This is a genomic window from Nocardioides sp. (assembly GCF_014360585.1).
Taxonomy (GTDB): domain Bacteria; phylum Actinomycetota; class Actinomycetes; order Propionibacteriales; family Nocardioidaceae; genus Nocardioides.
On sequence record NZ_JACIXG010000010.1, the window covers coordinates 1 to 56804 of the forward strand.

The 56804-nt window shown below is 69.3% G+C and carries 51 protein-coding genes and 1 pseudogene (1 of these 52 running past the window's edge); 33 read left to right on the forward strand and 19 right to left on the reverse strand.

Going from position 1 to position 56804, the window contains the following annotated elements; genetic code table 11:
* The 3 genes and pseudogenes from H5T77_RS05415 to rlmN all read left to right on the forward strand — a co-directional run.
* Nucleotides 1–681: pseudogene (locus H5T77_RS05415) on the forward strand (hypothetical protein); the annotation flags it as partial.
* A gap of 140 nt (nt 682–821) precedes the next feature.
* Nucleotides 822–1220: a hypothetical protein gene (locus H5T77_RS05420; protein WP_292646078.1), complete on the forward strand. Its 399-nt coding sequence runs from the start codon at nt 822–824 to the stop codon at nt 1218–1220.
* 121 nt (nt 1221–1341) lie between these two features.
* Complete coding sequence (gene rlmN, locus H5T77_RS05425; protein WP_292646264.1) at nt 1342–2466, forward strand: dual-specificity RNA methyltransferase RlmN; 1125 nt, start codon at nt 1342–1344, stop codon at nt 2464–2466.
* Nucleotides 2467–2472: 6 nt separating this feature from the next.
* Here rlmN and H5T77_RS05430 read toward each other — a convergent pair whose 3' ends face one another.
* A complete protein-coding gene (locus tag H5T77_RS05430) occupies nt 2473–2907 on the reverse strand; it encodes a hypothetical protein (protein WP_292646080.1) in 435 nt (144 codons plus the stop codon).
* 267 nt (nt 2908–3174) lie between these two features.
* Here H5T77_RS05430 and H5T77_RS05435 point away from each other — a divergent pair, with 267 nt between their 5' ends.
* Nucleotides 3175–4335 (forward strand): glycosyltransferase family 4 protein, encoded by a 1161-nt coding sequence (locus H5T77_RS05435; protein WP_292646082.1) that lies wholly within the window; start codon nt 3175–3177, stop codon nt 4333–4335.
* On the opposite strand, the gene H5T77_RS05440 is transcribed toward H5T77_RS05435, so the two are convergent.
* Both H5T77_RS05440 and H5T77_RS05445 read right to left on the reverse strand, forming a co-directional pair.
* Nucleotides 4310–5422, reverse strand: coding sequence for an LOG family protein (locus tag H5T77_RS05440; protein ID WP_292646084.1), 1113 nt, complete (start codon nt 5420–5422; stop codon nt 4310–4312). The genes H5T77_RS05435 and H5T77_RS05440 overlap by 26 nt on opposite strands.
* Nucleotides 5423–5440: 18 nt before the next feature.
* Nucleotides 5441–6319 (reverse strand): oxidoreductase, encoded by an 879-nt coding sequence (locus tag H5T77_RS05445; RefSeq protein ID WP_292646086.1) that lies wholly within the window; start codon nt 6317–6319, stop codon nt 5441–5443.
* A gap of 72 nt (nt 6320–6391) precedes the next feature.
* Between H5T77_RS05445 and H5T77_RS05450 the strand changes: the two genes are divergently transcribed.
* On the forward strand, nt 6392–6985 hold the full coding sequence (locus H5T77_RS05450; RefSeq protein WP_292646089.1) for a TetR/AcrR family transcriptional regulator: 594 nt from the start codon (nt 6392–6394) through the stop codon (nt 6983–6985).
* Here H5T77_RS05450 and H5T77_RS05455 read toward each other — a convergent pair.
* The 3 genes from H5T77_RS05455 to H5T77_RS05465 all read right to left on the reverse strand — a co-directional run bounded on the left by H5T77_RS05455 (nt 6982) and on the right by H5T77_RS05465 (nt 9905).
* On the reverse strand, nt 6982–7872 hold the full coding sequence (locus H5T77_RS05455) for a serine protein kinase RIO (protein ID WP_292646092.1): 891 nt from the start codon (nt 7870–7872) through the stop codon (nt 6982–6984). The genes H5T77_RS05450 and H5T77_RS05455 overlap by 4 nt on opposite strands.
* A 165-nt stretch (nt 7873–8037) precedes the next feature.
* Nucleotides 8038–9438 (reverse strand): NAD(P)/FAD-dependent oxidoreductase, encoded by a 1401-nt coding sequence (locus tag H5T77_RS05460; RefSeq protein WP_292646095.1) that lies wholly within the window; start codon nt 9436–9438, stop codon nt 8038–8040.
* Nucleotides 9435–9905: an Lrp/AsnC family transcriptional regulator gene (locus H5T77_RS05465; RefSeq protein ID WP_179657039.1), complete on the reverse strand. Its 471-nt coding sequence runs from the start codon at nt 9903–9905 to the stop codon at nt 9435–9437. The genes H5T77_RS05460 and H5T77_RS05465 overlap by 4 nt, the downstream gene beginning before the upstream one ends.
* Nucleotides 9906–10037: 132 nt before the next feature.
* Here H5T77_RS05465 and H5T77_RS05470 point away from each other — a divergent pair, with 132 nt between their 5' ends.
* Nucleotides 10038–11417 carry an NAD(P)/FAD-dependent oxidoreductase gene (locus H5T77_RS05470; RefSeq protein ID WP_292646100.1) on the forward strand — a complete coding sequence of 460 codons (1380 nt, stop codon included), beginning with the start codon at nt 10038–10040 and terminating at the stop codon, nt 11415–11417.
* Between the two features lie 363 nt (nt 11418–11780).
* Here the strand turns inward: H5T77_RS05470 and H5T77_RS05475 are convergent, their stop codons facing one another.
* The gene (locus H5T77_RS05475; protein WP_292646103.1) at nt 11781–13043 is read right to left on the reverse strand and encodes an HNH endonuclease signature motif containing protein; all 1263 of its coding nucleotides are present in this window, start codon (nt 13041–13043) and stop codon (nt 11781–11783) included.
* Nucleotides 13044–13726: 683 nt separating this feature from the next.
* Complete coding sequence (locus tag H5T77_RS05480) at nt 13727–13906, reverse strand: hypothetical protein (protein WP_179657042.1); 180 nt, start codon at nt 13904–13906, stop codon at nt 13727–13729.
* 18 nt (nt 13907–13924) lie between these two features.
* On the opposite strand from H5T77_RS05480, the gene H5T77_RS05485 reads away from it, so the two are divergent.
* Nucleotides 13925–14539, forward strand: a complete 615-nt coding sequence (locus H5T77_RS05485; protein WP_292646107.1) for a hypothetical protein — start codon at nt 13925–13927, stop codon at nt 14537–14539.
* Nucleotides 14540–14559: 20 nt separating this feature from the next.
* Here H5T77_RS05485 and H5T77_RS05490 read toward each other — a convergent pair whose 3' ends face one another.
* Entirely contained in the window at nt 14560–15948 is a 1389-nt protein-coding gene (locus H5T77_RS05490) for an aspartate aminotransferase family protein (protein ID WP_292646110.1), read from the reverse strand.
* Nucleotides 15949–16065: 117 nt separating this feature from the next.
* Between H5T77_RS05490 and H5T77_RS05495 the strand changes: the two genes are divergently transcribed.
* From H5T77_RS05495 to ispG, 5 genes are all read left to right on the forward strand, one after another.
* Nucleotides 16066–17508 (forward strand): gamma-aminobutyraldehyde dehydrogenase, encoded by a 1443-nt coding sequence (locus tag H5T77_RS05495; RefSeq protein ID WP_292646112.1) that lies wholly within the window; start codon nt 16066–16068, stop codon nt 17506–17508.
* 143 nt (nt 17509–17651) lie between these two features.
* Nucleotides 17652–19688, forward strand: a complete 2037-nt coding sequence (locus H5T77_RS05500) for an acyltransferase family protein (protein WP_292646114.1) — start codon at nt 17652–17654, stop codon at nt 19686–19688.
* Between the two features lie 203 nt (nt 19689–19891).
* A complete protein-coding gene (gene dxr / locus H5T77_RS05505; RefSeq protein ID WP_292646116.1) occupies nt 19892–21001 on the forward strand; it encodes a 1-deoxy-D-xylulose-5-phosphate reductoisomerase in 1110 nt (369 codons plus the stop codon).
* A complete protein-coding gene (locus tag H5T77_RS05510; RefSeq protein ID WP_292646118.1) occupies nt 20998–22356 on the forward strand; it encodes a M50 family metallopeptidase in 1359 nt (452 codons plus the stop codon). Before dxr ends, H5T77_RS05510 begins: the two co-directional genes overlap by 4 nt.
* A 185-nt stretch (nt 22357–22541) precedes the next feature.
* Nucleotides 22542–23696, forward strand: a complete 1155-nt coding sequence (ispG, locus tag H5T77_RS05515) for a flavodoxin-dependent (E)-4-hydroxy-3-methylbut-2-enyl-diphosphate synthase (RefSeq protein ID WP_292646119.1) — start codon at nt 22542–22544, stop codon at nt 23694–23696.
* A 212-nt stretch (nt 23697–23908) separates the two neighbouring features.
* On the opposite strand, the gene H5T77_RS05520 is transcribed toward ispG, so the two are convergent.
* Both H5T77_RS05520 and H5T77_RS05525 read right to left on the reverse strand, forming a co-directional pair.
* Nucleotides 23909–24322, reverse strand: a complete 414-nt coding sequence (locus H5T77_RS05520) for a hypothetical protein (RefSeq protein WP_292646121.1) — start codon at nt 24320–24322, stop codon at nt 23909–23911.
* The gene (locus H5T77_RS05525) at nt 24319–24471 is read right to left on the reverse strand and encodes a hypothetical protein (RefSeq protein WP_292646124.1); all 153 of its coding nucleotides are present in this window, start codon (nt 24469–24471) and stop codon (nt 24319–24321) included. Before H5T77_RS05525 ends, H5T77_RS05520 begins: the two co-directional genes overlap by 4 nt.
* 221 nt (nt 24472–24692) lie before the next feature.
* Between H5T77_RS05525 and H5T77_RS05530 the strand changes: the two genes are divergently transcribed.
* The 4 genes from H5T77_RS05530 to H5T77_RS05545 all read left to right on the forward strand — a co-directional run bounded on the left by H5T77_RS05530 (nt 24693) and on the right by H5T77_RS05545 (nt 29196).
* Nucleotides 24693–26732: a hypothetical protein gene (locus H5T77_RS05530; RefSeq protein ID WP_292646125.1), complete on the forward strand. Its 2040-nt coding sequence runs from the start codon at nt 24693–24695 to the stop codon at nt 26730–26732.
* Nucleotides 26716–27498 (forward strand): SDR family NAD(P)-dependent oxidoreductase, encoded by a 783-nt coding sequence (locus tag H5T77_RS05535; protein WP_292646127.1) that lies wholly within the window; start codon nt 26716–26718, stop codon nt 27496–27498. Before H5T77_RS05530 ends, H5T77_RS05535 begins: the two co-directional genes overlap by 17 nt.
* A 136-nt stretch (nt 27499–27634) precedes the next feature.
* Entirely contained in the window at nt 27635–28294 is a 660-nt protein-coding gene (locus H5T77_RS05540; RefSeq protein ID WP_292646128.1) for a hypothetical protein, read from the forward strand.
* A gap of 56 nt (nt 28295–28350) precedes the next feature.
* Nucleotides 28351–29196 carry a GNAT family N-acetyltransferase gene (locus H5T77_RS05545; protein WP_292646129.1) on the forward strand — a complete coding sequence of 282 codons (846 nt, stop codon included), beginning with the start codon at nt 28351–28353 and terminating at the stop codon, nt 29194–29196.
* Between the two features lie 44 nt (nt 29197–29240).
* On the opposite strand, the gene H5T77_RS05550 is transcribed toward H5T77_RS05545, so the two are convergent.
* Nucleotides 29241–30248 carry a hypothetical protein gene (locus H5T77_RS05550; protein WP_292646130.1) on the reverse strand — a complete coding sequence of 336 codons (1008 nt, stop codon included), beginning with the start codon at nt 30246–30248 and terminating at the stop codon, nt 29241–29243.
* Between the two features lie 89 nt (nt 30249–30337).
* Here H5T77_RS05550 and H5T77_RS05555 point away from each other — a divergent pair, with 89 nt between their 5' ends.
* Together H5T77_RS05555 and H5T77_RS05560 are read left to right on the forward strand one after the other, a co-directional pair.
* Nucleotides 30338–32098 carry a proline--tRNA ligase gene (locus H5T77_RS05555; protein WP_292646134.1) on the forward strand — a complete coding sequence of 587 codons (1761 nt, stop codon included), beginning with the start codon at nt 30338–30340 and terminating at the stop codon, nt 32096–32098.
* 141 nt (nt 32099–32239) lie between these two features.
* Complete coding sequence (locus H5T77_RS05560; protein ID WP_292646136.1) at nt 32240–33751, forward strand: acetyl-CoA hydrolase/transferase family protein; 1512 nt, start codon at nt 32240–32242, stop codon at nt 33749–33751.
* A 354-nt stretch (nt 33752–34105) separates the two neighbouring features.
* Here H5T77_RS05560 and H5T77_RS05565 read toward each other — a convergent pair whose 3' ends face one another.
* Entirely contained in the window at nt 34106–34537 is a 432-nt protein-coding gene (locus H5T77_RS05565) for a DUF4439 domain-containing protein (protein ID WP_292646138.1), read from the reverse strand.
* A gap of 11 nt (nt 34538–34548) precedes the next feature.
* Complete coding sequence (locus H5T77_RS05570) at nt 34549–34971, reverse strand: hypothetical protein (RefSeq protein ID WP_292646140.1); 423 nt, start codon at nt 34969–34971, stop codon at nt 34549–34551.
* A 180-nt stretch (nt 34972–35151) separates the two neighbouring features.
* Here H5T77_RS05570 and rimP point away from each other — a divergent pair, with 180 nt between their 5' ends.
* The 7 genes from rimP (at nt 35152) to truB (ending at nt 42383) form a co-directional block, all read left to right on the forward strand.
* A complete protein-coding gene (gene rimP / locus H5T77_RS05575) occupies nt 35152–35634 on the forward strand; it encodes a ribosome maturation factor RimP (RefSeq protein WP_292646143.1) in 483 nt (160 codons plus the stop codon).
* Between the two features lie 3 nt (nt 35635–35637).
* A complete protein-coding gene (nusA, locus tag H5T77_RS05580; RefSeq protein ID WP_292646145.1) occupies nt 35638–36615 on the forward strand; it encodes a transcription termination factor NusA in 978 nt (325 codons plus the stop codon).
* A 27-nt stretch (nt 36616–36642) separates the two neighbouring features.
* Nucleotides 36643–37476 carry an alpha/beta fold hydrolase gene (locus H5T77_RS05585; protein WP_292646148.1) on the forward strand — a complete coding sequence of 278 codons (834 nt, stop codon included), beginning with the start codon at nt 36643–36645 and terminating at the stop codon, nt 37474–37476.
* A 77-nt stretch (nt 37477–37553) separates the two neighbouring features.
* Entirely contained in the window at nt 37554–37916 is a 363-nt protein-coding gene (locus tag H5T77_RS05590) for a YlxR family protein (protein WP_292646151.1), read from the forward strand.
* Nucleotides 37917–38009: 93 nt separating this feature from the next.
* The gene (gene infB, locus H5T77_RS05595) at nt 38010–40967 is read left to right on the forward strand and encodes a translation initiation factor IF-2 (protein WP_292646153.1); all 2958 of its coding nucleotides are present in this window, start codon (nt 38010–38012) and stop codon (nt 40965–40967) included.
* Between the two features lie 76 nt (nt 40968–41043).
* Nucleotides 41044–41514, forward strand: coding sequence for a 30S ribosome-binding factor RbfA (gene rbfA, locus H5T77_RS05600; RefSeq protein WP_292646156.1), 471 nt, complete (start codon nt 41044–41046; stop codon nt 41512–41514).
* Nucleotides 41511–42383 (forward strand): tRNA pseudouridine(55) synthase TruB, encoded by an 873-nt coding sequence (gene truB, locus H5T77_RS05605; protein ID WP_292646158.1) that lies wholly within the window; start codon nt 41511–41513, stop codon nt 42381–42383. Before rbfA ends, truB begins: the two co-directional genes overlap by 4 nt.
* A 140-nt stretch (nt 42384–42523) precedes the next feature.
* Here truB and H5T77_RS05610 read toward each other — a convergent pair whose 3' ends face one another.
* Nucleotides 42524–44911 carry a penicillin acylase family protein gene (locus H5T77_RS05610; RefSeq protein WP_292646161.1) on the reverse strand — a complete coding sequence of 796 codons (2388 nt, stop codon included), beginning with the start codon at nt 44909–44911 and terminating at the stop codon, nt 42524–42526.
* A gap of 122 nt (nt 44912–45033) precedes the next feature.
* Here H5T77_RS05610 and H5T77_RS05615 point away from each other — a divergent pair, with 122 nt between their 5' ends.
* The 7 genes from H5T77_RS05615 (at nt 45034) to H5T77_RS05645 (ending at nt 52687) form a co-directional block, all read left to right on the forward strand.
* Nucleotides 45034–45969 (forward strand): bifunctional riboflavin kinase/FAD synthetase, encoded by a 936-nt coding sequence (locus H5T77_RS05615; protein WP_292646165.1) that lies wholly within the window; start codon nt 45034–45036, stop codon nt 45967–45969.
* Nucleotides 45970–46017: 48 nt separating this feature from the next.
* Entirely contained in the window at nt 46018–46854 is an 837-nt protein-coding gene (locus H5T77_RS05620) for a hypothetical protein (RefSeq protein WP_292646167.1), read from the forward strand.
* Nucleotides 46855–46930: 76 nt separating this feature from the next.
* A complete protein-coding gene (locus H5T77_RS05625) occupies nt 46931–47539 on the forward strand; it encodes a hypothetical protein (protein WP_292646170.1) in 609 nt (202 codons plus the stop codon).
* A 300-nt stretch (nt 47540–47839) separates the two neighbouring features.
* Nucleotides 47840–48115, forward strand: coding sequence for a 30S ribosomal protein S15 (gene rpsO, locus H5T77_RS05630; RefSeq protein WP_292646172.1), 276 nt, complete (start codon nt 47840–47842; stop codon nt 48113–48115).
* Nucleotides 48116–48267: 152 nt separating this feature from the next.
* Nucleotides 48268–48855 (forward strand): hypothetical protein, encoded by a 588-nt coding sequence (locus tag H5T77_RS05635; RefSeq protein ID WP_292646175.1) that lies wholly within the window; start codon nt 48268–48270, stop codon nt 48853–48855.
* Nucleotides 48856–49058: 203 nt separating this feature from the next.
* Nucleotides 49059–51320 carry a polyribonucleotide nucleotidyltransferase gene (locus tag H5T77_RS05640; protein WP_292646177.1) on the forward strand — a complete coding sequence of 754 codons (2262 nt, stop codon included), beginning with the start codon at nt 49059–49061 and terminating at the stop codon, nt 51318–51320.
* Nucleotides 51317–52687 carry a M16 family metallopeptidase gene (locus H5T77_RS05645; protein WP_472850335.1) on the forward strand — a complete coding sequence of 457 codons (1371 nt, stop codon included), beginning with the start codon at nt 51317–51319 and terminating at the stop codon, nt 52685–52687. Before H5T77_RS05640 ends, H5T77_RS05645 begins: the two co-directional genes overlap by 4 nt.
* Before the next feature lie 86 nt (nt 52688–52773).
* Here H5T77_RS05645 and H5T77_RS05650 read toward each other — a convergent pair whose 3' ends face one another.
* Complete coding sequence (locus H5T77_RS05650; RefSeq protein ID WP_292646181.1) at nt 52774–53241, reverse strand: class I SAM-dependent methyltransferase; 468 nt, start codon at nt 53239–53241, stop codon at nt 52774–52776.
* A gap of 193 nt (nt 53242–53434) precedes the next feature.
* Between H5T77_RS05650 and dapB the strand changes: the two genes are divergently transcribed.
* A complete protein-coding gene (gene dapB / locus H5T77_RS05655) occupies nt 53435–54181 on the forward strand; it encodes a 4-hydroxy-tetrahydrodipicolinate reductase (protein ID WP_292646184.1) in 747 nt (248 codons plus the stop codon).
* A 56-nt stretch (nt 54182–54237) separates the two neighbouring features.
* Here dapB and H5T77_RS05660 read toward each other — a convergent pair whose 3' ends face one another.
* The 3 genes in view from H5T77_RS05660 to H5T77_RS05670 are tightly spaced (each overlapping or abutting the next) and all read right to left on the reverse strand, a layout consistent with a single transcriptional unit that may run on beyond the window.
* Nucleotides 54238–54888: a GerMN domain-containing protein gene (locus H5T77_RS05660; RefSeq protein WP_292646186.1), complete on the reverse strand. Its 651-nt coding sequence runs from the start codon at nt 54886–54888 to the stop codon at nt 54238–54240.
* Nucleotides 54885–56276 (reverse strand): sensor histidine kinase, encoded by a 1392-nt coding sequence (locus H5T77_RS05665; RefSeq protein WP_292646189.1) that lies wholly within the window; start codon nt 56274–56276, stop codon nt 54885–54887. Before H5T77_RS05665 ends, H5T77_RS05660 begins: the two co-directional genes overlap by 4 nt.
* A protein-coding gene (locus H5T77_RS05670) for a response regulator transcription factor (protein WP_292646191.1) crosses the window boundary here: on the reverse strand, nt 56273–56804 show its 3' portion. The gene runs 194 nt beyond the window's last position; the window shows 532 of its 726 coding nt (coding positions 195–726); its start codon lies beyond the right edge, outside the window — the gene reads right to left on this strand; the stop codon is at nt 56273–56275. Before H5T77_RS05670 ends, H5T77_RS05665 begins: the two co-directional genes overlap by 4 nt.

The following is a 56804-nucleotide window of genomic DNA, read 5'->3' on the forward strand; positions in this document are numbered from 1 at the left end:
CTCCTGCCGAAGGAGCGCAGGACCGACGACGGGGTTGTGCTGACCCACCCTCTCCGCTCGACCGCCTTTGAAGTAAGACATGCTCCCAACCTCATGGAGGCCGTGCGCTGGATCGACCTCGTCGCGGCGGGCGATCTGATCTCGGTGCAGGAGCTCGCTGCGTACGAGAAGAAGCTGGCGACCTGGGAAGGGGTCGATCATCTCCGGGAGGCCCTCATCCATGCCGATGAGAACGTCTGGTCGCCGGCCGAGGTCGACCTACGCCTCACCTGGACGATCCGGCTGGGCCTTCAGCACGTCGTCACGAACCGTCCGGTCTTCGACCTCGATGGCCGTCATATCGGCACCCCCGACGTGCTGGACCTGGAGCGGGGCGTAGTGGGGGAGTACGACGGCGGGCTCCACCTGGCTGGGAAGCAACGAGCGAAGGACCTGCGTCGCGAGGGCGAGTTCCGCAGAGTCGGCCTCGAGTACGTCACGATGGTTGCGGCCGACCGCCGGGATCCCTCCGACTTCAAGCGGCGGACCTTGGAGGCGCGAGCCCGCGCCAGCCGCATTCCGACCAGTGAGTGGAGCTGGACGATCGATCCGCCACGCTGGTGGGTCTCGACCAGCACGGTCGCGGAGCGACGAGCGCTCCCGAGGGCCCAACGCGTTCGATTCCTCCGCCGTGCCGCTTGAGCGAAGTAGTCCCGGGCGGTCTGGCCCATTACCGCCAGTTAGAAGGGCCGGACCGCCCGGAATCACCGAGTTTGGCTGTGCCGGCGCCCAGCCGCGATTCTTTGCCGTGAGATGCGGGCGTTCGGCGTTACGGTTGAAGAGTGACCCAGCGGCCCACGGACCTCGACGTGGACTCCGATCCAGACGTCGAGCCAGATCACGACCCGGAGGGGGAGTCCTCGGGGTCGGGTGGGCTGTGGGCGTGGATGCAAGACTCACATCCCACGGTGGCGGCACTGGTCGGGTTCTACATCGGCCTGGCCTACGCGATCCTGGTGCCTGGCACATGGGGCGCTCTGCTGACCTGGGTGGTCGGGCCAGAGCGAGCCGAGCAGCTGTTCGCGTGGGTGGCGCTGACGCTGCTCGTGCCACTTGCCCTGCTGATCCCGCGCAAGACCCGACGGATGGCCCAGTTCGTCTGGCTCGGGATCATCCTGACCGTGCTGGTGGTCGTGGGCGTCGGCGGCCTGGTCTTCTGGATCCTGCTCAAGACGGGCTGACCGGGCTGAGCGGATCGAGGGTTAGCCGTACGCCGCACCCCGGTGGGACACTGGAGCGGTGACCGAGCCCGACCCTGTGACCGTACCGGCCCCGCACAGCCCCGAGGCCGAGGCGGCCGCGATGGAGGGGCGCCGCCTGCCGCTGGTGATGACGCCGCCGAAGGGACGCGGCAAGCCGCCGCGCCACCTGGCCGACCTCGATCTGGCCGGCCGCCGGGAAGCGGCGAAGGAGGCCGGACTTCCGGCGTTCCGGGCCAAGCAGCTCTCGGTGCACTACTTCGAGCGCCTGGTCGACGACCCCGAGAAGATGACCGACCTGCCCGCTAGCCAACGCCAGGAGCTGGTCGACACCTTCCTGCCCGACCTGATGACGCCGATCAGTCAGCAGGAGGCCGACAAGGGCACCACCCGCAAGACGCTGTGGAAGCTCTTCGACGGCGCCCTGGTCGAGTCGGTCCTAATGCGCTACACCGACCGCGCCACGGTCTGCATCTCCTCGCAGGCCGGCTGCGGCATGGCCTGCCCGTTCTGCGCCACCGGACAGGGCGGCCTCGAGCGCAACATGTCGACGGCTGAGATCGTCCACCAGGTCGTCGTTGCGGCCCGGCAGATGGCCAGCGGCGAGGTCCCCGGCGGTCCCGGTCGTCTCTCCAACGTGGTCTTCATGGGCATGGGCGAGCCGATGGCCAACTACAAGGCCTTGATGGGCGCGGTCCGTCGTCTCACCTCCCCGGCCCCCGAAGGCCTGGGCCTCTCGGCTCGCCACGTGACGGTCTCCACCGTCGGTCTCGTGCCGCGGATCAAGCAGCTCACCGAGGAGGGCATCCCGGTCACCCTCGCCCTGTCGCTGCACGCCCCCGACGACGAGCTGCGCAACGAGCTGGTCCCGATCAACACCCGCTTCTCGGTCGCCGAGACCGTCGACGCCGCCTGGAACTACGCCCGCGTCACGAAGCGCCGGGTGAGCATCGAGTACGCGATGATGCGCGGCATCAACGACCAGGCCTGGCGCGCCGACCTCCTCGCCGACGTACTCAACTCCTACGGCGACTGGGGCTGGGTCCACGTCAACCTGATCCCTTTGAACCCCACACCCGGCTCGAAGTGGACCGCCTCCGACCCGGCCGACGAGCGCGAGTTCGTACGCCGCCTGGAGGCCAAGGGCATCTCCACCACCGTCCGCGACACCCGCGGCCGCGAGATCGACGGTGCCTGCGGCCAGCTCGCCGCTCAGTCGGTGTCCTAGCCCGGATCAAGCCCCTGTCTCGGGCCGGTGCTCGTGGCCGTGTCGGCCCTGGGTGCGGCGGGCCTCCTTCATCTCCGACTCGTAGAGGTGCCGCTTGCCCTCGACGAGAGCGTTGCGGGCCTCCTTCTCCAGCCGCTTGAAAGTGGCGTAGTAGCCGTCGTCGTACTCCTCGACGATCTGGAACGTCCACCTGCCGTAGAGCACGTTGCGTCCCACGAGATCGCGCTCGAACCTGTCCGCCAGCTCGGCGTGGCCGGCCTCGCGCAGCTGCTTGACACCCTTGCCGAGGGTGAGGTCGGCCGTGCCGGTGATGCGATGCAGAGCGTACAGATGACCGCGGGCGATCTCGATCGCTTCGAGTGCCTCGCTGATGGCGCCGAGCGCCTCGACGGTGAGGTCGTCGACGCCTTCGGGCCGGATGTGCTCCTCATCGGTGGTCATGTCGCGATCGTGGCAAAATGAGCGGGCCGGCGGCAACCCCCTGCGCTGCCGCCGGCTCCGACGCCGCGAGCCTAGGAACGTCGGCTCACCGACTTCTGTCGAGCGGCCACGGTCCGGTGACAGATTTCTGAGAGTCATGCGACGTTTCCGCTGATGACACCGGGCGGACTATCTGTCACCCGAAACAGAGTTCTGGCCACGGGAGGTTCACCGACCCGTCAACCAAGTCGGGGGTCACGTTGCCGGAGGGCGCTCACGATCAGGAACATGAGCATCAGCCTCGATCGGGTCCCGCTGGTCGCCGCCAACGCAGAGCCGCTCCGCGTCCTCATCGTCACGGAGTCGTTCCTGCCCCAGGTCAACGGTGTGACGAACTCCGTACGCCGGGTACTGGAGCACCTCGCGGTCGACGGCCATACCGTCGAGGTCGTGGCGCCCACCGGGCCCGCCGAGTACGCCGGATTCCCGGTGACCCGCACCCGGGGCGCGACGTTCTGGGTCTACAAGGACTTCCGCGTCGGTCTCGAGACGCGACGCAAGCTGCGCGCGGTGATGCGCCGGTTCAGCCCCGACGTCGTGCACGTCGCCTCACCCGCGCTGCTCGGTCGGCAGGCGGTGCTGGTCGCCAAGGAGCTCGGCATCCCGAGCGTGGCGATCTACCAGACGGACCTGGTGGGGTTCTGGGACAAGTACAAGGCGGTCGGGGGTCCGCAGGCGGCCGCGATGCTCACCCGCCAGGCCCACTCGGCCGCCGACCGCACCCTGGCACCGAGCTCGTCGGCCCTCACCCAGCTCGAGGGCCTCGGCGTGCAGCGCACGGGCCTGTGGCCCCGAGGTGTCGACGTCGAGCTGTTCCACCCGAGCCGCATCGACCACGACCTGCGCGCGGAGCTCGCGCCGAACGGGGAGACGATCGTCGGGTACGTCGGCCGGCTGGCGCAGGAGAAGGAGCTGCACCTGCTCGCCGCGCTCGCCCGCAACCCGGTGTACAAGGTCGTCCTCGTCGGCGGTGGCCCGCAGGAGCGCGAGCTGCGCCAGCTGCTCCCGAACGCCACCTTCATGGGCGTGCTCCAGGGGGAGGAGCTCGGGGCTGCGTACGCCTCGCTCGACATCTTCGTGCACACCGGCTCCCACGAGACGTTCTGCCAGGCGGTCCAGGAGGCGCTCGCCTCTGGGGTCCCGGTGGTCGCGCCGCGTTCCGGCGGGCCGTTGGACCTGGTCGCCGACGGCGTCACCGGGTTCTTCTACGAGCCGGGCAACCGCGACGATATCGGCTCCCACGTCGCGCTGCTCCACAACGATCCGCAGCTGCGGCTGCGGATGGGGCGCGAGGCCCGCAAGAGCGTCGCGCACAAGTCCTGGGGCTCGGTGAACGCGGCCCTGGTGGACCACTACCGCGACGTCATCCGGGCACGCCAGCAGCGATGACGTCGGCCACCTCCTCGGCGGTGTCGACGAGGTGGACGTACGGCTCCATCGCGCGCCCGCGTGCGAGCGCCTGCAGCAGCGGCCAGACCGGCAGCGTCTCGGTCCAGTAGCGCCGCCCGACCAGCACCATCGGCGCGATCGCGCTCGCATCGGCGTAGTAGTTCTCGCAGGCGTCCTGGAAGATCTCCTGCACGGTGCCGCCGGCGCCCGGCAGGAAGACGATCCCGCCGTCGCAGACCTCCAGCAGGACCGCCTCGCGGGTGGCGTTGCGGAAGTACTTCGCGATCGCTCCGGCGAACACGTTGGGCGGTTCGTGCCCGTAGTGCCAGGTCGGGATCCCCAGCGATCTCCCGGGTCTGCCCTCGGCCTCGTCGCGTACGCCGAGGGCGACCTGCGCCCAGTTTCGGATCGAGGGCCGGAACGACGGCACCGTGGCCAGCGACTCGAGCGCGTCGTCCAGCGCCGTCTTCGATGCTCCGGCGAGGAAGGCGCCGAGGTTGGCCGCCTCCATCGCTCCCGGGCCGCCGCCGGTGGCGACCACATAGTGGCTCGCGAGCTGTTGGCTCAGGTGGGCGGCGGTCGTATAGCCCTCCTCGCCCCGCTGCAGCGCGTGTCCGCCCATCATCCCGACGATCCGGGTTCCCTCGTCGCGTCGCGCGCGCACCCACGCCTCCAGCGCGGCGTCGATCGCGTGGTCGTGGAGGGTGATCGCGAGCTCGTCGTCGGCATCGAGCGGCTGCTGCAACCATGCGTACGCCCTCGCGTCCAGGCTCCGCGCATAGACGGGATCGTCGTAGAGCTCCTCGGCGGTGTAGAGCCGAGAGCGGTAGGCGTCCACCGGCGCCTCCGAGATCACCGGCATCACCAGGGCGCCCTCGTCCTCGGCGTAGGCCCCGTCACCGGGTGCGAACCTGCACCCCAGGAACGTCGCCCCGGCGAGCTCGCTCTCCCGCAGGGCGGTGGAACGCGAGCTCAGGTCCAGCGACCGCAGCCGCCAGCCCCTCAGGCTCCCCGCTCCTGCGGCCAGATGCCCGTCGAGCTCCTCCACCGACTCGATGTCGACATGCCGTCCTCGGTGATGCTTCATACCGAGAAACCTACCGACTCACAGTGGCCAGGAGACTCCGGTCATGGCCTCGGACTCGGTCCACAGCCTGCGGGCGAGCTGCGGGTCGGAGGCGATCGCGGTGCGCCCGACGAGCGTCGGGCTCCCGCGGTACTCACCGAGCCCGTCCGGTCCGACATAGCTTCCCGTCGGGAGATCCTGGCTGGCTGCGTACAGGGTCGGGAGGGCACCTGCCTCCGCGGACTGCGCGACGACCCGGTTGCCGATCGCCATGAGGGCGTGCTTGAGGGAGTTGCCCGTGTGGCTCTGCAGGTTCGTCGCGGCGTAACCGGGGTGGGCGGCGTACGCCCGGAGCCCGGTGCCCTCCAGACGTCGCTGCAGCTCGAGGGTGAAGAGCAGGTTGGAGATCTTCGACTGCCCGTAGGCCTTCTGCGGCTGGTAGTCGCGTCGCTCCCAGCTGAGGTCGTCGAGGTCGAAGCCGCCCCAGCGGTGGGCCGAGGAGGCGACCGTGACGACGCGGTCGGTGATGTGGGGGAGCAGCAGGTTGGTGAGCGCGAAGTGCCCCAGGTGGTTGGTGGCGAACTGACTCTCGTAGCCGTCGGTCGTGAGCCGCTTCGGCACCATCATGATCCCGGCGTTGTTGATGAGTACGTCGATCGCCCCGTCCCACGCGTCGGCGAACTGCCGCACCGAGCTCAGGTCGGCGAGGTCGAGCGACCGCACCTCGGTCTTGCCCTCGATCGTGGCGGCCACCTCCTCGCCGGCGGCGACGTTGCGTACGGCCAGGACGACACGAGCCCCTTTCGCGCCGAGCTCGGTGGCGACGATGCGGCCGAGGCCGCTGGTCGCACCGGTGACGATCACGGTGCGGCCCTCGAAGGACGGCAGCCGATCGGTTGTCCACTTCTGTTCGGTCATGGGCCCAATCTAGACGCTGACAAGAATCTTGACAATGACAACATCTGTGAAATCTCGATAAGGTGTGCCCTGATGACCGAGACGATGCCCCGCTACCACCACGGCGACCTGCGCGCCGCGGTGCTCCGCCGCGCGGAGGAGGTGCTCCGCGAGTCGGGCACCGACGCGCTCTCGCTACGCGGCATCGCCCGCGATCTGGGCGTGAGCCACGCCGCGCCGAGCGCCCACTTCCGCGACAAGAACGCGCTCTTCGACGCCCTTGCGATCGCCGGGTTCCGTCGGCTGGGCGAGGTGATGGACGCCGCGTTGGCCACCCGCGGCTCGCTGACCGACGATCTGGTCGCCTTCGCCTCGGCCTACCTCGAGTTCGCCACCGAGAACCCGGCGCTGCTCTCGGTGATGTTCGCGCGCAAGCACAGCGAGACAGCCGGCGCCGAGATCGCCGAGGCCGTCGCCGCCGCCTTCGCTCACCCCACCGCCCTGCTCGCCGACGGCCAAGTCCGTGGTGAGGTCGCCGACGGTGACCCCGAGGTCATCGGGGTCACCGTCCTGGCGGCGCTCCAGGGTCTGGCCACCTTCGTCGGCTCCGGCTTCGTGATGCCCGAGCAGTCGCAGGGGATGGTCCGCGACGTCGTCGAGACCCTGATGCGCGGCCTGGCCCGCTAGAAGGCGTGCGCCATCAGATCGGCGTAGACCTCCTGCTCGTCGATCTCGAGGCCCCTGGCCTGGAACCACTTCGCCACGTTGGCGATGTCGCGGAGCAGGAAGTCGAAGCCCAGAGGGTTGCCGACCAGGTCGATGATCTGGGGGAGATCGATGATCACGAGCCGGTCGTCCTGGGCAAGGATGTTGTAGGGGGAGAGGTCGCCGTGGACCATCCCTGCCTGCACCATCGTGGCCAGCGAGTCGACCAGTCCGTCCCACCACATCTCCAGGACGTGCCGGTCCGGCCGGGTCTGGGCGAGCCGGGGCGCCGTCTCGAGCTCCCCGTTGCCGTCGTCGACGGCGATCCACTCCATCAGGATCTCGGTCCCGTCGATCTGCACGGGATAGGGGACCGGAAGGCCGAGGTTCCAGCAGCGTACGAGCGCGTTCCACTCGGCGTTGGCCCACTCGGCCTTGGCGACCTCGCGGCCGAAGGTCGAGCCCTTCTTCAGGGCGCGCTCGTCTCGGGATCGCTTGACCGAGCGGCCCTCGGTGTAGGTCGCGGCCCGGTGGAAGGTGCGATGGTCGGTGTCGCGGTAGCGCTTGGCGACCATCAGCGCCTCGTGCTCGGGGACCAACGGGTCGGCCCGCACGATCAGGAAGGCGTCTGCCTCCTTGCCGGTCTTGAGGATGCCGAGATCGGTGTCGATGGCGCCCTGAGAGGTCACCACCCACTCCGGTCGCGGCTCCGGTCCACGGGAGAGCGGCTCGACGGAGAGCCAGGTGGACCAGCGTTGTCCTTCATCCAAGTCGTCGTCGTAGGCCTGGAAGTCGAAGACGAAGTTGGGGTCGATCCCCGCCAGAGAGTCGGATGCGGCGGAATCAGCGGAGAGATTCTCCTGAGTCACTACGGGTGCTCCTGATACGAGAGGTGTGGTCTGTGGGCAGGCACAGGACAACGACAGTCATGGTCTGCTCCTCTCGATCAAGGGCGCCTCATGGACGAGGAACGCCGGTCGCGATCCATGGTGGAGGACCGCGACCGGCGTGTGCAACGGGTTTATCGGGTCGGGTCAGTGGCCGCCGACCAACGGGGCGACGGCGCGGGCGACCAGGGAGCCCTTGCCGGTCGCGGACTCCTCCGCGTCCGCCACGGTCATCGCGCGCAGCCCGGCGTTGACGCCGAGCCAGCGCAGCGGCTCCGGCTCCCAGCGTGGTGAGACGTGACCGACCCAGGGGAGTGCGGTCAGGTCGGAGGGGGTGCCGAGGATCAGGTCTCGCAGCGTACGTCCGGCGAGGTTGGTGGTGGCGACGCCGTCGCCGACGTAGCCGCCGGCGTGCGCGAGCCCGCTGGCCGGGTCGTAGCCGACCGAGGCGTGCCAGTCTCGCGGGATGGCGAGGACGCCGCCCCAGCGGTGGGTGACCTGGTGGCCGCGTACGGCCGGGAACATCTCGATCAGGGTCGTCAGCAGGCGGCGGTGGGTGCGCAGGTCGGAGGCGTCCGCGTGGGTGATTCTCGACCCGAAGGAGTACGGAGCGCCGCGCCCGCCGAAGACCAGCCGGTCGTCAGCGGTGCGCTGTCCGTAGATCAACAGGTGCCGGCCGTCGGAGAAGGTCTCGCGCTCCTCCAGGCCGATGCTCGACCAGACCAGGTCGGAGAGCGGCTCGGTGGCGATGATGAGGGATCGCACCGGGATGACCTCGCGCTCCAGGCCGGCCAGCGTCGGGGTGTAGCCCTCGGTCGCGCGTACGACGACGTCTGCGGTGACCACGTCGCGCTCGGCGGGGCTGTGCTGGACCAACACCCGGTGCGGCTCGATCGCGGTGGCGCGGGTCTGCTCGTAGATCGTCACGCCGCGGCTCTCGACCACACGGGCCAGGCCGCGGACGAGCTTGGCCGGATGGATCGAGGCGCAGTCGGGGGTGTAGGTCCCGCCCAGGGTGTCGGTCGCGGCGAGGCGGCGCTCGGCGCCGGCACGGTCCAGGAGGGCGAGCTCGGCCTCACCGAGACCCCAGGACCTGGCGTGCTCGACCTCGGTCTTCGCGCGCTCGAGCTGGGCCTGCGTACGGGCCAGGGTGATCGTTCCGCCCTTGGCGATGTCGGCCTCGATGCCCTCTGCCTCGGCGACCCGGATCACCTCGTCGACGGTGGCGCGCATGGCCCGGTCCTGGGCGAGCGCCGCCTCCCGGCTCGAGGCCGCCGCGACCTTGTCGAGCGAGGCGGGGAAGAGGGCGGAGCACCAGCCGCCGTTGCGGCCCGATGCCCCGAACCCGGCGACCTCGGCCTCGAGGATCGCAATCCTCAGATCCGGTCTGGCCTCGGTCAGGTAGTAGGCCGTCCACAGCCCGGTGTAGCCGGCGCCGACGATCGCGACGTCCACCTCGACATCGCCCATCAGCGCCGGGCGCGGCTCCCAGGAGTCGCCCGCGGTCTCGTGCCACAGGCTGATGTCGGCGTAACCGTCACGGCTCACCTGACACCCCAGGCGTAGGTCTGCTTGTGGAGGTGGAGGTACATGAACGTCTCGGTGCTCACCACGCCCTCGATGGCGCGGATCTTGCTGGAGATGAGGTTGAGGAGGGCCTCGTCGCTCTCGGCGACGACCTCCACGAGCAGGTCGTAGGAACCGGCGGTGATGACGATGTAGTCGACCTCGTCGAGCTTGCCGAGCTCGTCGGCGATCCCCTCGATCGGGCCGGACGTGCGTACGCCGATCATCGCCTGCCGGGCGAAGCCGAGCTCGAGCGGGTCGGTGACCGCGACGACCTGCATGACGCCGCTGTCGACGAGGCGCTGTACGCGCTGTCGCACCGCGGCCTCGCTCAGGCCGACCTCCTTGCCGATCGCGGCATAGCTGCGCCGGCCGTCCTGCTGGAGCTGCTCGATGATCAGCTTGTTGACCTCATCGAGGTGAGCGCCCCCGTTGTGCTTGCGAGTCATGGGGCCAGTCAACCTTTTGCTGCTGGCTAGTTGCAACGAAATCCGTCGTGTGTGACGAAGTATTTCCATGATTCCGTACTTTGGGGGTGGTTTGAGGCGTGCAGGCTTGCCATAGTTGGCGAGGTGAGCCACGTGTCGCTGACCGATGCCAAGCCAGCCGTCTACTGGCTGGACGATCCCACCAGACCCGCGCCGCTACCGCCGCTGGTCGGTGTGGCCGAAGCCGATCTGGTGGTCGTCGGCGGCGGCTACTCGGGACTGTGGACGGCGTTGCTGGCGCGGATGCGGTTTCCGTCCTGGTCGGTCATGGTCCTCGAGGCCGGGCAGTGCGGCGACCAGGCCTCGGGCCGCAACGGCGGCTTCGCCGAGGCGTCCCTGACGCACGGCTTCTGGAACGGCCTGGAGCGCTGGCCCGACGAGCTCGCGACGCTGGACAGGCTCGGTCAGGACAACCTCACCGAGATGGCCGCGACCATCGAGGAGCACGGCATCGACTGCGACTGGCAGATGACCGGTGCGCTGAACGTCGCCACCCGTCCGCACGAGGTCGATGACCTCGCGGAGTGGTCGGCCGCGCTGTCCGAGCACGGCATCAAGCACCGCCTGCTGGACGAGGCCGCGGTGCGGGGCGAGCTCTGCTCGCCGACCTACCTCGGTGGCCTGGAGGTGCTCGGGGATACGGCGACCGTCGAGCCGGCGCGGCTGGCCTGGGGGTTGCGGCAGGCCTGTCTGGACGCGGGGGTGGTCATCCACGAGGGTTCCGCGGTCACCGGTCTAGTCAGGGACGGGGTGGGGATGAAGGCGTCGACGATCATGGGATCGGTGCGCGCCGGTCGTGTCGCGCTGGCAACCAACGCCTTCCCGCCGTTGCTGCGGAGACTGCGGATGATGACGGTGCCGGTCTACGACTACGTACTCATGACCGAGCCGCTCTCCGCCGCGCAGCTGGCCGCCATCGGCTGGGTGAACCGGCAGGGCGTCAGCGACTCCGCCAACCACTTCCACTACTACCGCCTGACCAGGGACAACCGGATCCTGTGGGGCGGGTACGACGCGATCTATCACTTCGGCTCGAAGATCTCACCGGAGCTGGAGACCGGGGCCACCCACGACCGCCTCGCGAGCCACTTCTTCGAGACCCTCCCGCAGCTGGAGGGCCTGCGCTTCACCCACCGCTGGGCCGGCGTGATCGACACCTGCACCCGCTTCTCGGCCTTCTTCGGAAAGGCGTACGCCGGCCGTGTCGCCTACGCCCTCGGCTACACCGGCCTCGGCGTAGGTGCCACCCGCTTCGGCGCCCAGGTGATGCTCGACCTCCTCAGCGGCGAGCAGACGGAGCGTACGGCGCTGGAGATGGTGCGCTCCAAGCCGTTGCCGTTCCCGCCCGAGCCGGCGCGCTACGCCGGGATCCAGATGATGGTCCGATCGCTCGGAAAGGCTGATGCCAACGGGGGACGGCGTGATCTTTTCCTGCGGACGATGGATCGGTTGGGGCTCGGGTTCGACTCTTAGGGCTTAGGGCCTCGGTGAGGGGCGCTCGGGGCTGGTCGTCTTTGTTGGGTTGGGGCCGCCGACCCGTTTTGGAGGGTGTTCTCACCGGGATACGGCGAGAATTTTGGCTGGTTATCGGGTCGGCGGCGGGGTTTGGCGCAGCGAGTTTGGGTTGGGTGCGGGATTGGGGGCCGGGGTTGGCCTGTCCTGCCAGGGGAGGTTCGTCGGGGGCGCTGCACTAGACGATGACACCTTGTGAATCGTTCACAAGGGCGCTCCAGTGCCGTGCCGGAGGCCACTAGGTCGTCGGCTATGACAGAGGGTCCGAGTTCGCGAAGCCCTTCACAAGGTCGGATCCGTGGGCCGGGGCAGGCCGCAGCGCGGTCAGGCGCGGCGGGTGAACCGGATCCGTCCGTCGGGGAGGCGTTCGTAGTCGTAGTTGGGATCGTGGATCCGGCGATGATCGCTGGGGCACAACAAGACCATGTTGGCGAGATTTGTGAGGCCGCCTGCCGACCAGGGTTTCAGGTGATGGGCTTCGGTCCAGGCGGCTGGCGCATCGCAGTCTTCGGCTTGGCAGCACTTGTCTCGTAACCGGAGCGCACGGTGTTGGACCGGGTGCGCCAGGCGGATGCTGCGGCCGAAGTCGAGGATCTCGGAGCCTGTGCCGAGTACGACGGGGATGAGGTCGGCGTTGCAGGCCATCCGGCGGGCCTCAGCGGCGCTGATCTGCTCGCCGTCGAACCCGAGGGCGGCGGTGCCGAGGTCGTTGCGGAGGTCCTCGACGTTCATGGTGATGAACACCGTGGTCGCGTGGCCACCGTGTCTGGGGAGCTGGTCGACGTCGTAGGTCTCGATGACCCGGGCGAAGGCCTGGCCCAGCAGCCGGTCATAGGGGGCTTTGCGGCCACGGTCCTCCGCGGAGAGCTTCCTCGGCTGCGCCAGGGAGTCCAGGATGGTGCGGAGTCGGTGGCCGACCGCGTTCGAGACCCGGGCGTGAATGTCCACCGTCCCGTCACCGTTGGCGCGGGAGGTGAAGAACGTGCGCCGCTGGGCGCGTTCCTCCTCCCGCTGCAACGCTTTGGCTTCGGCGGCCTCGAACCGTCCGGGGTCGACCTCGAACAAGATCCGCTTCCCGATGATCTCGAGCCTGGTCGCGGTCATCTCGGTGGCGTACTCCACCAGCAGCTTCTCCGCGAGCACCAGGTTCTCGGTGCTGGCTTCGGGGTCGGCCTCGATCACCTCGAGCGCTTTGACGATCACCCGGGCCTTGTCCTGGGAGACGACACCTTCAGCGAGGCCGGCGGCGACGAGCTCGTACCTCGCAACCCCCGCGGCCAGCTTCACCTCGGAACGTCCGACCTTCTTGTCAACCAACAGCTCGGTCCACATCCACCCCGAGACATCTCTCGCACCGGTCTCCTCGGCAATGTCACCCGAGACAGCGAGGACCCGCAGCTTCAACGCGGCGTGTTTGGCCTGAATGATCTTCAGGCGTTTCAGCCTGTCTTTCTTCTGACCGGTGCGCCAATAGGCGGGGTCCCTGGTGAGCAGGGTGTCGAGGGAGGATTCGAGGGCGGCGAGCTCTGCGTCGATCGGGTCCTCGGTGTTGGTTCCCCAGTGGTTGATCTCGGGTTCGAGGCTCATCGCCGCCCCTCCTCTCCGGTGTGTTCAGAGGCGTGTCGTGATGGGTCCGATTCTACTTCACAAGGAGTGGTGAATCTACCTATATGTGCAGTTCAAACGCTGTTTTCTCGGTGAGCGAACGGCCTCATACCTGTGGATGGTAAGTGGCCCGATGGGCCACCCTTCCACCCCACAAACATCACCGTTCCGAAGCAAGAATGCGCTGCGCCACACCCGGGCCGCCGCCCCGATAGCCAGCCATCTTTTTTTCTCGAGGGAGCCCGGTGTCAAGGACCGCGTAAGCGGCCGGCGAAGCCGGCGGCCGAAGGCCGTCCTTTACTCCGGGTTTCCTCGAGAAGATCCTCGAAGCCGGGTCGGCGGCCCACGCCGGCCTTCGGGTGGGACGTTCCGGCAGGGAGGTCTCGACAAGCTCGACCACCGGGGGCAGGTCGTTCCGGCAGGGAGGTCTCGACAAGCTCGACCACCGGGGGCAGGTCGTTCCGGCAGGGAGGTCTCGACAAGCTCGACCACCGAAGCGACTGTGTTGGTCTCGACACGCCTCCGCCCAGCGGCTCCGGCGGCTCGACCAGCGGGAGTAGGGAGGTCTCGACAAGATCGACCACCGGGAGCAGAGGGTCTCGACACGCCTCGGCCCGGCGGCTCGACCAGCGGGGCGTGGTCTCGACCAGGAAGACCGCGAGAACCTAAGCCGCAGGATGCTCGTAAGCCTCCGCAACCCGCTCGCGGAGCTTGGCGTGGATCTCCTCCGGCGTGCGCTGCGTACGCTGGCGGTGGTTGCGCGCGATGATGGCACCGGTCGCGGTGACACCGGCCAGGCCCGCGAGGCCGACGATCTTCCACACGCGTGCACTACCGAACCCCATGAGGACCCCCTGCTCGAGATGTCTGACGACACCACTATCTCCCTCGAAGACGCCGTAGACCAGACCCGCACCGGCGATCTGTGGCTCTTCCGCGGCCGCTCGGTCGCCGACCGTGCGATCCGGATGCTCAGCAACGCGCCGGTCAACCATGTCGGGATGGCGGTCGTGCTCGACGACCTGCCGCCGCTGATGTGGCATGCCGAGCTCGGCAAGGGGCTGCTGGACCTCTACACCGGCACCCATCATCGCGGCGTACAGCTCCACGACCTGCGGGCCGCGGTCGAGCAGTGGGCGGGCCGCTACGGGCAGCAGGTCTGGCTGCGCCAGCTCACCGCCGACATCGACCGCAAGCGCGAGGATGCCCTGCTGAGGACGATCGCGCGTCTCGATGGCACCCCGTTCCCCTCGACCGCCGCCCTGGCCGGACGCTGGGCTCGCGGCCGGGTCCGTTCCAAGGCCAGCCTCGAGCAGGTCTTCTGCGCCGAGGTCGTCGCGGCCACCTACCAGGAGATGGGCCTGCTCGACGACGAGCGCCCCACCAACTACTACGACCCGGGGCGATTCTGGTCCGGCGACCACCTGACCCTCCAGGACGGTGCCGTCCTGGGCAGCGAGGTCCGCGTCGTCGGCTGACCAGCCCCGCAGGAGCGGGCTCAGAGCATCGTCGAGGCCTTCTCCAGCACCCGGCGCAGGATCTGCTCCATCTCGTCGAACTCGGCCTGGCCCACGGTGAGCGGCGGGGAGAGCTGGATGACGGGCTCGCCGCGGTCGTCCGCGCGGCAGTAGAGGCCCTCGGACCACAGTGCCTTGGAGACGTACCCGTAGAGGATCCGCTCGCACTCCTCCGCGCTGAACGTCTCGCGGCTCTCGCGGTCCTTGACCAGCTCGATGCCGTAGAAGTAGCCGGTGCCGCGCACATCGCCGACGATCGGCAGGTCCTTCAGCTTCGACAGCGTCGCCAGGAACGCGGCCTCGTTGCGGCGTACGTTGCCCAGCAGGTCCTCGGCATCGAAGACATCGAGGTTGGCCAGCGCCACGGCGGTGGAGACGGGGTGACCGCCGAAGGTGTAGCCGTGGTAGAAGGTCTGGTCCCCGGAGAGGAACGGCTCCATCAGCAGATCGGAGATGATCGCGGCCCCCAGCGGCGCGTACCCCGAGGTCAGCCCCTTGGCCGAGGTGATGATGTCCGGCACGTAGCCGAACCGCTCGCAGCCGAACATGGTGCCCAGCCGCCCGTAGGCGCAGATGACCTCGTCGGAGACGAGTAGGACGTCGTACGCATCGCAGATCTCCCGCACCCGCTGGAAGTAGCCCGGGGGAGGCGGGAAGCAGCCACCGGAGTTCTGCACCGGCTCCAGGAAGACCGCGGCGACCGTGTCGGGCCCCTCGGCCTGGATCACGAACTCGATCTGGTCGGCGCACCAGCGGCCGAACGCTTCCGGGTCGCTCCCGTCCATCAGCCCGCCGGTGATCTCGGAGGCACGGTAGATGTTGGTGTTCGGCACCCGGAAGGTCGAGGGGACCAGCGGCTCGAAGGGCGCCTTGATGTCGGCCAGGCCGGTGATCGACAGCGCTCCGTGGGTGGTGCCGTGGTAGGCGATGTTGCGACCGATCACCTTGTGCTTGCCCGGCTTGCCCCGCAGCTTGAAGTAGTTCTTGGCGAGCTTCCACGCGGTCTCGACGGCCTCGGAGCCGGAGTTGGTGAAGAAGACCCGGTTCAGGTCGCCGGGTGCGAGCGCGGCCAGCCGCGCGGCCAGCTCGATCGCCGGCTCGTGCGCGTAGGACCACAGCGGGTGGAAGGCCAGCTGCTTGGCCTGCTCCGCACCGGCGTCGGCGAGCTCGGCACGACCGTGGCCGACCTGGGTGACGAACAGTCCCGCGAGACCGTCGAGGTAGCGGTTGCCCTCGATGTCGTAGATGTAGGCACCCTCGCCCCTGGCGATGATCGGAACATCGGCCTCGGCGTAGCTCGAATGCCGTGTGAAGTGCATCCAGAGATGGTCCTTGGCGTCGCGCTGGAGCTGCTCGTATCTGCCGGTCATGCCTCAATGGTCACCCAATGCATCTCGCTTTCGCAAGCGAATCCGTAGTCTAGGTGCATTATCACTTCGGATTCGGTTGTCACACCCGTGTTACGGAAAGGAGTTAGTCTCTTGTCCATGGCCGACCAGATCTTCAGGAACGTGATCGCCGGCGAGCTGTGCGAGGCAGCCGACGCCGCGACGTACGACGTCGTGGACCCCGCCACCGGCGAGGTCTACGCGCAGGCGCCGATGTCGGGGGAGGAGGACGTAGACAGGGCGTACGCCGCGGCCGCATCGGCCAACGAGTCCTGGGGCGAGACCACACCCCAGGAGCGCAGCCTGGCCCTGCTCCGGATCGCCGACGCCATGGAGACCCGAGTCGAGGAGCTGACCGCGGTGGAGGTCAAGGACACCGGCAAGCCCTACCAGCTGACCCTCGACGAGGAGCTGCCGCCGACGATCGACCACTTCCGGTTCTTCGCGGGCGCCGCCCGGACGCTGGAGGGGAAGAGCGCGGGGGAGTACCTCGCCGATCACACGTCCTGGATCCGGCGCGAGCCGATCGGCGTGATCGGGCAGGTCACGCCCTGGAACTACCCGCTCGCGATGATGTCGTGGAAGATCGCCCCGGCCCTCGCGGCGGGCAACACGATCGTGCTCAAGCCCTCCGACACCACCCCGGCCGCCTCGTCCCTGCTGGCCGAGATCGCCCAGGAGTTCCTGCCGCCCGGCGTGCTCAACCTCGTCACCGGCGACCGGGGCACCGGCCGCGCCCTGGTCCGCCACAAGACCCCGCAGATGGTCGCCATCACCGGCTCGGTGCGCGCCGGCATGGAGGTCGCCGCGAGCGCGGCGCAGGACCTCAAGCGCGTCCATCTCGAGCTCGGCGGCAAGGCGCCCGTGATCGTCTTCGACGACGCCGACATCGACAATGCGGTCGCCGGCATCGCCGCGGCGGGCTACTTCAACGCCGGCCAGGACTGCACCGCCGCGACCCGGGTGCTGGTGCAGGCGGGCATCCACGACGACTTCGTTGCCGCCCTGGCCGAGGCGGCCCGCAACACGACCGTCGGCCTCCCCGCCGACAACTGCGATGTCGGCGCCCTCAACAACCCCGGCCAGCTCGCCCGGGTGAAGGGCATGGTCGACCGCCTCCCGGACCACGCCACGATCGCGGCCGGCGGCGCGCCGGCGAGGGTCGAAGGCGGCGAGAACGGCTACTTCTACCAGCCCACGGTCCTGGCCGGCCTCCACCAGGACGACGAGCAGATCCAGCAGGAGATCTTCGGCCCGGTGATCACGGTGCAGAGCTTCGCCGACGAGGCCGAGGCGCTCAGGTGCGCCAACGACGTCGACTACGCCCTCGCCTCGAGCGTGTGGACCAAGGACCACGGCACCGCGCTGCGGGTCAGCAAGCGCCTCGACTTCGGCGTGGTCTGGATCAACACCCACATCCCCTACATCTCCGAGATGCCCCACGGCGGCTTCAAGCACTCCGGCTACGGCAAGGACCTCTCCGTCTACGGATTCGAGGACTACACCCGGATCAAGCACGTGATGTCCTTCATCGGCGAGTAATCCGCTAGACAAACACTCAAGGGTGCGACCCTCGATGTGCGGGCCGATGGCGTCCGTGAAAGCATCGGGTGCCGTTTCGCGTACCTCCGCGAAGCGGTGCCAGCAATGGACGCAGTCGATCCCCCACACGAGGTGCACCCCACATGTCAGCCAAGCAATGGCGGACAGATGTCCAAGGTCTCCGGGCCATTGCCGTAGGTCTGGTCGTCGCTGCCCATGCGGGCGTCCCGCACACCGAGGGCGGCTTCATCGGAGTCGACGTCTTCTTCGTCCTCTCCGGCTTCCTGATCACGACGCTCCTGCTGCGCGAGGCCGACACATCGGGAACGGTCAGCATCCCGCAGTTCTACGCGCGCCGCGCCCGCCGGATCCTGCCGGCGGCCACCCTCGTGATCATCGTGGTCCTGGCGTACGCCGTCTGGCAGCTGCCCACCACGCGGCTCACCGACGCCGCCACGGACGGCACCTGGGCGGCGTTCTTCCTGGCCAACGTGCACTTCGCGGCCGAGGGCGTGCAGTACTTCCAGCCCAGCGAGCCCTCGCCCTTCCAGCACTACTGGTCGCTGTCGGTGGAGGAGCAGTTCTACCTGGTCTGGCCGGTGCTCGCGCTCCTGCTCATCCCCAAGCTCGGCCGCAAGGGCTTCACGGTCGTCGCCGCGGCGATCGCGGTCGCCAGCCTGGCCTGGGCGGTCCACGCCACCGGCGAGAACCCGACCGCCGCGTACTTCTCCACGCCGGCCCGCGCCTACGAGCTCGCCGCCGGCGCGCTGCTGGCCTGCTGGGGCGGCCGGCTCAAGGGCGCCGCGAGCATCGTCGCCGGCCTCGGCGGGGCAGCGGCGATCCTGTTCGCCACGGTGGCGTTCAGCGAGGCGACCCCGTTCCCCGGCTGGCAGGCGCTGGTGCCCACCCTCGGCACGGTCGCGCTGCTCGCCTCGGGCGCGAACGCCCCGACCGCGAAGCTCCTCGCGATCAAGCCGCTGAGGTACGTCGGCGACATCTCCTACTCCCTCTATCTGTGGCACTGGCCGCTGATCGTGCTCGCTCCCGGGTTCCTCCGCCTCGGTAACGAAGCACTCGAGATGACGGTCGCGGTCGCCGCCGCAGTGCTCCTCTCCGTGCTCAGCCACCGCTTCGTCGAGCTCCCGTTCCAGCACAAGCAGGTGCCGGTGCTCTCGCACGGGCTGCGTTCGCTGGTGCTGTGGCCGGTCGCGCTCGTGCTCGCGGTCGGCAGTGGTTGGCTGACGACCGGCTATGCCGCGTACGCCGAGAGGGAGCGCGCCGCCCAGGCGCAGGCGTGGTTCGCGGCCAACGAGGTGCCCGACACCGCCGCCGAGACCGGCGGCCCGCCGCAGGTGCAGCGTGAGCTCCGCGCGGCTCTCGACATCGCCGACCGTGGTGGCCCGATCCCGCCGGCCGTGCTCGGCGCCGAGATCACCGACGACCGGTGGCAGAAGACGTACGGCGACTGCTACGCCAACTACGGAGACACCCGGGTCGACTCCTGCACCCTGGGCGACGCCGACGCGAAGAAGACCATCGCCGTCGTCGGTGACTCCCACGCCGGCATGTGGCTGACCGCCTTCGACGACCTCGGCAAGGAGAACGACTTCCGGGTCGTGCCGTTGGTGAAGGTCGGCTGCGCTCCCTACCCGGTCCAGCACCGGGGCAAGAAGATGACCCAGGCCGAGTGCGACGAGTTCCGGGACTGGTCGGCGGAGCGCCTCGAGCGCCTCGAGCCCGATGCGATCGTCTCTACCGCCCGCGGCCAGCTCTTCATGCCCAAGAGCCACGCCGGGATGGACCGTGACGAGCAGTGGTCCCAGGCCGTACGCAGCACGGCGAAGACCTATCGAGAGATCTCCCGCAAGGTGGTCGTCATCGGCGACGTGCCCGCCGTCGACCACGAGCCCGCCGACTGCATCAGCGCCCCCGACGCCGACCAGCGGTCCTGCCTCAGCGACCCCGACTCCCGCGAGACCAGCAGCAACGAGATCACGCGGGCGGCGCTGGAGGGCACCGAGGCGGCGTACGTCGACCCCCAGCGCTTCGTGTGCGCCGAGGACCGCTGCCCGCTGGTCGTGGGGGAGAAGGTCACCTACTACGACTCCTCCCACCTGACCGAGTCCTGGGTCCGGCATGTCACCCCGCGCCTGGGCGTCCTCCTGGCGCCGCTGATCTGACGCAGATTTAACTGGGACGCGCGTCCTGGAATTTGCTTTCCCGTGCATGTTGTGGCTTAATTGTGGTCAGACGTTGCAAAACGTTTCATGCACAGCCCTGGACCCGTGGGGGAGTCCGGGGCTGTTGCTATTTCCGGTGTTCTCCTCGCACCTCAGCGGCATCCGTTTGGTGCCTTCTCAGCCTCTGCTGGGAGGATGGGCGGGTGAATGAGCAGCGACCACGCGACGTGGTGATCCTCGGTTCCACCGGGTCCATCGGCACGCAGGCACTCGACCTGGTGAGGGCCAACCCGGACCGGTTCCGGGTCGTCGGCCTCACCGCAGGCGGATCCAACAAGGAGCTGTTCGAGGCCCAGGTAGCCGAGTTCGCCCCAAAGCTGTCCGGACTGGGTGAGGAGGCCTCGGTCGAGGCGGCCGCCCAGCCCGCCGACGTGGTGCTCAACGGGATCACCGGCGCCGTCGGTCTCCGCCCGACGCTGGCCGCGCTGGAGGCCGGCAACACCCTCGCCCTGGCCAACAAGGAGTCGCTGATCATCGGCGGTCCGCTGGTCAAGCGGGTCGCGGGCGAGGGGCAGATCGTCCCGGTCGACTCCGAGCACTCCGCCATCGCGCAGAGCCTGCGCGCCGGCCGCGCCGAGGAGGTACGCAAGCTGGTGCTGACCGCGTCCGGCGGCCCGTTCCGAGGCCGCTCCCGCGACGAGCTCGCCCAGGTAACCCCGGCGCAGGCGCTCAAGCACCCCAACTTCGCGATGGGGCGGGTGATCACGACCAACTCCGCCACCCTGGCCAACAAGGGCCTCGAGGTGATCGAGGCACACCTGCTCTTCGACGTACCCTTCGACCGGATCGAGGTCGTCGTCCACCCGCAGCAGTACATCCACTCGATGGTCGAGTTCACCGACGGCGCCGTGGTGGCCCAGCTCGGGCTGCCGACGATGCTGGTGCCGATCTCGATGGGGATGGCCTGGCCCGAGCGCGTGCCGGACGCAGAGACCCCGATCGACTGGACCAAAGCCGCCGACTGGCGCTTCGAGCCGCTCGACGACGACGCCTTCCCCGCGGTGCGGCTGGCCCGTGAGGCCGGGACGTGCGGTGGCACCCACCCGGCCGTCTACAACGCCGCCAACGAGGTCTGCGTCGACGCCTTCCACGAGGGCCGGATCCGGTTCCCCGGCATCGTGGACACGATTGCGGAGGTCATGGCAGCCCATCAGGGCGTACGCTCTGAAAGCACCCTCTCTATCGAGGACGTGCTCGCCGCCGACGCCTGGGCGCGCGCGGAGACAACTCGCATCCTGGAGACCGGTAAATGAGTGTGCTGCTTTACACGCTGGCAGTGATCGGCTTCGTCGTCGCGATCCTGGTCTCGATCGGGCTGCACGAGCTCGGGCACATGATCCCGGCGAAGGCGTTCGGCGGGAAGGTGACGCAGTACTTCATCGGCTTCGGGCCGACGGTGTGGTCCAAGCAGATCGGCGAGACCGAGTACGGCCTCAAGGCGATCCCGCTCGGTGGCTACGTCAAGATCGTCGGCATGCTGCCGCCCGGCGCCGACCAGTTGGGGGAGCGCACCGACGACGGTGCGCTCAAGGTGCGCAAGTCCAACACCGGCATGTTCACCCAGCTGATCAGCGACGCCCGCTCGGCCGAGTGGGAGCTGATCCGTCCCGAGGACGAGCCGCGGCTCTTCTACAAGATGGCGTGGTGGAAGAAGGTCATCGTGATGGCCGGCGGGCCGTCGGTGAACATCGCGATCGCGTTCTTCGTGCTCTGGGGTGTCTTCGGCATCTACGGCGTCCGCGAGCCTGTCGTCAACGAGGGGCATCCGGTCGTCTCGAGTCTGCAGGAGTGTCTGCTGACCTGGGAGGAACAGGGCCGTGAGTGCCGTCCGAGCGACAGGCCGACCCCGGCCGCCGACGCCGGCCTGAAGCCGGGCGACGAGCTGATCTCGTTCAACGGCACCGAGCTGACCTCGTGGCCGGTCGCCCAGAAGCTGATCCGCGACAACATGGACGGCGAGGCCACGATCGTCATCGAGCGTGACGGCGAGCGGATGACGCTGCAGACCCAGACCGTCGTGCAGGAGCGGGTCAAGGACCTCGACGACACCAGTGCGGACCCCGAGACCGCGAAGGTCGGCTTCTTCGGGATGTCACCCGAGTCGCACGTGGTCACCACCAAGGAGGGGCCGGTCTACGCGCTTAAGGAGATGGGTGTGATGGCCGAGAACGCCGTCCACGCGCTCCTGCGGCTCCCGGTCAAGGTCTGGCACGTCGCGCTCGCGATCGTCGGTGTCGAGGAGCGCTCGGCCGACAGCCCGGTCAGCATCGTCGGCGGCGGCCGCATCGCCGGCGAGATCGCCTCCCACGAGGGCCTCGACGTCGGTGAGAAGGTCGCCAGCTTCGCGTTCCTGGTCGGTGGCTTCAACCTGTTCATCGGCATCTTCAACTTCGTCCCGCTCCTGCCGCTCGACGGCGGCCACATCGTGACGGCGCTGTGGGAGGGCGTACGCCGCGCCTTCGCCAAGCTCTTCCGACGGCCCGACCCTGGTCACGCCGACCCGGCGAAGCTGCTGCCGGTGGCGTACGTCGTCGCCTCGGCGCTCCTGGTGATGGGTGTTGTGCTGATCGTCGCCGACCTCGTCGTCCCGCTTCATCTCCAAGCCTGACCCACAGAGCGCGTCTGCCGGCCCGGAACGCCGGCTGCGCGCCACCCATCACGCGCCCCGGCGGCGTTGCCGCCGCTCGCGATACAACCCCGGTATCGCTCGCGCCGGCGCCTTGCCTGGCCACGCGCTGGGCGACGCTCGCTCGACGCCGGACCGACAGACCCGCTCTAGTACGATTGGTAGACATGACGTCCATCCCCCTCGGTATGCCGGAGGCACCCGCCCCGGTGCTCGCCCCTCGCCGCAAGACCCGCCAGATCAAGGTCGGCTCGGTGGGCGTCGGCAGCGAGAGCCCCATCTCCGTGCAGTCGATGACGACCACGGTCACCGCCGACGTCAACTCGACCCTCCAGCAGATCGCCGAGCTCACCGCGTCGGGCTGCGACATCGTCCGCGTCGCCTGTCCGAGCACCGACGACGCCGACGCGCTCCCGGCGATCGCGCAGAAGTCGCAGATCCCGGTGATCGCCGACATCCACTTCCAGCCGAAGTACGTCTTCGCGGCCATCGAGGCCGGTTGCGCAGCGGTCCGGGTCAACCCGGGCAACATCCGCAAGTTCGACGACCAGGTCAAGGAGATCGCCGCGGCCGCCAAGGACCACGGCACGAGCATCCGGATCGGCGTCAACGCGGGCTCGCTCGACAAGCGGCTGCTGGAGAAGTACGGCAAGGCCACGCCCGAGGCGCTGGTCGAGTCGGCGATGTGGGAGGCGAGCCTCTTCGAGGAGCACGGCTTCCGGGACTTCAAGATCTCGGTCAAGCACAACGACCCGGTCGTGATGGTGCGCGCCTACGAGCTGCTCGCCGAGTCCGGCGACTGGCCGCTCCACCTCGGTGTCACCGAGGCGGGACCGGCCTTCCAGGGCACGATCAAGTCCTCCGTCGCCTTCGGCTCGCTGCTGTCCAAGGGCATCGGCGACACGATCCGAGTCTCGCTCTCCGCGCCGCCGGTGGAGGAGGTCAAGGTCGGCATCCAGATCCTGGAGTCGCTCAACCTGAAGCCGCGCCGCCTGGAGATCGTCTCCTGCCCCAGCTGCGGTCGCGCGCAGGTCGACGTCTACAAGCTCGCCGACGAGGTGACCGCCGGCCTCGACGGCCTCGAGGTCCCGCTGCGGGTCGCGGTCATGGGCTGCGTCGTCAACGGTCCCGGCGAGGCCCGCGAGGCCGATCTCGGTGTCGCCTCCGGCAACGGCAAGGGCCAGATCTTCGTCAAGGGCGAGGTCATCAAGACCGTCCCCGAGGCCGCCATCGTCGAGACGCTGATCGAAGAGGCGATGAAGATCGCCGAGGGCATGGAGCCCGTCGAGGGCGGCGGCGCGTCGGTCTCGGTCAGCGGCTGAGCAGTGCCGTTCACCGAGGTAACTCGGTGAACGGTCGCTTCCTTCGTGGAGTTCCACGCGGGAAGTGCGCACTCGCCGAGTTACCTCGGTGAGCATTCCGCAACCCGGTGCGGGCCACGTACGCAAGAAGCCCGGTCCATCACAGCCGGACCGGGCCTCTGTCTGTCGCTTCGAGACATTCGCTGCGTACGTCTCGAAGGTCGTCGGTCGCATCACCAGTGCATCAGCCTGGAGACCACGCCGAGGAACCCGAGGTGGAGCAGCGCTCCGAGCGGGTCCGTGGTGAGCAGGTGGCCCCAGGCGAGCGCCGCCTGGCCCATCTGGTTTCCGAGAGCCGTGGCGAACCCGTCCAGTCCGCCGTGGGTCCACAGGTGGACGACGACGAACCGGATGCCCGGCACGACCAGGAACAGAATGAGTGCGGCCTTGACCGGAAGGATCCAGGGCTGCGAGCTGCTGCCGGTGGAGCTCAGGTTGCCGCTGCGGACCCAGCGGGTGCCGCTGCGGCCGTCGAAGCGGACCTTGGCGCGACCCGCGGCGGTGGCGACGACGACACCGCGTTTTCCGGAGCGGGTGCCGCCGCGGGCCCGGACGGTCTCGCCGGGGCGAGGGAAGAAGCCGTTCATGACAGCACCTCCTCCGCGACGACGGGCACGAACGAGGTGCCGGCGGCTGCCTCGCACTTTGGCGGCTCGGCGCTGAGCAGCTGGTTGAAGCCGAACACGACAAGAAGCGTGACGGCGAAGGTAGCGATGCTGAACTTGTGGTTCCTCATGGTCATCATCTCCTTCAGCGGTGGGGCCCGTTCGGGGGCCGGCGCTGTCCCTGTCGGGGACGTCTCCAAGGTGGCGGACACCACATCCAACTCGCCAGTAGCCGGGTGGGAGTGGGGACGAAGTAAAGACAGTCCCGGGGAAGTTGGGACGTTTCTGGGACAGAAATGGGACGCCTGCGAGATACTCACAGCCCGCGGTCGCGACGACTCGGCGAGGGGAAATGACCGACGAAGCGCTCTCTCCAGAGCAGTTCAACGTCGAACTGCGCGACTGGGTCAGGCAGGTCACCGGCAAAGCCGATGGCGGCGCCGGCGTGGCCATGGCCAGGAGCACCTTCTACCGGCGTACGTCCGGCTCGAAGCTGATGCCGCTCGACGAGCTCATCCGCGTCGTGGGCGGTGCGGTGCCTCGCACTCTCGACCCGGCCCACCAGGGCGAGTGGATCCGCAAGAACACCGGCATCTGGCAGTCGAAGTGGTGGAAGGCATACGCCTGGCGTGATCAGCACGTGGGACTGGCCGGGTCCATGGCCTCGGGCTCCGCCTCGGCTCAACCGATGCTCGCGCTCGCAGCTGAGACGACCGAGGCGCCGGCGCCCGCCACCAGCTCCCGGCTGACCTTCCCGCGCGCACGGGTGGCGGTGCTGAGCGGGCTGACGACGGACGCGTCCACGATCCCGCTCATGGACGCGCTCGGCCGATGGCTGGAGAATCCCGAGTCCAACCTCTTCTTCCTCACCGGCCCCTCGGGCTCGGGGAAGACGATCGAGGCCAGGGAGTGGACCGCGTCGAAGGAGCAGGTGCGCTACATCAGCCTGCGCGACGGGGCGGTCGACTACGCGGACCTGGTCGACGAGGACCGTTCGCCGATCGTCATCGACGACTTCGACCTGATCTCCTCCAGCGCCGAGGAGCACGGCGTCACCCGTCCCGACCTGAGCGAGCTGCGCTCAGCGTTCGGCCGGGGTGGCCGATTCGTCGTGATCAGCAAGCGCAACCTGCAGACCGAGCGCGACGAGCTCGCCGAGCAGCTGCGCAGTCCCGCGCGCCTGGAGGATCTCGGCGTCGAGGAAGCCGTGGTCGTACGCGTCGAGCCGATCTCGCCGGTCGAGGTGCGGGCTCTCGGCGAGGAGCGCGGAGGCGATGAGCGGCTGAACAGCCTGGCCGCCGAGATGGAGCGTGGCGGAGGATTCTTCCCCGCGACGCCGCTCGTCCTCAAGCAGCTCTACGCCTCCATCGAGGAGGGCGCGCCCGCACCCCGGACGCTGTGGGACGGCTACACCGTCCACCTCAAGCACATCTGCGGTCAGCCCTGGGACCGGAAGAGCTCGCGCATCCCCAGCAGGGTTCGTTTCCAGACCTACCGCGACATCGCCTGGGACCTGTTCACCGGGATGGACGAGCCGGGTTCGCAGGAGCAGGATCTGATTCCGGTCCCGCGCGTCTCGGAATGGCTCTTCGCCAACCTGCAGCGTGACCTCGACATCACCAGGCAGCGTGACTTCCTGACGTACGAATGGATCGCCGACCTGCTCGACCACCCCGAGGTCTTCGGGGTGAGCGGACGGACCAGGGACTCGGTGGAGTCGGCCGAGTTCGCTCACGAGACCTTCTACCGCTACTTCGTGGCCGAGAGCATCCGCGACCGGCTGCGCGACGGCCGCGCGATGGCGCTCGACGGTGCCCGCTTCGTCCACATGCACCTCGGCGGGATGGTGATGAGCTTCCTCAAGGCCGGGTTCCAGCCCGGAGACCTGGACGCGGTGGCCCGGCTGAGCGTGCGCGAGAGCCTGTCCTGGATGGACCGGCTGATCTGCCTCTACCTGACCGAGGAGCGCGAGGACTACGGAGAGCTCCTCGACCAGGCGCCGGAGCGCTACTGGGACGAGCTGGAGTTCGTGCTGGAGGCCTTCCAGTCGCTGTTTCTGCGCAAGGCGGCGATGTATCAGCTGGTCCTGCGCGGCCGGGTGCCGGTCGACGGCTACCTCCAGATCCTGGACCGTGAGGAGGACCCACGGACCGTCGGCCGAGAGCGCGACGCGCTCCGTGTGGACACCGACATCACCGAGGCGCTGGTCCGCAGGCTCTATCACCCGGTGCTCACGCCGGCGATTCCGATAACCGCATATCGGCTCGGGCAAATGGGTGATATCACTTGCCTGAGCCATCTTGAAGGTCTCACTGGTCTGCCGCCCACCCACGAGGAAGTGGTGAGGACGGCGATCCAACGGATCAAGGAGCGCCATGAGCACACTGCCTGAGTCGCCGGGTGCACAGCCTCGGCCACCAGTGCTTGTCCTCGGAGCCACCGGCGACCTCGGCAGTGCCGTCGCCCGCCGACTGAGCGCCGATGGCACTCCGGTGATCGTGCACGGCTACAGCCGTACGACCGAGCTCGCCTACCTCGCCGACGAGACCGGGGCGGTTGCCCGGGTGGAGGCCGACCTGACCACCGACGACGGGGTGGACGCCCTGGCCGAGACGCTCGCCGGGTTCGACACGCTTTCGGGTCTCATCAACTGCACCGGCATCAACCCCAGCCCCGACACGGTCGCCGAGATCGAGCGGTCCGAGTGGCAGCACACCCTCGACATCAACCTGACCTCGGTGTGGCGTACGGCCTCGCTCGCGCTCCCGAAGCTGCGGGCGGCCCGGTCCGGTGCGGTCGTCCTGGTCAGCTCGGTCTTCGGAATCCGTACGCCGTCACGACGGGCCGCCTACGGCGTCTCCAAGCACGCGCTGACCGGGCTCGCCCAGGCGATCGCGCAGGAGGAGGAGGGCGTCGTCCGGGCCAACGTCGTCGCCCCGGGGCCGATGTGGAGCGAGTCTTCCCGGCAGGTCTTCGTCAAGCACGCTCGCAAGGAGGGGGTCACGGTCGACCAGTACATCTCCTACCGGGCGGCGCGCATCCCCGGGCACCGGTTCGTCACCGCCGACGCCGTCGCCAAGGTCTGTGTCTTCCTCGCCTCTGACGGCGCCAGTGCCATCAACGGGCAGTGTGTGGTCGCCGACGGCGGCGAGTACTGAGGGCCGATCATCGACGAGCCGTCGCGACCCGCAGCCTGCAGCTCACGCGAGTTGCGGCTGATCCTGGGTCGCGCTGCTTAGGCTTCGCCTAGCGCCTCCACATGTCTCTTGTTCCCTCCTCAGACTGGCGACAACAGTGACCAATCTCTGGCTTGCCATCGATCACGCGAACGATGCGCTGTTCCGCACCCCGGACTCCTCCGACATCAGGTCCGAGCTCCTCGATCTAGTGGCCCACACCCCTGGCTGGGGCATCGTCGTGCGTCCTGAGCAGGGGCACGGCGACGTACGCCCGGAGCTCGCCTGCGCCGGGCTCCCGGACATCGGCACCGTCGACGAGCTCATCGTCCCCGAGAGGTCGACCGACGCCGTCAAGGTCGGCTTCGAGGACCACCAGGCGGGCTGCGCGCCGATCGCGCAGGCCTTGCTCGAACGCCTTCCGGGCTATGACCGGGTCTTCCTCGAACCCTACTGCGCGAGCCCGGGCTGTTTCGACGATCTGGCCGCGCTCGCCGAGCGCTCGGGAGAGGGCGGCATCGTGCTCAAGCTCAAGGTCAACGACGAGGGCATCGCGGCCATCGAGCGCGCCGACATCGGGAGAGCACCCTGGGTCGCGCGGTCGGACGGGATGAGCTGGGACGACTTCAACGGACGTCTGCCGCACGTCCGATCGCTCGGTGCCGGCGGCGTGATGGTGGGCCGGGCGGTGTGGGGCGACACGGGCGCGGCCGGTGAGGACGTACTGCTCAAGACCGTCCGCGAGCGGATGCACACGATCGAGCGCATCTTTGCCTGATCCGGTCTGCGAGCCGAGGCGCGACGTACAACCAGATTGGCTCTAGGCTCGATGACATGCTGACGACGCGCCAGGGGATCCGCCCGCTGCATGCGGGGGATCTGAGTGCGTTCCTGGAGCTGACCGGTCAGGACCCGGTGGTCAACGTGTTCGCCGAATACCGGGCGCGCACCACCAACCTCGAGCCGCGTTGGCTCGGCGGGGAGATCTGGGGGCGCTGGGACGGTGGCGACCTGGTCGCGGCCTGCCATGTCGGCGCCAACCTGGTCCCGATCCAGGCCACCCAGGAGGATGCGTACGCCTTCGGTGAGCGGGCCCGCAACCGCGTACGCACCGTTTCCACGATCGTCGGGCGGCAGCCCGCGGTGCGCTCGCTGTGGAGCGCGATCGGTGACTCCTGGGGGACACCGCGCGACGAGCGCTGGGAGCAGCCTCACCTCGAGCAGCAGCTGCAGAGCCTGGTCGAGCCGGACCCGTTCGTACGCCGCACGGTCCGCGCCGACATGGAGGTCCTCTATCCGGCGTGCGTGGCGATGTACACCGAGGAGGTCGGGATCTCGCCCGAGACCGGCGGTGGCCGCGACCTCTACCGCGCCCGGGTGCTCCAGCTGATCTCGCGTGGCTGGTCCTTCGCACGGATCGAGGACGGCGAGGTCGTCTTCAAGGCAGAGGTCGCCTGCGCGACGCCCGGCGCCGCCCAGATCCAGGGGGTCTGGGTGCCCGCGCACCGACGCGGCGAGGGCCTGGCCGCCCGCGGGATGGCCGCGGTCTGCGACATCGTCCGCCGCGAGATCGCCCCTCGTATCTCCCTCTACGTCAACGAGTGGAACGCCCCCGCCCGCCGCGCCTACGAGCGGGCCGGCTTCCTCGAGACGGCCCGCTTCTCCACCATCATGTTCTGATCTGGCGATGTTCTGATCTGGCGATGTCCTGATCTGGCTGTGTTCTAGGAGTACGCGCGCCAGGCTCGCTCGCAGTCAGCGGCCTCGCAGCGTACGAGCCAGGGCGTGCCGCTGTTCGGGTGGGACCGCATCAGGATCCGGGTGTTGGTCTCCCAGGCGTACGCCCACAGCCCGTTCGGGTTGCGGTAGGTGGTCAGCAGGGTGCCGCGGAGACTGCGGCGGCGGACCACGTCGGCATGGTTCTGGTGCTCGATCGCGTTGGTCGCGAAGCGGGCGCCGTCGGGTGAGAACGACGCGACGGCCTCCGAGCACCCGCGCCAGAGCGTCGTGGCGGGCGCGGTGACGGTCGAGACCACCGAGCAGGCGTCGATCCGCGACGGGTCCTTGGTGTAGGTCGCCAGCCGGTTGGTGGCGAAGCTGCCTGCGTACGCCGCCCGGGAGGCGATCGTCTTGACCGTGCCGGCCTTCCAGTCCCACACCAGCGTGCGCGGGGTGCTGTAGCCGCCCAGGAGCACGCGGGTGCCGCTCACGTCGATCGGATCGGGCCTGGTGGATCCCCTGAAGGTGTGCCGGGCGACGACCGCGCCGGTGGTGGCGCTGCGTACCTGGGCCTGGATCCCACCGCTGCTCAGCGTCGCCGTGTTGAGCAGGTGGCGGCCGTCGGCCGACATCCTGGCCTTGTCCGCGTAGTACATGTCGGTGAGCGACCTCTGCGCGACATCGAGCTGCACCCGGATGATCCGGTCGATGTTGCGGTTGCGGACCCGCAGCACGAACCCGCTCCCTGAGCGGCCCAGAAGGGTGAACTCGTCGAGGTCGTCGCCGACGAGGGCGACCGGTGTCTTCATGCCGGTCGCCGGGTCGACCACCGAGACCGACGCGGACGACGGACGGTGCAGGTAGGGAACCGTCGGGCTCTCGCCGATGGGCAGCGGAAGGGGACGTACGTCGACGGTCGGAGCCGCCGCAGAAGCCGGTGTCGTCAGTGAGACCGGGAGCATGAGAGCAACGAGGATGGCCGTGGCCAGTGCCGGGATTCGGATACGTCTCATGCAGGTATGACGCGTGCAGGTGAGGGGCGGTTGCAACACGCTCCCAACCGGTTCGCGGGAGCGGTCCGGTGCGCCGTACGCTTGCCCGCATGATCGCCCGTATGTCGACCCTGTTCGTGCGGACTCTTCGTGAGAGTCCCGCGGACGCCGAGGTCGCGAGCCACAAGCTGCTTGTCCGTGCCGGCTACATCCGCCGCGCCGCTCCGGGGATCTACTCCTGGCTGCCGCTGGGGCTGCGCGTGCTCGGCAAGGTCGAGGGGATCATCCGCGAGGAGATGGCCGCGATCGGGTCCCAGGAGGTGCACTTCCCCGCGCTGCTGCCGCGCGAGCCCTACGAGGCGAGCGGCCGCTGGACGGAGTACGGCGACGGCATCTTCCGGCTCCAGGACCGCAAGGGAGCCGACTACCTGCTCGGCCCCACGCACGAGGAGATGTTCACGCTCCTGGTCAAGGATCTCTACGGCTCCTACAAGGACCTGCCGCTGGCGATCTACCAGATCCAGACGAAGTACCGCGACGAGGCGCGCCCCCGCGCGGGGCTGCTGCGCGGGCGCGAGTTCATCATGAAGGACTCCTACTCCTTCGACTACACCGACGAGGGTCTCGAGGCCGCCTACCAGGCCCACCGTGCGGCGTACGTCAAGGTCTTCGACCGCCTCGGGTTCGAGTACGTCATCGTCAAGGCGACCTCCGGTGCGATGGGCGGCTCGGCCTCCGAGGAGTTCCTGGCCGTCTCCGAGGCCGGCGAGGACACCTTCGTCCGCTCGCCCGGTGGCTACGCCGCCAACGTCGAGGCGGTCACGACCTTGGCCCCCGAGCCGATCTCCTACGAGGGCGTGCCCGCCGCCCACGCCGAGGACACCCCCGACACCCCGACGATCCAGACGCTGGTGGACCACCTCAACGAGGCGTACCCGCGCGAGGACCGTCCCTGGGAGGCCGGCGACACGCTGAAGAACGTGCTGCTGACGCTGCGCCACCCCGACGGGACGGTCGAGCCGCTCGCCGTCGGCGTGCCCGGCGACCGCGACGTCGACATCAAGCGCCTCGAGGGGCAGCTGGAGCCGATCGAGGTCGAGCCCATGGACGACGTGGAGCTCAAGAAGCACCCCGAGCTGGTCAAGGGCTACATCGGCCCTCAGGCGCTGGGGGAGTCCTCGGCTTCGGGGATCCGCTACCTGGTCGACCCGCGCGTGGTCACCGGCACCCGCTGGGTCACCGGCGCCAACGTCGAGGGCAAGCACGTCATCGATCTGGTCGCCGGCCGCGACTTCACCCCCGACGGCACCATCGAGGCCGCCGAGGTGCGTGAGGGCGACCCCGCTCCTGACGGCTCCGGCCCGCTGACGCTGGCCCGCGGCATCGAGATGGGCCACGTCTTCCAGCTGGGCCGCAAGTACGCCGACGCGCTCGGGCTGCAGGTCCTCGACGAGAACGGCAAGCTCGTCACGGTCACCATGGGCTCCTACGGCATCGGTGTCACCCGTGCCGTGGCCGCCGTCGCCGAGGGCACCCTCGACGACATCGGTCTGGCCTGGCCCCGCAACGTCGCTCCGTACGACATCCACCTCGTCGCCACCGGCAAGGACGCCGCGATCTTCGAGGCCGCTTCGATGCTCGCCGGTGAGCTCGAGGCCGCCGGCATCGATGTGCTCTACGACGACCGCCCCAAGGTCTCGCCCGGTGTGAAGTTCAAGGACGCCGAGCTCATCGGCGTCCCGACCATCGTCACCGTCGGCAAGGGCCTGGTCGAGGGCAAGATCGAGGTCAAGGACCGTAAGAGCGGCGAGAGGACCGAGGTCGCTCTCGACGACGTGGTCGCTCACCTGACCGAGGTCGTCCGCGGCTGACCCACCCCGCCGAATCGGTAGCTCTGGCGGGCCGAATCTGTAGTTGTGGGCGATGAAACTAGAGTTTCGTCGCCCACAAGTACGTTCTCGGCCCGCCATTTCTACCGACTCGGCGATCGGGGGTGAGGCAAGATCGATCCCATGACGGGGCTCAGGGTTCTTGACCGTACGCTCGCCGGGCGGGTGATGAGCGCCGCGGAGGCGGCCGAGCAGATCGGCCCGGGGGAGACCGTGGGGTTCTCGGGATTCACCGGGGCCGGGCATCCGAAGGCGGTGCCGGCGGCGCTGGCGCGACGTGTGCGGGCGGCTCATGAGCGTGGCGAGGAGTTCCGGGTCCAGGCGTGGACCGGCGCCTCGACGGCGCCCGACCTCGACGGCGTCCTCGCTGAGGCGCACGGGCTCTCCAAGCGGCTGCCCTACAACGGCGACCCGCTGCTACGCCGGCAGATCAACTCGGGGGAGGTCGAGTACGTCGACGTACATCTGTCCCACGTCGCCCAGCACAGCTGGTTCGGCTTCTACGGCGACCTCGACGTCGCCGTCGTCGAGGTGGCGGCGATCCTCCACAACGGGCTGCTCGTCCCCTCCTCGAGCGTGGGGAACAACAAGACCTGGCTGGAGAACGCCGACAAGGTGATCCTCGAGGTCAACAGCTGGCAGCCGCGAGGGTTCGAGGGCTTCCACGACATCTACTACGGCACCCGCCTGCCGCCCCAGCGGGCGCCGATCCAGCTGACCACGCCGATGCAGCGGATCGGCGACCCCTACCTCCGGGTCGACCCGGCGAAGGTGGTCGCCGTCGTCGAGACCGACCAGCCCGACCGCAACACACCGCTTCGTCCGGTCGACGACGACAGCCGCGCGATGGCGGACCTCCTCGTGGACTTCCTCCGGCACGAGGTACGCAACGACCGGCTGCACCGGAGCCTGCTGCCGCTCCAGGCCGGCGTCGGCAACGTCGCCAACGCGGTCCTGGCCGGCCTCCAGGAGAGCGAGTTCGAGCACCTGACGGCCTATACCGAGACGATCCAGGACGGCCTCCTCGACCTCCTCGACTCGGGCAAGCTGATCGGCGTCTCGTCGACGTCCTTCGGGCTCTCCGAGGAGGGTGCCCGGCGGTTCAACGACGACATCCACCACTACAAGGGCCGGATCCTGCTGCGACCGCAGGAGATCTCGAACCATCCTGAGGTCGTGCGGCGGCTGGGTCTGATCGCGATCAACGGCATGGTCGAGGCCGACATCTACGGCAACGTGAACTCCACCCACGTCGCCGGCTCCTCGATCGTCAACGGCATCGGCGGCTCGGGTGACTTCGCCCGCAACGCGTATCTCAACTTCTTCGTCTCCGCCTCGACCGCCAAGAACGGCGCGATCTCCTCGATCGTGCCCTTCGTCAGCCACGTCGACCACACCGAGCACGACGTGCAGGTCGTGATCACCGAGCAGGGACTGGCAGACCTGCGCGGACTCTCGCCGCGGGCACGGGCGCGGAAGATCATCGACCGCTGCGCGCACCCCGACTACCGCGACCGGCTCGCCGACTACTTCGAGCGCGCCCAGCGCGGGCGTCCCGATGCCATGCACACGCCGCACCTGCTCGGTGAGGCGCTCTCCTGGCACCGCTCCTACGTGGAGACCGGACACATGTGAGCCCAGAAGGTCTCGGATCTGTCTCGATGCGTCTGCGGGGGCGGACAGGCTCTTCGAAGATCGGTACGGTGCTGAAGGGCTCCCTGTGCCCCGCCGCGCGGCGATGGAGCGGCATACACCAGATCGTTCGCCCCTGGGAATGACACCAGGAAAAGTTGCAAGTTCTTGCAATGCGCTTTTGCGGGTCTGGGCCATTCTGAGCGGGGATTGCATACTTCTGCAAGAGAGGTTCGCCCCCAGGCGGCTTCTCAGGCCTCGTGTCCAGGCCAAAACCTGGCCCACGAGCCGCCCGGACTCGGGAGACATCTCGGGAGTCTCCCGCGCCGGACGGTTCGCGGGCCATCTCGGTTTTAGCTAGGTTCCCGGGAACGCCGTCGGCTTGGCGCCGAGGTCGAGCTGCCGCGCGGCCGCCCGGCAGAGCAGCTGAATGAGCAGCGTGCGGTCGGTGCCGGTCGCCTTCGGGACCAGGGAGAGATAGGTCGCGGTGGTGTCCCGCTCCAGGCGCAGTGCCGCGGCGCCGATGCCCTCCGCCGACCCGGTCCGGCGGGGCAGGTCGTAGACGGCGGAGGACGCGACCGGCTCGAGCCCCGCGGCCACCACACGGACGGCCAGGGCCTCGCGGGCGTTCACATGGTCGGCGTACGCGACCTCAAGGGCTCGTGCCAATGCCGGTGTGGACGAGGCGGAGGTGCGCCCGCCCAGGGCGCCGATGACGTAGATCGCAGCGTGCTCGACCGCGAGCGCAGCCTGGATGGCCTCTGTCGAGGCTGAGTCTGTGGCCGCCATGCCCGGCCCCGTCATGCCAGGCCCCGCCCGTGCAGCAGCTGCTGCTGGCCGGCGGCGGCCGAGGCGAGCAGCGTGATCAGCTGCGGGTCCGCGGCACTCCCGGCGGCGGTCGTGAGCGTGGTGACCAGGGCGAGCTGGCGCTCCTGCCAGCGGCCCTGCGCCGGCGCGGCCGTGACACCCTCGGACGGCGCCAGCGCCTCGATGTGGACGCGGTGGAGGTGGACGAAGGCCGCCGGCGCGCCCTCGTCGGCACCGAGGATCTCCGCGACCGTGGCGTCGATCACATTCTGGTCGGGGTTGGTAGGGGCCGGGGGAGTGCTCGGTGGTGGTGCTTTGACAGGATCGAGCATCTCCGAGGCCGAACACGCCGAGGCGGCCATCGGGGCAACCACGGCGACGGCCACAGCGGTGCGGCGCGAGAGCATCCTGAACACGTGAGGAACCCTAACCACACCCGGCGGGAGTCGCGTCAGCGGCTTTCCAACACAGCCGCGTGCTGTTCGAGACACCCGAGGCGTACAGGTAGGGTGTCAACGGCGGCGCCGCGTGCTCGGCGGCCCACACAATTGGACCAGCCAACAGGATCAGACAACAGGATGCAGGGGGAGATCGCGTTGAGTGCTGAGCGGAAGGACGCGATCGCGAGTGCCATCGAGGAGGCCCTTGTCGACCCGCTTCTGGTCCTGGGCCTCGACGTCGAGGCCGTCGAGATCACGCCGGCCGGCAAACGCCGGATCCTGCGGATCGCCGTCGACAAGGACGGCGGGATCACCCATGACGGGGTCACCGAGGCAACCCGTGAGGTCAACCGGGTCCTCGACGAGTCCGACGTCATGGGTGAGCAGCCCTACACGCTCGAGGTCACCTCTCCCGGTGTCGACCGGCCGCTGACCCTGCCGCGCCACTGGCGCCGCAACAAGAATCGCCTGGTCAAGGTCACCACCGTCGACGGCTCCACGTTCACCGGCCGCGTCAAGGAGTCCGACGAGGAGCGCGCGAGTCTCGAGGTGAGCGGCAAGCGCCGCGAGGTGGCGTACGCGGAAGTGAAGAAGGCGCTTGTGCAGATCGAGTTCAAGCGGATCGACGAGGGGGAGTAGGCCATGGACATCGATATGAGCATCCTGCGGATGCTGGAGCGGGAGCGGGAGATCTCGCTCGATGTGCTCGTCGAGGCGATCGAACAGGGCCTGCTGACGGCCTACCACAAGAACGGTGACTCCCAGAGGAAGGCGCGGGTCGACCTGGACCGCAAGACCGGCCACGTACGCGTGCTGGCTGCCGAGGTCGACGACGAGGGCAACGTCGTCGGGGAGTACGACGACACGCCCGAGGGCTTCGGCCGCATCGCCGCCACCACCGCCAAGCAGATCGTGCTGCAGCGGCTGCGCGACGCCGAGGACGACGTGAAGTTCGGCGAGTTCTCCGGCAAGGAGGGCGACATCCTCTCCGGCGTCATCCAGCAGGGCCGCAACCCCGACGACGTGCTCGTCGACCTGGGCCGGCTCGAGGGCGTCATCCCGATCTCGGAGCGTGTGCCTGGTGAGGACTACAGCCACGGCACCCGGATCAAGGCGCTCGTGGTGAGCGTGCGCAAGGGTATGCGTGGCCCGCAGATCACGCTCTCGCGCTCCCACCCGAACCTGGTCAAGAAACTCTTCTCCTTCGAGGTCCCCGAGATCGCCGACGGCACCGTCGAGATCGCCGCGATCGCCCGCGAGGCCGGCCACCGCACCAAGATCGCGGTCATGTCGACCGTCGCCGGCGTCAACGCCAAGGGCGCCTGCATCGGCCCGATGGGCCAGCGGGTCCGGCAGGTCATGTCCGAGCTGCAGGGCGAGAAGATCGACATCGTCGACTGGTCCGAGGACCCGAAGGTGCTCGTCGCATCCGCGCTCTCTCCGGCTCGGGTCTCCTCGGTCCAGATCATCGACGAGGCGACCAAGTCGGCCCGTGTCGTAGTGCCCGACTACCAGCTCTCGCTGGCCATCGGCAAGGAGGGGCAGAACGCCCGTCTCGCCGCTCGTCTCACCGGCTGGCGCATCGACATCCGCTCCGACGAGGAGACCCCGGTCGCCTGAGCCTCGCGGCTCGTTAGCCTGTGCGGCATGCCGAACGTGCGTGAGACAGCTCTGACCGGGTCCGCCGGCATCCTGGTGGAGCCGGAAGGCGCCACCACCGGGGTCCTCGTCCTGTCCGGGTCCTCGGGGCGGGTCGAGACCGATCGGTGCCGACTGCTCGCCTCGCACGGGGTGGCAGCCGCGTCGATCCGCTACTTCGGCGGCCCCGGACAGCCGGGCGAGGCCCGCCTGATGCCGCTGGAGACGTTCGACGACATCCTCGCCGAGCTCCACTCGCGCTACCAGCGGCTGGTGGTGCTGGGCACGTCCTGGGGCGCCCAGGCGGCACTGCTGCTCGGCACGCTGCATCCCGAGATCGACGCGGTGGTCGGGATCTCCCCGACGTACGTCTCCTGGGCCGGCCTCAGCGACGAGCGGCCACAGCGCTCCTCATGGATGCTGCGCGGCGAGCAGGTGCCGTTCGTGCCCTTCGACGACGAGGCGGGCGACGAAGCCGTGAAGGAGGCCGGTGGGGAGCTCCCGTCGTTCTGTGAGGCCTACCTCTCGGCCCTGGAGAAGTACGCCGACCGGGTGCCCGCCGCGACCATCCCGGTCGAGCGCATCGCCGGTGAGGTCGTCCTGGTCGCCGGGGGCGACGACGCGCTGTGGCCGTCGGTCCTCTTCGCGGAGGCGGTCCGGCGCCGGCGTACGGCCCACGACCTGGAGACGATCGTGGTCACTCATCCGGATGCCGGTCACCGGGTCGTGCTGCCGGGCGAGCCCGTGCTCCAGCGCAGCCGGCGGCTCGACTGGGGTGGTTCGGAGGAGGCCGACCGCGAGCTCGGCCTGCTGGCCTGGCCGGAGATCGCCGCCGTCCTGTGACGTCGGGTCACGGAATAGGAACGACCTGTGCCCCGGTTTAGTCTCCCGAACCCCGGAAGCGGTAGTGTTGAGTATCGGTGGCACGCCTCGAAGAAACTACGCAGAACGGACCCGTCCGTACGTGCGTTGGTTGCCGGAAGCGAGCCGCCAAGCGCGAGTTGTTGCGGGTGACCGCCGGCTCGGGCCACGACGGCCAGCCGGCCGTGGTGCCCGATCCGACAGCCACCGCACCTGGGCGAGGGGCGCATCTGCATCCCACGCGTGAGTGCTACGAACTCGCGGTGCGCCGGAAGGCGTTCACCCGGGCCCTGTTCCCGAAAGGCAGGGGGGCCAAGGGCGGGCTTTCCAGCGCACCGGTGGAGGACTACCTCGACAAGCGCCCGACATCCACGACCGTCGCCGACGGTCAACTGACCAGGAACTGGAGCAAAAGCTCATGAGCACTCGATGAGTACTTCGCGATGAGCGTGTTCTACAACCATTAGTGGTCACAGTTTCACCCGGATCTCGGGTCTGTGGCCAGAAGGAGAAACGTGGCTAAGACCCGAGTCCACGAACTCGCCAAAGAGTTCGGAGTCGAGAGCAAGTTCGTTCTCGAGAAGTTCAAGGAGATGGGCGAGTTCGTCAAGTCGGCGAGCTCGACCGTCGAGCTGCCTGCGGAGATGCGTTTCCGCAAGGAGATCGGCCCCGGCCTGAAGTCCGGCGGCAACGGTGGATCCTCGTCCACGGACGAGAAGACCGCCCCCAAGCCCGGTCCCAAGCCGGCCGCCCCCAAGCCTGCTGCCCCGAAGAAGGCCGCGGACAAGGCGCCCGAGAAGCCCGCCGAGAAGCCTGCCGAGAAGCCTGCTGAGGCGCCTGCGGCGTCCAAGCCGGCCGGCCCCAGGCCCGGCCCGAAGCCCCCGGCCAAGAAGGCCGAGGCTCCGCCGGCAGCCCCCGCGGAGTCGGCTCCGGCCGCTCCCAAGACCAGCCCGAGCGAACCGGCAGGCACCGACCGAGGCGAGCGACGCCCGGCCGCGCCCAAGCCTGGTGCGCCCAAGCCTGGTGCGCCGAAGCCCGGTGCTCGTCCGCAGACCCCCGCGGCTCGCGGCGGCTCTGGTGGTGCCGGTCGTCCCGGACCCCGTCCGGTCGGCAAGCCCGGCGCTCCGCGCCCGGGCAACAACCCGTTCTCCTCCAACCAGGGCATGGGGCGTCCGCGTCCCGGCGGCCAGGGTGGAGGCCAGGGCGGTCAGGGCGGAGGCCAGGGCGGTGCCCCGGCCGGTGGCGACCAGCGTCCGCCGCGTCCTGCTGCTGCCCGTGAGGGTGGCCAGGGTGGTGGCGGCCGTCCCGGTATGCCGCGTCCCAACCCGGCGATGATGCCGAAGTCCCCGGCCGCGTTCGGTGCCCGTCCTGGTGGCGGTCCCGGCGGCGGTGGCGGCGGCCGTGCCGGTGCTCCGGGTCGTCCCGGCGGCGGTGGCCGTCCGGGTGCCGGTGGTCGTCCCGGTGGCGGCGGCGGTGCTCCGGGTCGTCCCGGTGGCGGCGGCTTCGGCGGTCGTCCGGGTGCCGGTCGTCCCGGCGGTCGCGGAACGACCCAGGGTGCCTTCGGTCGCCCGGGTGGTCCCTCGCGTCGTGGCCGGAAGTCGAAGCGGGCGCGTCGTCAGGAGTTCGAGGCCATGGAGGCCCCGACGATCGGTGGCATCCGCGTCCGCAAGGGCAACGGCGAGACCGTGCGTCTCGCCCGTGGTTCCTCGCTGACCGACTTCGCCGAGAAGATCGGTGTCGACCCGGCCCAGCTGGTGCAGATGCTGTTCGGCCTCGGGGAGATGGTCACCGCGACCGAGTCCGTCAACGACGAGACCCTCGAGCTGCTCGGTGAGGAGCTCAACTACATCGTCTCGGTCGTCTCCCCCGAGGACGAGGACCGAGAGCTGCTGGAGTCCTTCGACATCGAGCTCGGCGACGAGGGCGACGCGTCCGACTGGACGGTCCGTCCGCCGGTCGTGACCGTCATGGGTCACGTCGACCACGGTAAGACCAAGCTGCTCGACGCCATCCGTGACGCCAACGTCATCGAGGGCGAGGCCGGTGGCATCACCCAGCACATCGGTGCCTACCAGGTTGCGACCGAGGTCGACGGCCAAGAGCGCAGGATCACCTTCATCGACACCCCGGGCCACGAGGCGTTCACCGCCATGCGTGCTCGTGGTTCGCAGTCCTCGGACCTCGCGGTCCTCGTGGTCGCGGCCGATGACGGCGTGATGCCGCAGACGATCGAGGCGCTCAACCACGCCAAGGCGGCCGGCGTCCCGATCGTGGTCGCGATCAACAAGATCGACAAGCCGGAGGCGGACCCGACCAAGATCCGTGGCCAGCTGACCGAATACGGCGTCATCCCCGAGGAGTACGGCGGCGACACCATGTTCGTCGAGATCTCGGCGAAGTCCCGGATCAACATCGAGGGCCTCCTCGAGGCGGTCGTGCTGACCGCCGACGCCTCGCTCGACCTGCAGGCCAACGCCAGCCAGGACGCTCAGGGCATCGTCATCGAGGCTCACCTCGACCGTGGCCGCGGCCCCGTCGCGACCATCCTGGTCCAGCGCGGCACGCTGCGTGTGGGTGAGTCCATCGTCGCCGGCCCGGCCCATGGCCGTGTCCGCGCGATGATCGACGAGTACGGCCACGAGATCACCGAGGCGACCCCGTCGCGTCCGGCGATGGTCCTGGGTCTCTCGGCGGTGCCGGGTGCGGGCCAGAGCTTCCTGGTCGTCGAGGACGACCGGATGGCTCGCCAGATCGCCGAGAAGCGCGAGGCACGCGAGCGTGCCGCGCAGCAGGCCAAGCGCCGCGTACGCCGCACGCTGGAGGACTTCATGGCCTCCATGGAGAAGGGCGAGAGCCAAGAGCTCAACCTCATCCTCAAGGGCGACGTGTCCGGTTCGGTCGAGGCGCTCGAGGACGCACTGGCCAAGATCGATGTGGGTGGCGACGAGGTCTCCATCCGGGTCATCGACCGCGGTGTCGGTGCGATCACCGAGACCAACGTCGACCTGGCTGCTGCCTCCGACGCGATCATCATCGGCTTCAACGTCCGCCCGCAGGGCAAGGCGACGGAGCTGGCTGACCGCGAGGGTGTCGAGATCCGCTACTACTCGGTCATCTACCAGGCGATCGAGGAGATCGAGGCGGCCCTCAAGGGCATGCTCAAGCCGGAGTACGAGGAGAAGAGCCTCGGCAAGGCGGAGATCCGCGCGATCTTCCGCTCGTCGAAGGCCGGAAACATCGCCGGCTGTATGGTCACCGAGGGCCTCATCCGCCGCAACGCCAAGGTTCGCGTTCTGCGCGACGGCGCCGTGGTGGCTGACAACCTCGACCTCGCCTCGCTGCGCCGCGAGAAGGACGACGCCTCCGAGGTCCGCGAGGGCTTCGAGTGCGGTCTGGTCCTGAAGAACTTCCAGGACATCAAGGAAGGCGACTTCATCGAAGCCTTCGAGATGGTGGAGATTCCGAGGGGCTGAACGAGCCTCTGACGTTGGCCGGGTCGCAGTCGCGGCCCGGCCAACGTCTCGATTTGCTTCGATTATTTGAGAGAGTGTGAACATGAGTAGCCCACGGGTGCGTCGGATCGCTGACCGGATCAAGGTCGTTGTCGCTCAGATGCTGGAGCGGCGGATCAAAGATCCGCGGATCGGCTTCGTCACCATCACCGATGTCCGGGTGACCGGTGACAGTCAGAACGCGACGATCTTCTACACGGTGCTGGGAGCGGACTCGGAGGCCGAGCTCGCCGGCACGGCGGCCGCGCTGGAGTCGGCCAAGGGGCTGATCCGCTCCGAGGTCGCCAAGCAGCTCGGCACGCGCACCGCCCCGACGCTGGAGTTCATCCACGACGCGCTGCCGGAGACGGCTCGCCACCTCGACGACGTGCTCGCCCGCGCCAAGGCGCAGGACGACGCGGTCGCCGCCGCTCGTGTGGAGTCCTACGCCGGCGAGCCGGATCCCTACAAGAAGCCGCGTGAGGCCGAAGACGAGTGGGAAGAGGACGACGAGGACGACGAGGAGTGAGTGCTCCTTCTGGTCTCGTCATCGTCGACAAGCCCGCCGGGGTCACCTCCCACGACGTCGTCGCGCGCGTGCGTCGTCTGGCCGGCACCCGCAAGGTCGGGCATGCCGGCACCCTGGACCCGATGGCCACCGGCGTGCTCGTCCTCGGGGTCGAGCGTGCCACCCGGCTGCTCGGTCACCTGATGCTGACCGAGAAGGCCTACGACGCGACGGTCCGGCTCGGGGTCTCGACGACCACCGATGACGCCGAGGGGGAGGTCGTCGCGGAGAAGGTCGCCAGCGGGCTGGCCACCGAGGACGTACGCAGCTCCTTCGCCACCCAGGTCGGCGACATCCTCCAGGTCCCGACCGCGGTCTCGGCGATCAAGGTCGACGGCAAGCGCGCCTACCAGCGCGTACGCGACGGTGAGCAGGTCGAGCTGAAGGCCCGGCCGGTCACGGTGCACGAGCTGACCGTGGGGGACGTCCGGGTCGAGGGCGACGTGGTCGACGTCGACATCTCGGTGCGCTGCTCGAGCGGCACCTACATCCGCGCGATCGCCCGCGACGTCGGCGAGGCGCTCGGGGTCGGTGGACACCTGACGGCGCTGCGCCGCACCGCCGTGGGGCCCTACGACCTCGACGTCGCCAGGACGCTCGACGAGCTCGGCAACGAGTTCGCCGTGCTCCCGTTGGCCGAGGCCGCTCGCGCTGCGTTCCCGGCGTACGACCTCTCCGAGGCTCAGTCGCAGGACGTCCGCTACGGGCGCAAGCTCGGGCTCGCGCTCGACGGGATCACCGCTGTCTTCGCCCCCGACGGCGAGTTCCTCGCGCTCTATGAGCCGGTCGGGCCCGAGCTCGCCAAGGCGAGCGCCGTCTTCGTCGGCTGACTGCTCGCGCAGACGACTGTGTTGGTCTCGACACGCTCGGCCGTAGCCGGCCTCCCGGCTCGACCAACGGGCGTTGGTTGAGCCGCCGGAGCCGCTAGGCGGAGGCGTGTCGAAACCAACACAGCTCCGTCTGCGTGGGCTCAAGACCTGAGGCGCACGGTCTCGACCAGGTCTGCCTTGATCTCCTCGTCGGTCCACGGGAAGTCGACCCACTTCTCCTCGGAGAAGAGGCGGGTCTGGTCGCTGGACCACGGGGAGGCGGGGTCCTCGTACTGGCCGTAGGTCAGGATCGTGCGCGGCTCGACGCCGTCCGGGCCGAATGAGACGGCCTGGATGTGCGAGGAGCCGTAGGTGATCGGCCGCGCGTAGCCGGTGTTCTGCACCGGGCTGCGGGAGGCGAGCGCGTTGGCGTTGCCGGCGAGGTTGCCCACGCCGCCGCCGAGGGGCAGCGGGGGAGCGCCGCGGTCGGCGGCGACCTGGTAGGCGCCCCATGGCGAGTCGATCGGCAGGCCGGTCGCCCTCACGGCCGCGATTGCGTCCTTCATCGCCTTGATCGTGCTCGGTGTCGTGCGCAGCCCGCGCGGTGTGTCGAGCGGGTCGTCGGCGTCGAACGGCACCCGCCAGAGCTGGAGCCCGGTGGGGGCCCGCTCGACGAACTCGGTGAAGATCGCGGTGCCGACCGAGGTCGCGTCCGACCGTCCGTCCCATCCGGCCAGGACGGCGCAGGCCTGCTTCTCGCCGGTCAGCTGGCAGACCCGGTCGAGCGCGCCGTCGGCCTTCATGACCTCCGCCGTCCGCTGCCGGTTGTCGTACTCATGGTCGGCCAGCGAGGCGGGCGTCTCGACGCCGTGAGCGGCGAGCTGGTCGATGACGTAGCGGGCCACCATCTGCGTACGCATCGTCCGCTCGCAACGCTCGCAGCCGAGGATCGCGGGGTAGCCCTCCAGCGGGGCCTCCGGGTTGGGCAGCCAGTGGGAGTCGTTGGCGTTCATCACCCAGTCGCGGCGTACGACGTCGGGGAGGTGCTCGTCGCCGAGGATCCCGGGGCGCTGGGCGTCGGAGTCGGCTCCCCAGGCGCAGGAGGACCCGGCGCGGTTGCCGTCGAGACCGGGCAGGCCGGCGACGACGTCGAGCAGCCGGCCGACGACCGTCATACAGCGTGCGGCGAGCCTGTCGGTGACGTGTGGGACGACCGAGTGGTCGGCGTAGAGGGCGTCACCGTGGCGGTCGGCCGCGATCGTGTTGACCCATGGCATCCCGCCGCCGGCGTCCTGGCGCTCCAGCAGGTCCCCGACCGAGGAGGCGGAGCCCATGCCGAGGAAGGTGTCGATGGTGCGCAGGTGCTCGGCGTTGGCGTCCCGGATCGCCCAGAAGCTCTGCGGCCCCCAGGCCATCAGCTGCGCGGGCGAGTCGATGACGTAGCCCTCGGGCGTGCGGTAGAGATCCTCGGTGACCGTGGTCGTGCCCGAGGCGGTCTTGACCTCGACCTCGACCTCCCGCCGCTCGGCCCGCTTGACCCCGTCCGGGGTGAGGTAGCGGGTGCCCGGCCCGAGGGTGGTGTACTCGTACGGCGTGAACCGGTAGGCCGTCGAGACCGTGTGGCTCCAGGCGACGTCGTCGTTCCAGCCGATGTTCACCGCCGGCGAGCCGATCAGGGAGGCGCCGGCGACGTCGTACTCGCCGGGGATCGTCAGATGCTGCTGGGTGAACCGATAGCGGCCCTGCCACGGGAAGTGGGGGTTGCCGAGCAGCATCCCGGCGCCGGTCGAGCTGGCATCGCCGCCGATCGCGGTCGCGTTCGAACCGAAGGCGCGCTCGGGGTCGCGGCCGAACGAGGCCAGCAGCGCCTCCTTGTCCACCTTCGCGGCCGCAGCCGGCACCTCGGCCGCGGTGGTGGGCAGCGACGGCAGGCCCAGGGCACCGGGCAGGTCGGGCAGGCCCGGGTCGGTCGGCGACAGGGGAGAGGCGGCGTTCATCTCGCCGACGAACTGCCCGGCCGAGGCGATCAGGTTGGCGAGATAGACGCCGTACCAGACGTCGATCTCGGTGACGTCTGCCCTGATGTAGGGAGCGTCCGCGCAGGCCGGATCGGTCACCTCGTGCGTACGCAGCCACTCGTTCACCCCGGCGGCGTATCCCCGCACCATCTGCTTCGCACGCGTCGACGGTCCAGCCGGGGAGTCGAGGAGCCGCTCGACCACCTGCCGGCTGTGGAGGTCGCCCACAAGCACGTCGGAGTCGAGGTTGGTGGTCGGCTTGGAGACGCCGTCGTCATAGATCTTGTCCGCGCCGAGCCAGCGGGAGCGTTCGCCGCGGGCGCTGAGCAGGATGTCGGCCAGCGTGCAGGTGGCCTCACCGGCGGTCGCCCAGCCGCTGCCGTAGCCCAGGGAGCCCCAGTCGCGGGCGGTGATGTGTGGGATCCCGTGCTCGGTGATCCGCACCTTCGCGTCGTACGCGGGCTTCGGCTCGGCGGCCTCCGCAGGAGCGCTGAGCGCGCCCGCGAGCAGGACCAGCGGAGCGAGGGACATGGTGGCTCTGCGTACGAGGCTCTCCATGCCTCGACCAACGAGAATGGGTAGAACAGGTTACTGTTTGGTTGCCAGGTGGCCCGGATCCCGGGAAGGGGACCGAGGATGGATATTCTGGCGACGTGTTCTGGAGAAGTCTGAGCGAGGTGCCCGCCGACCTCGGCCGCACCTGTGTCGTGGTCGGGAACTTCGACGGCGTCCACCTCGGGCACCAGCATGTGCTGCGCAGGGGGCGCGAGGTGGCGGACGCCAAGGAGCTCACCCTGGTGGCGGTGACCTTCGACCCGCACCCGATGGCGGTGCTGCGGCCCGAGCACGCCCCCGGTGTGCTCACCACGATGGAGGTCCGCGCCGAGCTGCTGCTCGCTGCCGGCGCCGACGCCGTGCTCGCGCTGCCGTTCGACATGGAGATGGCCAACTGGTCACCCGAGGACTTCGCCCAGCGGGTCCTCGTCGACGCGCTGCACGCCGAGGCGTGCGTGGTCGGCGCCAACTTCCGCTACGGCTGCAAGGCCGCCGGCGACGTGGCCGACCTGATCGCCTTCGGGAAGGTCCACGACTTCTCCGCCGAGGGGATCCCGCTCGACGGCGGCCCCCAGGTCTGGTCCTCGACCTACATCCGGACGTGTCTGGCGGCCGGCGACGTCACCGGTGCCGCCGAGGCCCTGGGCCGCCCCTACTCCGTGCGCGGGATCGTCGTCAAGGGCGACCAGCGCGGCCGGGAGCTGGGCTTCCCGACGGCGAACGTGCCCACCGACTCGCTGACCGCGGTGCCGCCCGACGGCATCTACGCGGGCTGGCTGACCCGGCGCGACACCGGCGAGCGATTCCCGGCGGCGATCTCGGTCGGCACCAACCCCACCTTCGAGGGCGTGGTCGGGCGCCGCGTCGAGTCCTACGTGCTCGACCGTGACGACCTCGAGCTCTACGGCGTCGAGGTCGAGGTCGCCTTCGTGGAGCGGCTGCGCGGCATGGTCGCCTTCGAGGGGATCGACGCGCTCGTGGAGCAGATGCACGCAGACGTGGTGCGGGCGCGCGAGATCCTGGTCGATCTCTAACCCCGGCGCCCTATCCAGCGGGGTGCCGGTGCGGTTGAATGTCTCGCCATGGATCCCCACTCCACCCCCACGTCCGCCTACGAGACCGAGGTCGAGGCCGAGCGAGCCCGCGGCGGCATCCCGGCCGTCCTCAACGCGGTCCTGGTCACCGCCGGGCTCTGGACCCTCCAGTTCTTCTCCGGCTCGGCGCCGCTGTCCACCTGGGCCGACGAGAACGGCACCAACTCGGCCGGCTGGCTGCCTGCGCTGCTGGGGGACCGGCTCACCTACTTCGGCAACGGCTCCTTCGCCGGCCTCCTCGCCGGCGACGCCCTGGTGCACTCCGTCGTCCTCACCGTGACCGTCTTCGCGCTGACCTGGCTGCTGACCTGGCTCGGCACCATCGGCATCTGGCCGCGGGCGTTCTGGCCGGTGTTCCTCGGCTGCTGGTTCGCCGCGATCGTCGCCACGGCCGTCGGCCAGGTCGCCGAGAGCCTCTACGCCTACCTCTCCGACGGCCGCTCCGGCTGGCTGGTGGCGACGCTGGGTGACGTGCTCGAGTCGGGCGCAGCGTACGGGCTGACCTATGGGTGGGCGACCGGGTTCCTGATCGCGCTGATCTGGCTCGCGGTGCCGGGAAAGCGCCCCGAGGTGGAGGAGTACGCGCCGATGTCGGCGCTCATCCCGGGCGGTTCCGGGGGTGCGCCCGGCGGGTACGGTCAGCAGCTGCGCTCCAGCGTCGCCGTACCGACCGCCCAGACGAGCCGGGTGTCCGCCTCGCCGTCCGGGCGACCCGTCCAGCCCGTCCAGGTCCGCACCTTCACCGGGCCCGCTCGTGCCTCCGGGCCGGCCGGCGACACGGCCGCCTGGAAGGACTTCGTACGGGACGTGCGCGGTCGGTCGTGACCGGCCGGTCCTGCTGCTCATCGTCGCGCGCGTCGTGCTCCTCGGTCTGAACGCGCTCGCTGTGTTCGTGCTCTTCATGAGTTGGATGAACGGGGGTGGCGGCGGCGCCGCGTACGACCGCGGCTGGCAGGACTGCTACAACGAGGTGGTCGGGACGAGCGGTGATGGCGGACCGGTCGATGAGCAGGCCGGCATCTACGCGGGCGGCAGGACGGTCACCAACATCTACCCGTACGACACCTCGGGCAAGCCGCTGACCGGGTTGCAGCTCTTCGACCAGGACGGGAAGCCGATCGACGTGGCCGCTCGGCCCGACTGCACCTCGACTGTCGCCGACCCGCTCCCGCCGACTGTGGCAGACGAGGACGGGATCATCTCCGAGATGTGCCTGGACGAGCGTACGGGGGAGCCGGTGCAGCCGCGGATCTTCTACCCGTGGTCCAACGGTGCCGCGCAGTTCTACAACGTCTTCCCGCTGCCCAGCCGGGCCCAGCCGGACACCGCGCTCGACCCGAACGCGTTCGCGAACGGTGGCACGGACGCACCGAAGATCCAGGAGCCGCCCCTGGCGACGGTGCCGAAGGTCTCGCTCCCCGGGATCGCGGCGAGCTCGCCCAGCGCCTCGCCGAGCGTCTCGCCGACGGACTCGCCGAGTGCGTCACCGAGCGCTCCTGAGACGCCGTGAGCTGACCGATGCAACCGGATCCGGCTCCACAGCGTCTTACCCGATGACGAGAGAGTCGAGGGGGAGAGCGATGAAGTACTGGTGGAGGTTGCGTCGGCGGGTGGCACGGCTCGTGCTCGTGGCCTGATCCGGCGACGATTCGGGGGTATGCCGGCGCGCTGTTAATCTTCTCGGGTTGTCGGTCCATGGGGATCGGCAGCTCAAGCCGTGAAATCGGCCGCGGATCAAGAGTGCCCCGGTGAACAGGCCCGGGCGCGCCGCGCAACGAGTTAGGCCCACGGGCCGGAAGGGAGCCTTCGCATGGCAGTTGGAACTGACGCGGAGACCAAGAAGAAGATCATCGCCGAGTACGCCACGGTCGAGGGTGACACCGGCTCGCCGGAGGTGCAGATCGCGCTGCTGTCGCACCGCATCTCCCACCTGACCGACCACCTCAAGGAGCACAAGCACGACCACCACAGCCGTCGTGGTCTGCTGCTGCTCGTCGGCCAGCGCCGCCGCCTTCTCAACTACCTTCAGAAGAAGGACATCGAGCGCTACCGCTCGATCATCGAGAAGCTCGGCCTTCGTCGCTGATAGGTTCTCAACGCGTACGCGACGGGCCGTCTCCCACTTGGGAGGCGGCCCGTTCGCCGTCTGTCGCCGCGTGGCGTGATCCACACCCGCGACCTTCGGCTGTGGCCACAGGTGCGCTGGTGCGGTCTCGGGGTGCGGTCCTACAGTGAGATATGAGCATCTCGGGGGCAGTGAGTCGGGGCAGGCGCGATCCCGGCATCGTCGCAGGGGTCGTGCTGGCTGGGCTGATGTGGCTGTTGACGCTGCTCGCCGTCGTGCCGGCGGTGGACGCGTGGGTGGTGCGCGCGTCTCGCACCGTGCCGTATCTGCCGAGCCATGCGATCGGCTATTTCGGGACGTTGACCTACGCCGATCTGTGGGTCGTCATCTCGCTGGTGCTGAAGACGGGAGTGCTCTTCTCGGTCACCTCGGCGCTCGTGCGGGTGGCCGTCCGAGGGGTGCCACGGAGTGGCGGTGCCGCCGTGTTCCTCAGTGCCTGGATGGCCGCCCTGGTGGGATGTGTCGCCGGGGCGGTGGCGGGCGCGCTGCTGTGGAGCGTGGACCCTTCGATCACCGGTGCGGCCCATCCCGCGGCCTTCGTCGACGCGGCGACGTACGGACTGAGCGCCGGCGCCCTCTGGGGCTGGATCCCGGCCCTGGCGGCGCGCGCAGTCTGGCGTGACGGGGTGGGATCCGGTCCGGGAGCGGGCGGCACGCGCGTGCCTCCGTTCCGCATTTCGGGCAAGGGACGGATAGGCTGAGGGAGGAGTGCTAGCGCCAGGCGCGCAGGCACTCCGAAAAACGAAACACATCACCAGGAGCGGCCCGCCCGTCCGGCTCGGTCCTCGGTAGTGATTCCCAGGTCCGTGGTGACCTGAGGGTCTCGATCGAAGACCGGCCCCGGTGCGCAACGAGCGCACATGCCCGGCGCGGGGGCGCTCCGAGACCTGACAAGGACGAATCCTTGACTGAACCAGTCATCACCGCCGTCGAGACGACCATCGACAACGGCAAGTTCGGCACCCGCACCGTCAAGTTCGAGACCGGGCTTCTCGCTCGGCAGGCCGCGGGTTCCGTGACCGCCTACCTCGATGACGAGACGATGCTGCTGTCTGCGACCACCGCCTCCAAGCACCCGAAGGAGCACCTCGACTTCTTCCCGCTGACGGTCGACGTCGAGGAGCGGATGTACGCCGCGGGCAAGATCCCCGGCTCCTTCTTCCGTTCCGAGGGTCGCCCGGGCGAGGACGCCATCCTCACCTGCCGTCTGATCGACCGCCCGCTGCGCCCCACCTTCAAGAAGGGTCTGCGCAACGAGGTCCAGGTCGTCATCACCGTCATGGCGCTCGACCCCGACCACCCCTACGACGTGCTCGCGATCAACGCCGCGTCTATGTCCACGCAGCTCTCCGGCCTGCCGTTCTCCGGCCCGGTCGGCGGCGTTCGCGTCGCCCTGATCGAGGGCCAGTGGGTCGCCTTCCCGAGCCACAGCCAGCTCGAGAACGCCGTCTTCGACATGGTCGTCGCCGGCCGTGTCACCGACTCCGGCGACGTCGCCATCATGATGGTCGAGGCCGAGTCCACCGAGCAGACCTGGGACCTGGTCGCCTCCGGCGCCCAGGCGCCGACCGAGCCGATCGTGGCCGGCGGTCTGGACGCTGCCAAGCCGTTCATCAAGCAGCTTGTCGAGGCCCAGGCCGAGCTGGCCAAGCAGGCCGCCAAGCCGGTCCAGGACTTCCCGATCTTCCTGGACTACCAGGACGACGTCTACCAGGCCGTCGAGGCCACCGTTGGCGCCGACATCACCGACCTCTACACCGTCGGTGGCAAGCGCGAGCGCACGCTCGGCAAGCAGGAGCGCGACGAAGAGGCCGACCGGATCAAGGCTGCGCTGCTCGAGAAGCTCGGCGCGCAGTTCGAGGGCCGCGAGGGCGAGATCGGCGCTGCCTTCCGCGCCCTGACCAAGAAGGCCATCCGCGAGCAGGTCCTGCGCGACCAGGTCCGCATCGACGGTCGCGGCCTGGCCGACCTCCGTCCGCTGCACTCCGAGGTCGGCGTGATCCCGCGGGTCCACGGCTCGGCGCTCTTCGAGCGCGGCGAGACCCAGATCCTGGGTGTCACCACCCTCGACATGCTCAAGATGGAGCAGCAGCTCGACACGCTCTCCCCGGAGAAGCACCGCCGCTACATCCACAAGTACATCTTCCCGCCGTTCTCCACCGGCGAGACCGGCCGGGTCGGCTCGCCCAAGCGCCGCGAGGTCGGCCACGGTGCGCTCGCCCGCCGCGCGCTCCTGCCGGTGCTGCCGAGCCGCGAGGAGTTCCCCTACGCGATCCGTCAGCTCTCCGAGGCGATGGGGTCGAACGGCTCCACCTCGATGGGCTCGGTCTGCGCCTCGACGATGTCGCTGCTCAACGCCGGTGTGCCGCTGAAGGCCCCGGTCGCCGGTATCGCGATGGGTCTGATCTCCGGTGAGATCGAGGGCGAGACGAAGTACGTCGCGCTCACCGACATCCTCGGTGCCGAGGACGCCTTCGGCGACATGGACTTCAAGGTCGCCGGCACCGCGGAGTTCGTGACCGCGCTGCAGCTCGACACCAAGCTCGACGGCATCCCGGCCGAGGTCCTCGCCCAGGCCCTCAACCAGGCCAAGGACGCGCGTGCGGCCATCCTGGACGTCATGCACGAGGCCATCGGCGGCGTCGAGGAGCTGGCTGCGACCGCTCCGCGGATCATCACCGTCAAGGTACCCGTGGACAAGATCGGCGAGGTCATCGGCCCGAAGGGCAAGGTGATCAACCAGATCCAGGAGGACACCGGCGCCCAGATCTCCATCGAGGACGACGGCACGGTGCTCATCGGCGCGACCGACGGCAGCGCTGCCGAGGCCGCCCGTGCGGCGGTCAACGCGATCGCCAACCCGACCATGCCCGAGGTCGGCGAGCGCTACCTCGGCACGGTCGTGAAGACGACCAACTTCGGTGCCTTCGTCGCCCTGCTCCCGGGCAAGGACGGCCTGCTCCACATCACCAAGCTGCGCGCCCTCAACGGCGGCAAGCGGGTCGAGTCGGTCGAGGACGTCGTCGAGGTCGGCCAGAAGATCCAGGTCGAGATCGCCGAGATCGACGACCGCGGCAAGCTCTCGCTCGCCCCGGTGCTCGAGGAGGAGGCCTCCTCCGAGGAGGCTCCTGCGGAGACCGCCACCGAGGCTGCTGACGAGGAGTGACCTTGGCGTCACCCACCACCCCGGGGACCGGTCGACACGAAGGTGTCGGCCGGTCCTCCGGCTATGACCAGGAGCCCGGCACCACCGTCACGCTCGAGCAGACCGAGGTCAACGGCGCGGTGACGTCGTTGGTGCGCCGTACGGTCCACCTGTCCGGGCTGCGGATCGTGACCGAGCAGATGGCCGGGGTCCGCTCGGCGGCGATCGGCGTCTTCATCGGCGTCGGCTCCCGGGACGAGACCGCGCGTCAGCATGGCTGCTCCCACTTCCTCGAGCATCTGCTGTTCAAGGGCACCCCGTCGCGTACGGCATTGGAGATCTCCTCCTCGCTGGACCGTGTGGGCGGGGAGTTCAACGCCTACACGGCCAAGGAGTACACGTGCTTCCACGCGCGCGTGCTCGACGTCGACCTGCCGCTGGCGGTCGACGTCATGGGCGACATGCTGACCTCCTCGCTGGTCACGGAGGAGGACGTCGAGGCCGAGCGTGACGTCATCCTCGACGAGATCGCGATGCACGACGACGATCCCGACGATGTCATCCACAACCTCGTCGCGGCGCAGGCCTGGGGCGCCGAGACGCCGCTCGGTCGGGGCATCGCCGGCACGGAGGAGTCGATCGCCGCGTTGACCCGCGATGAGATCGAGGAGTTCTACAAGGCCCACTACGTGCCGCCCAGGATGGTCGTCGCGGTCGCCGGCAACGTCGAGCACGACGAGGTCGTGGCGATGGTGGAGAAGGCGTTCTCCGGCTCGGGCTTCCTAGGGGCCTCCGCCGCTCCGGTGCCTCCTCGCGAGGGGTCGCCGATCGACGTCGTCCCCGGCGAGACCAGAGCCGAGCGCCCGCTGGAGCAGGTCAACGTGATCCTGGCGCGCCAGGGTCTGCAGCGGGGAGATGACCGTCGGTTCGCCTTCGAGGTGGTCAACACCGCCGTCGGCGGCGCGACGTCCTCGCGGCTCTTCCAGGAGATCCGCGAGCACCGGGGTCTGGCCTACTCGGTCTACTCCTACGCCTACAGCCACGCAGAGACGGGGCTCTTCGGAGTCCAGGTCGGCTGCCTGCCGGCCAAGCTCGACGAGGTGCTCGAGGTCGTACGCTCCGAGCTGGCCGCCGTCGCTCGCGACGGCATCACCGCCGAGGAGCTCGAGCTCGGCAAGGGGCAGCTGCGTGGCGGCCTCGTGCTCGGCCTCGAGGACTCGGCCTCCCGGATGTCCCGCATCGGCCGTGCCGAGCTGGTCCATCGCGAGCTCTACTCGATCGACGAGGTCCTCACCCGGATCGACGAGGTCACCCTAGAGGAGTGCCGTGAGGTCGCGGCCGAGATCCTCAGCCGTCCCGAGATCCTCGCGGTCGTGGGACCGGCCTGACACCGAATCAGGCCGAGTCGGCTCGTCATAACGAGCCGACTCGGCGTGCAATTCGGTCAGAACGCGCCGACTCGGCGTGGTCTGGGTCAGCGCTTACCGATGATCCCGACGGCGGCCGGGACCTTGGAGTCGACGATGGAGACTCGGAAGCCGCCGTCGGCCAGGGCCTTGCTCGCCTTCTCGATGATCTCGGGGACCTGCTCGCGCTGGGTGGCCTCGTAGAAGAGGTTGACGGTGCCGCCGGGGAGCACGCGCTCGTGGAGCAGCGCGATCTCGGCGGATGCGTCCCGCACCCAGAACAGGTTGACGTTGAACGCGAAGACCTTCGTCAGCCGCTTGACCGGGACCCGCAGCGTTGCGAGGTCGATCTGGCGGACCGTGAGGCGTCCTGCCTCCAGATACTTCGCGCAGCGTCGCTTAGTACGATCGACGCCCGACTCCGAGCGATCGATCGCAAATAGTTTTCCGGTCTCCAGCCGGCTACAGATCAGCTCGGCACCAGCCCCCGGGCCACAGCCGATCTCAAGGACATGATCGTTCGGTTGAATGTCCATGAAATCAACGGCCCAACGGATCCGAGCAGGGATCGTCTGCACCACCATGGGGCCAAGACTGCCAGATCCACCTACGGTTCCGCTCACAGCCCTCGCCGGACAGTGTTCACCGGATAGTGGTAGATCGTTGCTGGAGCGTGAACTATGCGGTCGGTCGCTTCGTCCCGGGCCGCTTCGCATAAGGTTGGTCGCCATGATCAAGGTGGCTGTTCTCGGTGCAGGTGGCAAGCTCGGTTCGGCGGTCTGCGAGGCGGTCGAGTCCGCCGATGACCTGGAGCTGGTGGCGAGGATCGGGCGCGGCGACGAGCTCTCGACGATCACCGACGCCGGAGCCGAGGTGGCTGTCGACGTCACCACTCTCGAGGCGGTGATGGGCAACGCGGAGTTCTGCCTGTCCCACGGCGTGCACACCGTGATCGGCACCTCGGGCTTCGGTCCCGACCGCGTCGAGCAGCTCGAGGCCTGGCTGGCCGAGGCTCCGGCGGTCGGCGCGATGGTCGTCCCCAACTTCTCGGTCGGCGCTGTGCTGATGATGCGTTTCGCCGAGCTCGCGGCCGCCCATTTCCCGTCCGTGGAGATCGTCGAGACCCACCACGAGCGGAAGGCCGACGCTCCTTCGGGTACGGCCCGCAGGACCGCTGAGCTCGTCGCTGCCGCGCGTCGGGAGGCCGGAGTGGCCCCGGCGCCGGACGCGACCACGTCGGCCCTCCAGGGGGCCCGCGGCGCCGCTGTGGAGGGCATCCCGGTCCATTCGCTGCGGATGTCCGGCTCGGTAGCCCACCAGGAGGTCGTCCTCGGCGGTGTCGGCGAGCTCCTGACCATCCGCCACGACTCGCTCTCGCACGCCTCCTTCGCTCACGGCGTGCTCGCCGCGATCCGCGGCATCGGCTCGCGGCCTGGGCTCACGATCGGCCTGGAGGACGTCCTGGGGATCGGCTGAGGACTCCTCAGAGCCGCTCAGAGCTACCCATGACCGCCCAGGACCGCTGGGCGAGCTCAGCTGGGGCAGAGGTCCCGGCGTCGTAGCCGTTCGTCCTTGGGCGGCTCGGCGGGGTCGGCCAGCAGGCTGCGGTAGTCGTCGTGGCGCAACGGCCCGTCGGCGAGCTCGCCCGAGGACTTCGGCACCTGCAGCGGCTCGGCGTCGTACTTCATCTTCACCCGGTCCACGCCGGGGATCGAGGTCAGCGACAGCACCGTCTGGGCGGTGGCGAGCACCACCCGGTTGGTGGCGATCGTGTCGTCGGTGGAGATGCGGAGGTGGGCGGTGCGGTCGGTGATCTCCACGAGCTCCAGCCATCCCTCCGGGGGCAGGGCGGTGCCGAGGCCTGAAGCCAGGTCGACCTCCGTGGGACCGGCGCCGAGCTGGTCGAGGATGTTCTTCGCGACCCCGTCGACGGTCTTGGAGCAGAAGCTGGCGGTGGGGCGGCTGACGAGACGGTCCTCGCCGTTGACCCAGTAGAGCCGCGGCCCGGCGGCGCCCTGCGCTGTGCCCGGTGCGACGGCGGCAGCGTCGTCGAGCAGATGGTAGGGAACCTCGTCGGGATCGACGGTCCGCACCTCGTCGCTGCTCGGGACTCCGCACGCGGCAGCCCCGGCCAGCAGCAGGCCGGAGAGCACCGCCGCCCATGACGTACGCGCCGTCCTCATGTCACCTCCCGGCCCGAGACGGTCCGCGCCGTGGGCGCGAGGGGGAGCGAGATCACGAAGTCCGCGCCGGTCGGGTCGGCATCGCGACACCAGACCGAGCCGTCGTGCAGCTGAGCGGTCCGCTCCACGATGCTCAGGCCCAGCCCGCTCCCGGTCGTCGCGCCCCGCGCCCCCAGCCGGGAGAACCGGTCGAAGATGTGCTCGCGCGACGCGACGGGTACGCCGGGCCCGGAGTCCGCGACGTGGATCTCGGCCTCGCCGCGGCGCGCGGTGGCACGCACCGAGGTGAGGCCGCCGCCATGGGTCTCGGCGTTGCGGACCAGGTTGGCGAGGGCTCGGTGCAGCTGGAGCCGATCACCGTAGATCTCCAGCTCGTCGGGGACGTCGATGACGACGTCGTCGCCGATGCCGTTGTCCGCGAGAGTCGCGGCGACGAGGTCGGTGACTCTCAGCACCTCCCACTCCGACTCCCGCACGCCTGCGTCGAGACGCCCCAGCGCGATGAGGTCCTCGAGCGCCCCGCGGAACCGTTCCAGCTCGCCGGCCATCAGGTCCACCGCGGTCGCGGAGCTGGGGGAGAGGTGCTTGTCGCCCTGCAGGACGCCGAGGCTGGTGGTGAGGGTGGCCACCGGCGTACGAAGCTCGTGACTGACGTCGGCGGCGAAGCGGGCGTCGTGGTCGAGGCGCTCGACCACGGTGTCGACCATGGTGTTGAACGACCCGGTCAGGGTCGACAGGTCGGGGTCGTCGGTTGCCTCTACTCGGGTGTCGAGCTCGCCGGCGGAGATCCGCGCTGCGGCCAGGGCGACCTGGCGCAGCGGCCGCAGCACCCGCCGGGCGGCGTACCAGCCGAGCACGCCGCCGGCGATGGTGGTGACCGCCGCCGAGATGGCGAGCGCGTAGCCCATCGTGTCGAGGGTCTCGCTGAGCTCCTTGGCATAGGTGACCTCGTAGTAGTCGGCGTCCACGCCCTCGAGCGGGACCCCGACGACGATGTTGGGCCGGTCGCCGGTGTCGGTCCAGGTCAGCGCGACGTCTCCGGCCTGGACGCTCGAGGCGACGTCGCTGGTGGCGTCGTGGACCTGGGTGGTGAGGTCGGAGGAGTACCACTGACCGTCCTTGTGGACGAACACAGTGGTGCGGCTCGGCTGGGCGATCTCGGCGAGAACCTCGGCGACGTTGACCCCGTTCGTGCGCAGCCGTTCCTTGACGAGCGCGGCGTCGATGTAGGCCTGCTGCAGCGCGTTCCGCTCACGCTGCGCGATCAGGTAGTGACGGGCCGAGAAGTAGGTGCTGAAGGCGAGGATCAGGCTGATCAGCAGCGCGCCGGCCGCGAACGCCGCCACGACGTTGGCGCGGAGACCGCGCCGACTCGGTCTCCGGTTCATCGCGGGTCCAGCCGGTAGCCCAGGCCGCGGACGGTGGAGATGACGCCGCCGGCCTCCGGGTCGGTGTCGACCTTGTTGCGCAGGCGGCTGACGTGCACGTCGACGACCCGGACGTCTCCGTGATGGCCCTCGGGCCACATCTGGTTGACCAGGTTCTCGCGGGTCATCACCCTACCGGGGCTGTTCGTCAGCGCGAGCAGGAGCTTGAACTCCGTGCTGGTCAGGTGGAGGTCCTCGGCGCCCCGGCGGAGGGTCGCGGCCTCCGGGTCGAAGACCAGCGGGCCGTCGGTCGAGTCGAGCACGATGCCGCTGGCAGGGGCGTAGCCGCCCTGAGCCGGGACAAGGGGAAAGTCGGGGCGCCGCAGCGCGGCGCGGATCCGGGCCCTGACCTCGGCCACGTCGAACGGCTTGCGCACGTAGTCGTCGGCTCCCGCCTCCAGCGCGGTGACCACGTCCTTGGCACCGTCGCGGGCGCTGATCACGATGATCGGTGCGGTCGTCCGGGGGCGCACGCTCCGGATGAAGGTG

What these genes read in the sequence shown, in the direction of transcription:
- H5T77_RS05435 (WP_292646082.1), top strand. Translation starts at nt 3,175, where the DNA reads ATGAGCATCAGCCTCGATCGGGTCCCGCTGGTCGCCGCCAACGCAGAG.
- H5T77_RS05495 (WP_292646112.1), top strand. Translation starts at nt 16,066, where the DNA reads ATGGCCGACCAGATCTTCAGGAACGTGATCGCCGGCGAGCTGTGCGAG.
- H5T77_RS05555 (WP_292646134.1), top strand. Translation starts at nt 30,338, where the DNA reads ATGATCGCCCGTATGTCGACCCTGTTCGTGCGGACTCTTCGTGAGAGT.
- H5T77_RS05545 (WP_292646129.1), top strand. Translation starts at nt 28,351, where the DNA reads ATGCTGACGACGCGCCAGGGGATCCGCCCGCTGCATGCGGGGGATCTG.
- H5T77_RS05465 (WP_179657039.1), bottom strand. Translation starts at nt 9,905, where the DNA reads ATGACTCGCAAGCACAACGGGGGCGCTCACCTCGATGAGGTCAACAAG.
- H5T77_RS05445 (WP_292646086.1), bottom strand. Translation starts at nt 6,319, where the DNA reads ATGACCGAACAGAAGTGGACAACCGATCGGCTGCCGTCCTTCGAGGGC.
- H5T77_RS05485 (WP_292646107.1), top strand. Translation starts at nt 13,925, where the DNA reads ATGTCTGACGACACCACTATCTCCCTCGAAGACGCCGTAGACCAGACC.
- H5T77_RS05450 (WP_292646089.1), top strand. Translation starts at nt 6,392, where the DNA reads ATGACCGAGACGATGCCCCGCTACCACCACGGCGACCTGCGCGCCGCG.
- H5T77_RS05620 (WP_292646167.1), top strand. Translation starts at nt 46,018, where the DNA reads ATGGATCCCCACTCCACCCCCACGTCCGCCTACGAGACCGAGGTCGAG.
- H5T77_RS05535 (WP_292646127.1), top strand. Translation starts at nt 26,716, where the DNA reads ATGAGCACACTGCCTGAGTCGCCGGGTGCACAGCCTCGGCCACCAGTG.
- H5T77_RS05550 (WP_292646130.1), bottom strand. Translation starts at nt 30,248, where the DNA reads ATGAGACGTATCCGAATCCCGGCACTGGCCACGGCCATCCTCGTTGCT.
- H5T77_RS05430 (WP_292646080.1), bottom strand. Translation starts at nt 2,907, where the DNA reads ATGACCACCGATGAGGAGCACATCCGGCCCGAAGGCGTCGACGACCTC.
- nusA (WP_292646145.1), top strand. Translation starts at nt 35,638, where the DNA reads ATGGACATCGATATGAGCATCCTGCGGATGCTGGAGCGGGAGCGGGAG.
- H5T77_RS05440 (WP_292646084.1), bottom strand. Translation starts at nt 5,422, where the DNA reads ATGAAGCATCACCGAGGACGGCATGTCGACATCGAGTCGGTGGAGGAG.
- ispG (WP_292646119.1), top strand. Translation starts at nt 22,542, where the DNA reads ATGACGTCCATCCCCCTCGGTATGCCGGAGGCACCCGCCCCGGTGCTC.
- H5T77_RS05635 (WP_292646175.1), top strand. Translation starts at nt 48,268, where the DNA reads ATGAGCATCTCGGGGGCAGTGAGTCGGGGCAGGCGCGATCCCGGCATC.
- H5T77_RS05475 (WP_292646103.1), bottom strand. Translation starts at nt 13,043, where the DNA reads ATGAGCCTCGAACCCGAGATCAACCACTGGGGAACCAACACCGAGGAC.
- H5T77_RS05625 (WP_292646170.1), top strand. Translation starts at nt 46,931, where the DNA reads ATGAGTTGGATGAACGGGGGTGGCGGCGGCGCCGCGTACGACCGCGGC.
- H5T77_RS05500 (WP_292646114.1), top strand. Translation starts at nt 17,652, where the DNA reads ATGTCAGCCAAGCAATGGCGGACAGATGTCCAAGGTCTCCGGGCCATT.
- H5T77_RS05520 (WP_292646121.1), bottom strand. Translation starts at nt 24,322, where the DNA reads ATGAACGGCTTCTTCCCTCGCCCCGGCGAGACCGTCCGGGCCCGCGGC.
- H5T77_RS05525 (WP_292646124.1), bottom strand. Translation starts at nt 24,471, where the DNA reads ATGAGGAACCACAAGTTCAGCATCGCTACCTTCGCCGTCACGCTTCTT.
- H5T77_RS05610 (WP_292646161.1), bottom strand. Translation starts at nt 44,911, where the DNA reads ATGTCCCTCGCTCCGCTGGTCCTGCTCGCGGGCGCGCTCAGCGCTCCT.
- H5T77_RS05665 (WP_292646189.1), bottom strand. Translation starts at nt 56,276, where the DNA reads ATGAACCGGAGACCGAGTCGGCGCGGTCTCCGCGCCAACGTCGTGGCG.
- H5T77_RS05510 (WP_292646118.1), top strand. Translation starts at nt 20,998, where the DNA reads ATGAGTGTGCTGCTTTACACGCTGGCAGTGATCGGCTTCGTCGTCGCG.
- H5T77_RS05560 (WP_292646136.1), top strand. Translation starts at nt 32,240, where the DNA reads ATGACGGGGCTCAGGGTTCTTGACCGTACGCTCGCCGGGCGGGTGATG.
- rlmN (WP_292646264.1), top strand. Translation starts at nt 1,342, where the DNA reads ATGGAGGGGCGCCGCCTGCCGCTGGTGATGACGCCGCCGAAGGGACGC.
- H5T77_RS05660 (WP_292646186.1), bottom strand. Translation starts at nt 54,888, where the DNA reads ATGAGGACGGCGCGTACGTCATGGGCGGCGGTGCTCTCCGGCCTGCTG.
- H5T77_RS05650 (WP_292646181.1), bottom strand. Translation starts at nt 53,241, where the DNA reads ATGGACATTCAACCGAACGATCATGTCCTTGAGATCGGCTGTGGCCCG.
- H5T77_RS05490 (WP_292646110.1), bottom strand. Translation starts at nt 15,948, where the DNA reads ATGACCGGCAGATACGAGCAGCTCCAGCGCGACGCCAAGGACCATCTC.
- H5T77_RS05480 (WP_179657042.1), bottom strand. Translation starts at nt 13,906, where the DNA reads ATGGGGTTCGGTAGTGCACGCGTGTGGAAGATCGTCGGCCTCGCGGGC.
- H5T77_RS05530 (WP_292646125.1), top strand. Translation starts at nt 24,693, where the DNA reads ATGACCGACGAAGCGCTCTCTCCAGAGCAGTTCAACGTCGAACTGCGC.
- rpsO (WP_292646172.1), top strand. Translation starts at nt 47,840, where the DNA reads ATGGCAGTTGGAACTGACGCGGAGACCAAGAAGAAGATCATCGCCGAG.
- dapB (WP_292646184.1), top strand. Translation starts at nt 53,435, where the DNA reads ATGATCAAGGTGGCTGTTCTCGGTGCAGGTGGCAAGCTCGGTTCGGCG.
- H5T77_RS05565 (WP_292646138.1), bottom strand. Translation starts at nt 34,537, where the DNA reads ATGGCGGCCACAGACTCAGCCTCGACAGAGGCCATCCAGGCTGCGCTC.
- H5T77_RS05585 (WP_292646148.1), top strand. Translation starts at nt 36,643, where the DNA reads ATGCCGAACGTGCGTGAGACAGCTCTGACCGGGTCCGCCGGCATCCTG.